The sequence below is a fragment of the Paenibacillus sp. FSL R10-2199 genome, from assembly GCF_038000235.1.
In the GTDB taxonomy this organism is placed as follows: Bacteria; Bacillota; Bacilli; order Paenibacillales; family Paenibacillaceae; genus Paenibacillus_AQ; species Paenibacillus_AQ phytohabitans.
In genome coordinates this window covers 345,311-402,981 of record NZ_JBBOBO010000001.1, presented here as the reverse complement: position 1 = coordinate 402,981, position 57,671 = coordinate 345,311, and the positions used below count along the sequence as shown (strand labels likewise).

Here is a 57,671-nt window from a genome sequence, read left to right as displayed (position 1 = left end):
TGCTGGCGGAGATTGAGAATCAGCGGACGATCTCGGATGCGCTTACCCGGCTTGGCGGCATGATGCGCTATAATTTCAAATGGACGGGTGAATACGTGAAGCTGAAAGACGAGATCCGCCATATCCAGAACTATATAGAGGTTATGAATATAAGATTCGAGCATACCATTAGGCTGGAGCTTAATATTGACAGCGCTTATCTGGAAGTGGAGGTGCTCAAAATGTCGCTGCAGCCGATTGTTGAGAACAGTGTAAAGCATGCGTGGAATGCGGACGGGATAGAGCTCACGGACCGTGTTGTGCGGATCGATATTACGGAGGCCGAGGGGGATATCTTCATCTCGCTGCGCGATAATGGCCTCGGGCTGACGCCGCAGCAGCTGACCCAGCTGCATGAGGCGATTTATGCCAAGGAGGAACCGGGGGCTGACCCTTCGGGAACCAGCAGCGGCGGGTATAAGTCGGGAGGCGTCGGACTGCGCAATGTGCATCAGCGTCTGCAGCTGTTCTACGGTGAAGCCTACGGGCTGGAAGTGCAGAGTGAAGCAGGGAAATGGACAACTGTGTTCATGTCACTGCCCAAAGTTCTATTGACGGGGGATAACTAGCTATGACCAATCTGCTGATCGTGGATGATGAAAAAATGATCCGTCAAGGTCTGAAGGCGATGATCGAACGGGAATATCCGTCTGTCTACAGCATCACGATGGCGGGCAACGGTGCGGAAGCGCTGGAGCTGTACAAGCAGGAGCGGAAGGATGTCATTATTACGGATATCCGGATGCCGATTATGGACGGGATCACGCTGCTGGAACGTTTGTCGGTGGAAGCAGGCAAGGAGGAGCCGCCTGCTGTCATTATTTTAAGCGGCCATGATGATTTCGAATATGCCAAAAGCGCGATCCGCTACCGCGTGAAGGATTATCTGCTGAAGCCGATCCGCCGCGAAGAGCTGTTCGAGATTCTCGAACGGATTGACAAGGAGGGAATGGACCGCCAGTCGAGCAGCCTGCGGCAGAAGCAGGAGGCGGAAGGCTACCGCCGCGAGCTGCGGATTGCCCACCTGCGGGGGCTTTTGATGCAGCGGGAGGTAGAAGCATCGGCGGCACAGCTGGAGGAGCTGTCGACGCTGCAGATTCCTTTTACAGTAGGCGTGGTCAATTATTATCACCGGGACGGCGCGCGGATGAATCACGGAGAGGTCCAGGGCGTGCTGGAGCGGCTGATCGGACCGCTGGAACATAAATTCACGGAAATTCTGACCGATTGGGACGGGAAGCTTGTACTTGTGGGGAATATGGAGAGCTTCCTGGAGCTGTCCGGTAAGGCTGAGGCCAAAGAACTTAAGCGGCTGCTCATCGGCATCAGCAGTGAGAGCCGGAGTCCGGAGCAGTTCCGTGCCTGTTACATGGAGGCGTACCGGGCGCTGCAGTATACTTTTTTGTCCCCGCAGGCCAGTTTTGTCGACTATAAGGATATCCGCGCCGGCCGCCTGAGCTTCCCTTCCCCGGAGGAGGAGCTGCGCAAGCTGCTTAATATGCTGGGAACCGAGCGGGAGAAGGAGATTAAGACGCTGCTTGGTGTTATTTTTCAGACGGATCATTTGCTGCATCTGGATTTGGATTACCTGGAGAATGTAGGGCGGAGTATTAATGAACGGGTGCTGGATGAAGTGTTCCGTGTGCATGGAGAGGCTTCGGTGGAAGTGCTGAAGCTGTACCGAGCGGTCGGCAACTTGTATAATTTCAGCAATTTCCATGACTATTACCGGGCACTGGAGCATTTGCTCCTTAGTGTGAACGATTATATTATAGGTATAAGATCTGCGCATACCGAGCATGCGGATATGGAAGAAGCGCTGGCGTATATCGAAGCGAATTATGCGCGTCCGCTGAATATGGCTATGGTCAGCAATTATGTCTCGCTCAATTATTCATATTTCAGTGAAGCCTTCAAGGCGTACACCGGGGAGAGCTTTGTGCTGTATCTCAAAAAAGTCCGCATCCGCCACGCCAAGGAGCTGCTGGCTGATCATTCCGTCAAGCTGGCTGGGGTCTCTGAGGCTGTAGGTTTTGAGAACAGCAAGCAATTCGCGCGTGTCTTTAAGGAGCTGGAGGGTATCTCTCCCGGTGAATACCGGGCGAAGCAGCTGATGGAGCGTTATTCGGGGCAGACGGAGGATAAGGAATTTTAAGATATGAACAACGGATGGCTAGAGGCTGGAGGCAATGGAATGGAAGAAGTACAAGGAACACTGATTACCGTAGATACACTTGCCGCCGACTTCCGTAAGCTGGGCGTGCATGAAGGAATGACACTGCTGCTGCATTCTTCCTTTAAATCACTGGGACAATGGGTGGCTGGTGGTCCGGTTGCCGTTATCCTGGCGCTGGAGAAGGTACTGGGTGAAGAAGGGACGCTCGTTATGCCTACGCAATCCTCGGATCTGACCGATCCGTCAGGCTGGAGCAAACCGCCGGTGCCGGAGGCCTGGTGGCCCGGCATCCGGGAGCATATGCCTGCATATGACCCGGACTTGACTCCGCTTAGAGGGATGGGCGTGATTCCCGACTGCTTCCGCAAGCAGCAGGGCGTCCGGCGCAGCAGTCATCCGATCGATTCTTTTGCCGCCTGGGGGAAGCACCGGGATGTCATTATCGACGGGCATAGCCTGGAGTACGCCTTCGGTGAGCAGTCTCCGCTGGCCCGGATCTATGAGCTGGGAGGAAGCGTGCTGCTGCTTGGCGTAGACAATCTTAATAATACCTCACTGCATCTGGCGGAATACCGGGCAGACTATGCCGGGAAACAGGAAGTCATGGCTGCAGCGCCGATGATGGTGGACGGAGTCAGACGATGGATGGAATTCAGTGATTACAACTGGAACTCGGATGATTTCACGGAGCTGGGCGTGGACTTTGGCCGGGAGACCGGACTTATTGCCAGCGGTTTGGTGGCCGCATCGGCGGCACAGCTGATTCCGCAGCGGGAGATTGTGGATTACGCGGTGAAGTGGCTGGAACGCAAGCGCACGTAAGAGGTGCGGAGGCGTAATTGATTATGGATAGAGCAAGAGAGCTATCGGCTTGAGGGGAGCAAAGTTTCATGACTACAACAACGGTGTACATTACCCGGCACGGGCAGACCGAATGGAATGTGCAGAAGCGGATGCAGGGCCATCAGGATTCAGAGCTTACGCCGCTGGGCGTCCAGCAGGCAGAATGGCTAAGCCGGAGCATGCAGCAAGTGGAGCTGGACGCGGTGTACGCGAGCTCTAGTCCCCGGGCGCTGCGGACGGCGGAGATTATCATGGGAGAGCGGGACTTGCCGCTTACGGCCTGCGATGAATTCAAGGAGATCGGCATGGGAGTCTGGGAAGGCCGTGATTCCGCAGAGCTGCAGGTTCAGTATCCGGAGCAGCATCAGTTCTTCTGGAGCGACCCGGAGCAGTTCAGTGTAGAGGGCAGTGAGACCTTTGCAGCGGTGCAGGAGCGTGCGCTGGGCAAGCTGCGGGAGATCGCAGACCTCCACGCAGGCGGCTCGGTGCTCATTGTGACGCATACGGTTGTGATTAAGGTGCTTATGGCTTATTTCGAGAGCAGAGCCATGAACAAGCTCTGGGATCTGCCCTACATCTATCCTACCTGTCTGTGCAGAATCGATATCACGGACGGTATGCCCGAGATTGTGCTTCACGGCGATACCAGTCATTATGAGACCACTGAGGGCGGGATGGAATCCTGATTCTGCAGCACGGACTTCTTAAGAATAACAGGGCGATGTGCATGACGGCATCGCCCTGTTTGACGTGTTGCGCCGGCCGCTTCCTGCGGCTTCGCAGGTGAAGCAGCAGCTGCTTGCGCTGCGCTGCCCGTAGCTCCGTCCAGACTGATGAATTGCTGTGCAAATTACAACAATTTACTTCTGGTGAGCAGCGAATCCGCAATAATCTTGCAGAAAGTGCAACAACCTAGCTCTGACGAGCACCAAACCGGCAAAAATCCTGCAAAAAGTACAACAATGCGCCCCGGAAGGCCCCTTCTGTGCGAAAATTCTGCAGAAAGTACAACATTTTACTTCTATCCAGCAAAAATTGTAATGCCCGCCGGAAGTCCAGACATTTCACGGAGTTTCGAGCGTGGCCTAGCCCAAAATTATAGAAAACAGAGTTCAGTCTATACAGGTATATTACCCGTTAGGGTGACTTCACTCTTCGGACGCGTGCTCTGTTCCAGCACGGATAAGTCCCCGTCCAGCGCCTTCAGTCCCGGCAAGCGCAGCGCCACTCCAGCATACAGGGCAGGAAGAATTCCTGCGGCCAGCAAAAGAGCAGGCACCCCATAGAGCTCAGCGACCGCTCCTCCTGCCAGGGCGCCGAGCGGTGACAGGCTCCCGCCAATCAGGAACCGGACCGAGTTGACCCGCCCCTGCAGGTGGCCGGGAACCAGCCGTCCATGCAGGGAGGAGCTTAAGGAACCGAAGAAAGGTCCCAGCAGTCCGGCGGCGAATACCGCAAATAGGGCAAAGAAATAGCTGGGGATGAACCCCCACACCATAGTGACGATACCCGATAAGCCCAGGCTGCCGAGCATCACGATGCGCCGCTTCGTGATCTCGCCCATCAGGGAGATCACGCCCAGCCCGGCTAAGTATCCGAGCGCAGAGGCCGTGGACAGCGAGCCCACCGCTGCTGCATCCCGGTGCAGCACCTCGCGGACATAAGGGACCATCATGGTCCATACGGCAATGGAGCTCAGATTGCTGACGGCGGCCATCATCATAATCGTCAGCATGGCGGGGAACTGCCGGTAGAACGAGAAGCCTTCGGCTACCTCCCGCAGATAGAGGGCTGTCGAGAAGCTGCCGGCAGGAGCTGCTGCCGGCTTACCCATGCGGGGCAGCAGCAGCAGAGTGGCTATCGCTGCCGTATAACAAACGGCATTGATGCCGAGCGCCGGCAAGGCCCCGCTGGCTGCGGTCAACACGCCGGCGAGGGCCGGGCCGAGAAGTGCGGCGGCACCCTTGCAGCCGTCGATGATTGCAAAGGCGCGCATCAGCTTGCTGGTGCTTGCGATGCCGGGAATCACGGCCATTGCGGTTGGCATGAACAAGGCGGAGCAGGCTCCGCTGAGACTGGCGGCAGCGAACAAATGCCACAGCTGCAGGTGGCCGGCCAGCCCCATGCCCAGCGGCAGCAGGAGGGCCAGCAGACGCAGCGACGCGAGGCAGGCCATGAACCGGACGCGTGGCAGCCGGTCGGACAAGGGTGAGCCGAGCAGGCGGAGCGCCTGTTCCGGAATCATGGAGCTGAGGGCAAGTGCACCCATAGCCAGCTTGGAGCCAGTCAGCTCATAGACAAGCCATTCCATTGCCAGCAGTCCAAAGGCATCGCCGAAGGCACTCAAGGAAATTGTGGATAATAACCCGTAATAGCTGCGTTTCTGCATAGAACTCACCCCTCCAGATATTCCCCGATTCGTCCGGGCAGGCCGTTCAGCGCCTCAAGGCGCAGGCTGTAGGACGTGTTTTTGCTGGTAGTATGAACAATGACCAGGCCCGCCGCCCGCAGTGCGATCAGATGGTAGTGGATCGTGCTTTTGGACAGGCCGACCTCCTTCACAATCTCAGTGAAATTCAGCTGCCTGCCGGTCAGCAGGCGAAGAATGTAGAGCCGCGTCTCATCCGACAGCGCCCGGGTAAGCCGCAGCAGAGCCGGTGCGGGCCGCCCATCTTCCGGAGGAAGAACATCGCAGGAGTAGCTGGTGAATACAAATTCATCAAAAAGCGTGGAGGTTACGAGAGGCCGGGCATGATATTGCGGTGTAATAATGACCTGCTTCAGGGTTTCTGAAGGGTATAGCCGCATACCTGCTGTAGCCGCTTCGTACACCTCCATATCATTCGTGCCGGTCAGCAGCGCTGCCCTTGCACCAGCCTCCTGCTGCAGCCCTTCCATAATGGCCGGATCAATGCTGCTGAAGTACCCCGTATCCCAAGCTCTGATGACTTCAGCGGCAGAGCTTCGCAGCTCGGCCAGGTTGGAGGGGACGGTCTGCCCGAAGCGGCCGGCAATCTCATACAGCTCACCCGGGGAGAGGACTTCGAACCAGCCCAGGAACTTCTTGACCGTGCGCTCTTCCGGACAGCTCCATATGTAAGGAGACAGACTGAAGTTATCGGTGAGCTTCATTACTTCTTTCATTTTCTGGAGCATTACGGGGGCGAACCGGGTCTGTACCTCGCGGATCCAGGAGATTCCAGCGTCCATAGCATTGTGGTTCTGCTTCCCGATAAAAGCATTTAAGCTGGAGATGCACTCATAGATTGGCGCGAAATCGACTGTTACCTTGTAATCCATAGGGGGTACCTGCTTTCTGGAGAAGTGATATTACGGCAGAGATGAACAAGTAGTAACTATTTTTGATTAGTTCTATAAATATAGAACTGACTGTTAGTTTTATAATAAACGAACATATTTGTGTTTGCAAGGGCTGACTTCACAAGTCTCCAGGATTTTTAAGAGCGCGTGTCACAAAATCAGGATTTTGACAGTTATACAGGCAGAGAGGAGGGGGAGCTGTGGATGAAACGGAAATCTGCCGGACGAACAGAGACGCAGAACAGGAGCAGGCGGCAGAGCTGACCGTGGAGCAAAGGGTCGAGAAGGTTCAGCTGGGAGATATACAGGCCTTCACTTGGATCATCAGACATTTTCAGCGGCCGATTTACCTGTACTGCTATTACCTGCTGGGTAACCGGGAAGAGGCGGAGGATGCGGCTCAGGAGATTTTTATCAGAGCCCTGGAGCGGGTGGGGCAGTACTCGGCAAAGGTCTCTTTCTCGGCCTGGCTGTACACCATTGCACGCAACCATTGCCTGGACCGGATTAAACAGAGAAACAAAGGCTTCAGGCTGCTCTCCATCTACAGGAGCCATCAGCAGCAGGCGGAGTGCGCCGAAGGTTCACGATATACGGAGGTTGTTCATGAACTGCTGGAGAAGCTGAGTATGGAAGAACGGCAAATTCTGCTGCTGAGGGCACTGGAGGAGCATAGCTTTGAGGAAATCGGAACGATTATGGACTTGAACCCCGGGGCGGTCCGCAAAAAATATGAACGGATGCGCAAAAAACTCGGACGCCGTCAAAACAGTGGAGGGATGATCGCTCATGAACCACGCTAACAGGGAGGAAGAAGAACTGGAGCGGATCGGTCGGATGGTCCGTGATACACCGGTTCAGGTAGATCTGGAAGAACGCATAATGAACCGGTACGTGGACGGGCAGCAGCGGGGAACGAGGACAGAACCAGTCGGACTAAGCAGAAGGCGAGGCAGTGTACTTCGAAGAGGTGCAGGCATAGTGGCTGCGGTGCTGCTGCTGCTTCTGCTGATCACGGGGACAGAGTTTATCTCTCCGACGCTGGCCGCGTCCATTAAGCAGATTCCGGGGATGGAGTCGATCTTCAGACTGGCCGGGGATCTGGGGCTGCGGAATGCGGATCAGCAGGGGCTGGCGGCAGTACAGAAACCTGAGCTGAGCGATACCCATGACGGACTAAAGCTTATTGTACCTGAAGTGCTGTACGATGGAATTCGCGTATCACTGGGGATCGGGCGCCAAACGGATGTGTTGGAGTTCCGGCAGGGTGATGTTAGTGATCTCATGACAGCTATTAAGCTGTCGATCAACGGTGAGGATATTAATACCTATGGTCCGCTTGGCAGCAGCGGCGGCGGTTCGTTTGGCCCGTTCTTGCTTCGCGGGAAGGATGCGGATTCAAGGATCATTCAATTCACGGATTTGCAGAATCAGGGGGGGCGGGCTTTCCCGGATGATTTTGAGCTCACGCTTACCATAGAAGTACAGGGGATCCAGGAGCCTTTTGTAATTAAGCTGCCGGTGCAAAAGAAGACTTATCACAGCATCATTGCGGAGCCGTTAATCCGCCAGAGCTCCGGTATGATTTTCACACTCGATACTGTTGAGCTTACTCCGATTACAACGAGGATCACCACCCGGCTTGAACAGCCTGCGGGTCAGCCTGTCGATCATAAGGATTTCTTGGGCTATGATCTTGTGGATGATCAGGGCCATGTATTGCGGGAGATCAACGGGTCTACCGGCTGGAATGCCACAGGGGGCAATGTGCTGATCGCTGCTGCACTATTCGAACCGCTCCAGAATAAGACGGAGCATATTACGGTAAGGCCCTTCCGGATATTGTCCATAGACCCGGAGGGGAACCAGGAGAAGGAGTATATCCCTGAATTTGAGGTGGAGGTACAGGTGCCGGTATCAGCGCCGGTGCCGGTGTCATCGCTGGCGAAGTAATCATACCCGTATAGAAAAAGGCGGCACCCGCAGCGCATGATGCGCCGCGGGTACCGCCTTTTCAATGTCTAACTTTGAGCCTGGTCAGTTAATGAATTGAAGTGACTTCAAGGTCTTCTCCAGCATCGTAGCGGCTTCCGCACGGGTAGCCAGCTTCGCCGGAGCGAACGCGCCGTCAGGTGTCCCCTGAATGATGCCTTCGGCAGCTATTTCTGCTACTGCTGCTCTGGACCAGTCCGGGATGCCTGCAGCATCACTGAATTTTGCCAGCACTGCCGGATCGGCAGTCAGGGTTTTGCCGGTGTACTTGATGGCTTTGGACAGGACCGCAGCCATTTCCTGGCGGCTGATCGGATTGCCCGGCTTGAAGCTGCCATCCGTATATCCGGTAATCAGACCTGCTGCGGCTGCTGTCTGTACGGCATCAGCATACCATGCGCCTGTGCTGACATCACGGAAGGTGGTTCCTCCGCTTGCGGATGCGAGTCCGAGAGAGCGGGTAATCAGTGCCGCGAATTCTGCCCGCGTGATAGACAGCGAAGGCGAGAAGGCGGTACTGCTGGTGCCGGTAATAATCAGCTTGGAAGCCAGCAGCTCAATGGATGATTGCGCCCAGTGCCCTGTAGTATCACCGAAGGTCTTGGTGGACTTCACAACCGTATAGTAGCTGTTGCTGTTGCGTTTGATCGTCACTTCAGTATCTCCGTCTGAGATGCCGGCGAAGATCGAAGGTACGAAGGACAGCTTGCCGGTAGCCGGGTCATAGGAAACGGCTGTTGCCCCTTGAGAACTCAACGCTCCCGTCGCAGTAATAGTCCGCTTCACGTAGGTGCTGCCGAAGCTGTTCAGCGGCACACTTGTATTGCCGGCCTCAGCGGTAACCGAGAATTCAATGACCGGTGCGGCCAGAGTGACGGAGCCAGCCTGTGCTGCGATAGCCTTATTCAGACTGTCGAGTGTGGAGGTATCCGCCTGGAGCAGAGAGACTGTAACCGTAAAGTCACTGGTACCAAGCTGGGCAGCCAGTGCCGTTCCGTTAATAAGGCTCAGCGGCAGCGAATAGGATGCTCCGCCGGTAGAGGTGAAAGTCAGCACTGTATTTGGTTTAGCAGCAGCCTGCTGAACCAGCACACTGCCCGGCAGTACAACTTGAGCACCGCCTCCTGAAGCCGTAAGCGGGATGATCAGCTCACTGGTGCCGGCAGGCAGGGCTGCGAGCTGCGCAGTCAGATCAGCTGCGGTAATCGTTGTTACCTGCGGCGGCACTGCTGCTGTAGCAGTAGCTGTTGGACTAGGTGATGGTGTTGCAGTTGGTACCGTTGTTCCCGGACCTCCACCTGAACCTGCAGTCGGTGCCGGTGTTGGTGTAGGAGTCGGTGCAGCACCTTTCAGGTCTGTGATGCGTCCTTCTATACCGATATTTACTATTTTGAGTTTATCCAGATAATCCGTAAATACTTCATAATCCGGCAGGTACAGCTCATAATAACGTCCGTCTGCTTTAGCTTTCGCTAGGGAACGGTAGAAGTCGCCGCCGCCAGCCATGAAGGAGTTAGTCGACAGAATGTAGTACGCGTTAGGATCAACTGCGGTGTAGCTGCCATCTGCCTGCTTGATATCAACAGAGATGATGCGCTGACCTTCCTGCTGTAGTACATTTGTTGTCGGATTGATGATTTCTGCGGTCTTGGTGGAGTCATAGGTATAACGCATTCCCGAGACTTGAGCAAAGCGGCCTTGATCGTTTTCCAGTCCGCTGACGCCATTTTCCAGGGAATCGATAATTTCCTGTCCGGTAACCTTCAGAGCCACCAGACTATTAGAGAATGGCATAACTGTCAGCACTTCACCCAGGGTAATTGTGCCCTGGTTAATACCGGCACGGATACCGCCGCCGTTCTGAATGGCTACAAATCCCTTGATGGTAGACAGCTCGGATTCAGGAATCAGCTTGCTGACCAGTTCTTTAGCCTTGACATTGATTCCATCAGCAATCAGGTTTCCGAGATTGGTTTCTTCATTACGGACCACACGGGTGAGCTTGCCGTTAATCATCCGCTCATAGACAAGTGGAACAGTAGATTCGCCAACCACGGTCTGCCGGATTTCGGTCAGTTTTGCATCGTATCCTGCCAGCATTTCTTTAGCCTTAAGATCTTCTGCATATACCGTGGTGTCGATTAGTTTACCGTTATACGTAGTGATGATGCCCTCGTCGTCAAAGTTAACATCAAGTTCGCCGAGGTATGTGCCGTATTCACCGGTCTGTACTATCAGTGTAGGCTCGGTGTCTGCATTGACGAGCACCGGTGAATCCAGCTTGGTGTGGGAGTGTCCCCCGACAATGATGTCAATACCCGCAACCTCTACAGCTAGTTTTTGGTCAACATTGTAACCCAAGTGGGATACAGCGATGATTTTGTTAATGCCGAGCGCCTGCAAGGATTTAACAGTACTTTCAGCGCTTGTCTTGTAGTCTTGGAAGGAGATGTTTTCGCCCGGTGAAGATAGGCCAACGGTGTCCTCAGTGGTGAGACCGAAAATACCGATCTTCTCTCCATAGACTTCCTTAATTACTGATGGATAAATATGCCCGTCTTCTACAGGAGTAGCGGTATCCGATCCGCCAACCTTATCTACGAAGATATCCTTCAGTTCATTATTCTTGGTGGTAAAATCGATGTTTGAGCTGATGAACGGGAATTCTGCCTTGTTGATGAAGGATCTAAGCGTAGGCAGTCCTTTATCGAATTCATGATTCCCAAAGGTCATTGCATCGTATCCGATGTAGTTCATAAATTCCAGATCGGCAAGTCCTTCGAACTTAGTGAAGTAAAGGGTACCCGAGAAAACATCCCCTGCGTCAATCAGTAAGGAGTTTCCGGTGCGCTCCTGCTTGATGGCTGTCATCCGTTTAACCACTGTTTCCAGATGACTGTGTGTGTCATTGGTGTGCAGGACTCTCAGGGAGAAGTCTTCATCAGGAGTAGAAGCTCCTTTCAGGTCTGTGATACGTCCTTCAACACTGGAAGTCACCGGATTATGTTTCTTCAGGTAGGCTAACAGGACTTCAAAGTCGGGTAGACCCAGCTCGTAATAACGTCCGTCTGCTTTGGCTGAAGCCAGTGCGCGGTAGAAGTCACCGCCGCCTGCCATGAAGGAGTTCGTGGACAGGATATAGTAGGCTTTGGGATCGATCGGCAAGTAGGAACCATCTGCCTGCTTGATATCAACCGAAACGACACGATTGCCGGCTTGTGTTACCATACCTGTTAATGGATCTACAATTTCAGGTGTCTTGGTAGAATCATACGTGTACTTCATACCGGATACCTGAGCGAACCGGCCTTGATCTGAGCTGAGTCCGCTGACCGAGTTCTCCAGTGAAGAAATAATTTCTTCTCCGGTAACTTTCAGTGCGACCAGACTGTTGTTAAACGGAAGAGTCGTCAATACTTCGCCCATGGTAATGTCGCCTTTGTCAATGGCTGCACGGATACCGCCGCCGTTCTGGATAGCGATAACACCTTTAATGGTATCCAGTTCAGTCTTCGGTACAAAGTTTGGCATTAGTTCTGTTACTTTCTCCGCGATGCTGTCGGCAATCATGTTGCCAATTGGTGTTTCTTCCTGCCGCACAACACGAACGGACTTGCCGTCGATGGTGCGGTTGGTATAGAGATCAACATTGGAATATCCTACTTTCTCAGCCCGGACAGCCGAGAGCTCGGAGTCATATTTGGAAGCTAGTTTAGCTTTGGCTTCCGGATCTTCGGCATATTTGGCCACTTCCAGCAGCTTGCCATTGTAAGATACAATCTCGCCGTTCTTATCGAAGGTTACATCCAATTCTCCTAGATATTGGCTATATTCTCCAGTCTGAACGACCAATACTGGTTTACCTGTACCGACGTTGGTAACAGGCTCCGGAGGGTTGTCGATCTTCGTGTGTGAATGTCCGCCGACAATGATATCGATGCCCGGAACGGCTGCGGCTAGATCTTTATCAACGGTATAGCCTAGATGGGTTACAGCGATAATTTTATTGACGCCTTTCGCTTCGAGCATCGCTACGGTATTCTTCGCGCTCTGCACATGATCCTTAAAGCTGATCTTATCTCCTGGGGAAGACAATCCGACGGTATCCTCTGTGGTTAAGCCGAAGATTCCAACCTTCTCCCCATAGACGTCTTTGATCACAGCCGGATAAATGTTACCGTTGTAGGCAGTATCGCCTTGTGCAATCGTGACAATGTCGTCATGGTACAGCTCCGCAAGTTCGCTGTTTTTGGTTGTGAAGTCAATGTTGGAGCTTGCAAACGGGAATGCTGCAGCTTCTACAAAATTCTTGAGGATTTCAGGATGTTCCTTGTTCTGGTCAAATTCATGGTTCCCGAATGTCATCACGTCGTATCCGATGTCATTCATGAAATCAACGTCAGCCATTCCCTTGAACGTAGTGGAGTATAGTGTTCCGGAGAAAACATCACCTGCATCAAGCAGCAGGGTATGGCTATTGCGTTCCTGCTTGATAGCTGTGGTTCGTTTGGCAATTGTCTCCAAATGTCCATGTGTGTCGTTCGTATGCAGAACACGCAGATCGAAATTGGTTAGATCGAATTGGGCTACGACCGGATCATGGTCGGATACCCGTCCGCGGGATTCGGGGAAGTCTGCGTTCAGATGGACGACATCGACTTTGGCGGAATTCGCGATGTTTTTGCTGGTCAGGATATGGTCAAGTACCTGGGAGTTTCCGTCATACGTGTAAGTGTACTGTTCATTAAGCGGTAATTTTTCGATCAGATTATCGAGCTCATTGCCTTTGAGAATTGCGGCGGTCTTGGTGAATTGGAAATCGTTCAAATCGCCGAGTGCAACAATATTTGCTGACGGGTTGGCGGCCAGCACATCTTTGACAAAGCCGTTCACGACAGCAGCAATTTTGTGGCGCTGCACTTCACTCGAAAGCACTGGAGGCTGAACATTTCCAAACGGCCCGTTGTCGCCGGATTTTGAATTAAAGTGGTTAGCAATTACAATGACTTTCTCACCATTAAATTCAAATTGTGCCGCAAGCGGCTTACGGGAATTCGCGAAAGCATCATTTGTCGGGGCGATTCTTCCAGGATTGTATGTCAGTTCGTCTGCTTCTGCATTGTAGCTGACGGATTGAATGGCTGAGCCCTTTTGTCCGTTAATGCTGTCAGAAAGCTTGACTCTTGCTGGATTATACAGGAAGCCTACACGGATGTTGCCGCCTGGTGCTCCACCGTCTGCGTTGTTTACAGGAGCAATATCAATGTAATTGTAGGCCGGACCTCCGGCTGTCTGAATGGCCTGAATCAGCTCGGCTGCACTGGCCTCGACGGTACCGTTGTTGGTTTCCCCATCGCTGTCCTGCATCTCTACAACGCTGATGATATCCGGCTTTTTCAGATTTACTGTGATAGACTGGGCCAGCTTCTGAATCTTCGTGGCACCTACACCTGGATAGTAGTTCTCAATATTGTAGGAAGCAATCAGCAGCTTCTCCTCATCTACAGTAATTGTAGAGGTTTCCTGTGTGAAGCTGCTTGGGGTAATGCTCGGCAGACTTCCATTTGCAGGGATAACTTTATAGTTGCCGTTGTTATAGCCGATAACGCCTGTAACATCCCCATTAAATTTATCACCAGTACCGACTTCCTGACCAGGATCACCATAGGCGATCAGCAGGCGTTGCGGGTTGAGGTTGTCTGCTCCTTTGAGTACGAGACCTCCGGCAGCTGTAATTACATCTTCGGCTGCATTGTCCACTCTTGCAGGAATATTATATACGATTGATGTACCGCCGCCGCTTGTCCAGTAAGGACTAATAATAGTAGGGGTAGGGAGGGTGACGAGCATGCCCTCAAGGGATTCATAGAAATCTATGGCATCCTCAGTAGGCTGGAATACAGTTAAACCATCATTATCGATGACTGAAGAAGGGATTGCTCGTCCGCCTTTGCCCAGTACTACAGGTTCAGGCAGGTCTGCTTCCTTAGCTATTGTATTGATTGTGTTGAGTGTAATTTGTGTGGAAGTCATGTTGCTGCTGCTTCCTTCATTATATTCGGATACAAGTCCCGAGACAGATACATGATCCCCGATATCGGGCTTCAGGCTGGTATTGGTGCTGTATACGAATATTCCTTCGGATGTACTGTCATTATCGTCCGGTTCAGGGTCTTGAATGAAGAAGCCTTTATAATTGCCGTTTGCAAAAGTATATCCGTATTCAGTAACAATCCCTTCGACATCCTTAACAGTTTGTCCGGCATAATCGGAGATGTGCGATTCGCCTTGAATATCATGAATGCGCGGAAGCTCTGAAGCTACGTATTCAAAAGTATAAACTTTGCTGGTCTGGCCTTGGGATGAAGCAATCGCCTTAATCACTGTGTCAGCCGTTATTAAAATTGGTGCTGTGTACAACATGCTGGATATTGTTGGCTCTGATCCGTCAATCGTATAATAGACTTCCGCTTCTGCGGTAGGGCTGGACAGCGCAACAGAGCTGCCGATGATGATACGGCCCGCACCGGGACTGGCAGTAACAGAGAATAGTTCTTCTACCAGACTTTCTGCACTGAGCGGAATGAATTGATAAACGGTATTAAATTGTTCGATTACACCAGTGATCCGGTCAAAATGTTTACCTGCAGTCAGCTGAGAAAGCCCTGAGTAAATTGTAAAGGTCTGATTGCCCTGGCTGGCAATGACAGTAGTACCTTCTTTGCTGTCAATAGTCACATCTGTAAGTGTGACGAGCTGGGCTTCATGGGCTTCACCATTTGCAGCTGTCAAGTCTGCAGCGGTAATTAATTTGGCTGCAGGTATGCCGATAGTTTCAGTAATAACTTTATATTCAAGTCCTGCCGCAGGTTTGAGCTCCTGCAGATTATTGTAAATATCCATAGTACCCTGAACTTCAACGAGATCTCCGACCTCGGCGAATGCCGGGAATCCGTACAGCACGATGGCTGCAGTCGCATCCTGAATATACATTTTTGGGCCGTCGATGCGGGTAACTACACCTTCGGTCCATACATTCTGGCCTTTAGGCGCAAGTCTTGCCGAGGCAATATCTGTTTTCGTTAGGATCGTGTAGTTATAAGTGGACGTTGAACTGTATACCGAATCCGAAACTGAGGCGTACGTTTTGATTGTGGTAGGTACGTTCAGCAGGATTTGACCGCTGTATGGCTTGAATTCTGCACCAGCGCCGTCTATGTAGACTGCGGCGTAAACGGATGCACCCACTGCAGAAGAGTTAAGGGAGATGGCTGTACCAGCCGGCCAGGCGTTAGCTGCTGGGTTGGCGGTTACCGCTTCTACGGCTTGTGTAAGGCCATAACTGCTGTTACGGGGATCAGGGGTTCGAACAACGAAGTCTGCAGCGTTATTGTCTGTATCCAAGCCGCGGTTGCCGGCAGGTGCGCCCGTTAGTGCAAGCCGAATGGCTGCTGTGGAGTTAGACAGGGCAGGTGTAGGTAAGGTTTCCGAGGAATTTGCCGTTCCATAACCTACGAAATCAATAACATTTTCTGAACCGTCTATCAGATTTACTTTGCCGTTAGTACCGCTGAAATCTAAGCTGCCGGTAAGATCAGGAGCAGGGAGATCGGCACCATTACCGCCAGTTCCCGCTTTCTGTTGTATAAGTAGGTACCCACCAGCCTTAATTGTTCCGCTTAAAGTGGCAACATTATTGAATGCACCAGTGGCGCTGGCATACCGCACCTCCCAACCTTCAAGACTCACTGCTGAATCGGTTGGATTATATAATTCAATGAAATCATTCTTAAATAATGCGCCGCTGTTGCCGCCGCCGCCGTAGACCTGTGAGATTACAATATTGCTGTTATCTTTTGCTGCCTGTGCGCTTTGTCCGGCTGGTACTACAATGCCAATAAGCATTAACATTGCTAGTCCTGCGGATAACCATTTCTGCATCCTGTGAGATATAACCATTATTCTAAACCCACTCCTCTCAAAACTATGATTTACAACCTATTAAGTGTAACATCTGTTTGTAAAATGAAAGGTTGTCTCACATGAATATATATTAATTTCGAGTTAATTAAAATTAAATGGAGGTAAGTTTATACAAAATGCACAAAAAACCTAGAGATATGTAGTGATAATCTATAACAATTACATCTTGATTACTTTCAATATTAGAATAAAATTGAATTTCTCGTAAATTAAATGTTATGTTTGCGTAAAATGAATGTATTTTTTGTCCACAATATTAAAATGAAAAAGCAGAGCGGTAATTCTCAAAAATAAGAGAATTGCTGCTCTGCTAGTTTTCTTGTTATATTTGTTCAGCTCAATTTCAGATGTGTTGTATATTAAGTTCAAGCCGCTCCTTGCCGCCCATATAAGGCCGCAGTGCCTGCGGGATATAGACCGATCCATCTTCCTGCTGATGATTCTCCAGCAATGGAATCAGAATGCGCGGCGTAGCTACCGCCGTGTTGTTCAGGGTATGGCAGTACTGCAGCCGCCCGTCTTCATCGCGGTAGCGGATACCTGAGCGGCGGGCCTGGAAGTCGAGCAGATTCGAGGCCGAGTGGGTCTCGCCGAAGGCTTCCCTGCTGGGCATCCAGGTCTCAATGTCATATTGCTTATGTGTCTTCATCGCCATGTCGCCGCTGCAGACGGCTACTACCCGGTAAGGCAGCTCCAGCAGCTGGAGAATATGCTCGGCATTGCCGAGAATCTCCTGCAGCATCTGCTCCGACTCCCCGGGATCGTTCCGGCACATCACCACCTGTTCGATCTTCGAGAACTGGTGCACACGGTACAGCCCGCGTACATCGCGGCCTGCCGAGCCTACCTCGCGGCGGAAGCAGGCCGACATTCCGGCGAGCCGCAGCGGCGTTTCAAGATCGAGAATCTCATCGCTGTACAGCGAGACCAGCGACACCTCTGAGGTGCCGGCGAGCCAGCGTTTTTCTCCCGTGAGCTCATAGGTCTGATCCATGCCGCCCGGGAAGAACCCGGTCCGCTCCAGCGCTTCCGGCCGGACGATTACCGGCACATCCATCACGGTGAAGCCGCGCTGCATCAGCACATCCAGCGCCAGCCGCTGTACGGCCAGATGCAGGAGCAGCCCGGCCCCCTTCAGCACATAGCTGCGGGGTCCGCCGGCTTTGACGCCGCGCGGGATGTCTAGGATGCCGTGCAGCTCTCCGAGCTCGACATGGTCACGCGCGCTGAAGCCGAACACCGGCGGCGCGCCATGCCGCCGCAGCTCCACATTCGCGCTGTCATCCGGCCCGATCGGCGTATCGGCCGATATGGGGTTCGGCGCGAGCAGCAGCAGCTCGCCGCAGCGGCGCTCCGCCTCCAACAACTCCGCCTCCAGCGCGGTCAGCTGGGCATTGATCTCCCGCACCTGCTCTTTCGCTTGTTCTCCGCCTGCACCGTCGCCCTGCCGCAGCAGCCGCTCAACCTCTTTGGTCAGCGCGTTCCGGTCCGCCCGGCGCTGCTCTGTTTCCCGGCGGGCCTTCCGCCGCCGGTCATCCCATTCCAGCAGCTCCGCAAGCGGGAACGCTACCTTTTTCCACTCCGCCGTCTTCCGTACAATGTCCGCATTCTCCCTGATCCAGTTCATGTCCAGCATGCCGCTATCGCTCCTTTTGTGTTAAAAAAATGCAAAAAACGCCCTCATCCATGGGACGAGGAGCGTCAGCTCGCGGTGCCACCCAGGTTGACCTAATTCCGATAAATAGCTGTAAAGCGCGGAATAAGGCCCTCTTTGGTCTTCGCGGTAACGGGCGAAACCCGGTAAACTTAGGGAACAGGAGAACTGCTCCGGTCGCAGACGCCTCGCGGTTGGATGCCGGTCATTGGCCTGGTCGGGATATAGGTTTGCCGTTTATTATAACCAGAGAAGGGCCGGGTTGCAAGCACATTTGAGGTTTGACAATATTCCCTGTACTCTGCTAGGATTATTACTAATTTAAAGTATTTGTGTCCGGCACAGCAGCCCGGCATATCTTATAAAAGCGGACGGAAGAGGTGCGGAAGTGGCCAAAATAGTGGTAATTAACGGTACGCCATCCCTGGTATCCCGAATCAATGCGGTGATCGAATATGCGGAGGGGGATCTGCGGGAACGCGGGTATGAAGTGGAACGGATTAATGTAGCGGAGCTTCCGGCGGAGGATCTGATTCATACCAGGTTCGAGAGCGAAGCCATCGTCAAAGCGAATGGTCTGGTGGCTGAAGCGGATGCGGTGATCATCGTCAGTCCGGTGTACAAAGCTTCCTATACGGGAGTGCTGAAGACCTTCCTGGATCTGGTTCCGCAAAAAGGGCTGGCCGGCAAAATCGTGCTGCCGCTCTTCATGGGCGGTAGTCTGGCCCATCTGCTCGCGATCGACTATGCGCTGAAGCCGGTGCTGTCTGTGCTGGGCGCCCGGCATATTCTTGGCGGAGTCTACGCGGTAGACTCACAGGCTGTGCGCAACGACCAGGGTGTCGTTGAGCTGGCCGAGGAGCTGAAGCTGCGGCTGAACAGCGTGCTGGAAGAGCTGGCGGATGAGACAGCGCATAAGGCGGCACGTAAGTCGGGAGAGTAGGCGTAAGATATTACCTCCTGAGGAACATAAAAGGGCGCTAAACCACCGGAATGCGGTAGTTTAGTGCCCTTTTTGCTGGGTGTAAGCCCGGCTTTTACCGTGATTTATGCCCTTTGAAAGCTTAGCGCAGGCTCCCAAAGTATAACCTTATCTCCGGCAAGGCTTGCCGGGATATCTATAATCCGCTGGTTGCTGCTTCCCCGGTAGGGGAGAGTAGTGTCTTTGAGTTCCTCTACAAATCGTCCGTCAATGACCACCTGGCACAGGGCCAGCAGCTTCCATTCCGGCGAACCGGGGGAAGCGGTCAGCTCCTCGTACGTATAACCGGTATAGATCCAGACCGGGAAGCCCGGCAGCTCGGCGCGGAGCTCATGGATGAAGTCAGCCGCTCCCTCTGCCGAGAAAAAAGGGTCCCCGCCTGCCAGCGTCAAGCCGTCCAGCAGCGGATTGTCTGCTATCTCGGTGATAATCTCGCGCCTGCGCTCCGGAGTGAAGACCTCTCCATAATTGAAGTTCCAGGTCTTAGGGTTGAAGCATCCGGGGCAGCGGTGGCGGCATCCGCTGAAGAAGAGGACCGCCCGCAATCCCTCTCCTTCATTGATCGACTCCGGATAATATCCGCAGATGTTCATAGATGCTTAACGCGGTCCCGTACTTCGGCTTGCTTGGCGGCATTGAAGCGGGTCTGATAGTCGCCGGTCAGATATCCGGTTACCCGGCGCAGCCGGCGGATATGCGTTGTATCTTCATGAGCGCCGCAGGATGGGCAATTCGTGCCGATTACACCTTCGTGGCCGCAGCCGGAGCAGCGGTCAATCGGGTGGTTGATGCTGAAATAGCTGATGTCCTGCTCCAGCGCGTATTTGATGATTTTGACGAAAGCTGCAGGGTTGCTGCGGGCATTGCCGTTCAGCTCTACATAAGAGATTGCTCCGGCGTTGCAATATTCATGGAATGGAGCTTCCAGGCTGATCTTCTTGGCTGCGCTCAGGTCGTAATAGACCGGAATGTGGAATGAATTCGTATAGTATTCACGGTCCGTTACACCCGGAATGGAACCGAGAACCTTGCGGTCTATCTTGGTGAATTTGCCGGAGAGACCTTCGGCAGGCGTAGCGAATAGAGTAATGTTCAGATCCAGCTCCTCGCTCTTGCGGTCGCAGTATTCACGCATGTGGCGGACAATGGCCACTGCCTTGGCATGGACCTCCATATCTTCGCCATGGTGTTTGCCGTACATAGCCTTCATGCACTCGGCCATACCGATGAAACCAAGGGACAGGCTGCCGTGCTTCAGCAGTTCACCTACGCTGTCTTCCGGTGCAAGCTGTTCGCCGCCTTCCCAGACGCCTTCACGCATCATGAAATCGGAGGCTTTGGCTTTCTGGGAAGCCTGAATGCGGAACCGGTGCAACAGGCCGTCCAGCGCAACATCCATATAATGATTAAGATCTTCGAAGAAGCCTTCCTCATCAGCGGCAAGGCGGCGGCCGGTTACTGTGCCGTAAGCCAGACCAAGACGTACAAGGTTAAGCGTATTGAATGAAAGGTTGCCTTTGCCCGAGCAGTGATTGCGCCCGAAGCGGTCGCCCAGAACACGTGTCCGGCAGCCCATCGTAGCAAATTCAGTATCCGGATCGGTTGGATCGTAGTACTGCATATTCAGCGGAGCATCCAGATTGGCGAAGTTCGGATACAGCCGGCGTGCAGAGCACTCTGCCGCTTTCAGGAACAGCTCATAGTTAGGATCACCAGGCTGCTGGTTGACACCCTGTTTGCACTTGAAGATCTGAATCGGGAACACCGGTGTTTCTCCGCTGCCAAGTCCGTTCATAGTAGCAGTTAAGAGGGAGCTAATCACGAGCTGGCCCTCCGGAGAGGTGCAGGTTCCGTAGTTGATGCTGGTAAAAGGAATCTGGCCGCCGGAGCGGCTGGACATGGTATTCAGGTTATGTACCATGCTCTCCGCAGCCTGAAGGGTTTCAATTTCTGTCTCTTTCAGGGCGAAACGGAAGGCACGCGGATACTTCTCTTCCAGATCGCTGCGGGTCATAGTGACCTCGCCGAGCGCTTCGCCGGCTGTACCTTCCTCGAAGTATTCCATTCCTTTGCGGAACAGCTTAGCGAAGGATTTAGTGACATAAGGCGCCAGATCGTAATCCAGCTTGTTGGCGGATACGCCGCCGTACTGGGCATTCTGCTGGGACTGGAAAATAATCGCCACCAGCGACATAGCCGTCATAATCGAATTCGGAGGGCGGACGCTGCCGTTGCCGGTATTGAAGCCTTCGCGGAGAAGACGTTCAAACGGGATGAAGATGCAGTTAGTTGTTCCAATGGCATATTGATCCAGGTCGTGTACATATACAACATTATCTTCAATAGCCTGCACGAGCTGTGGCGGCATCGTGAAATTGCGGGCGTACCACTTGGAATATTCACTGCCGAATTTGCTCATCTTGCCGGAGAAGCTCTCCCCGTTCAAGTTGGCGTTCTCGCGCAGCAGATCCAAATCCCGGCTGTCGATAATATCCCGTCCCAAATGAATAACTTCTTCCAAAAGAACTTCCTGTGCAGCTTGTCCTTCGTTATATCGTTTCTCCAGCAGCGTCATTGTATAGCTCTCTCCTCTCGGTATCGTAAGCGTGAAGCGTGTGCTCCATGACATCAGTAAAAAGGCATCTCCAGCCGGGAGGCGGGAAATGCCCGAATGCGTATTGCAAATATCCGAAACAGCGGACATTTGCCGGTGGTCTATGTGGAAAATACGAACGGGCACAGGGCTTGTCCTGTTCTGGAACCTGTTCTTGTACCTTCCGCAGAAGCCGATACCTGAGGACGATACTCTATCGTCCTCAGGTATCGGCAGCCTCTGGCCCGATTAACGGAAAGGCTAACTCTGCTCGTGCAGGCCGCATGCGGGCACCTCGCCTGTTCCTCGCAGGAGTCTAACCGGTGCCACAGAAACAGGCAGGTCTCCTGGCTTCCGGCATGCCCTCCGGCGCCTTCCCGAGGGGCCTCGCAGCCCCTTAGTGGCTTGTTGTCGGAGGATGCTGCTCCAGCGGCGTCTGGCAGCTGGAACATCCGGTTACAGTGGCGGGACCGCAGCGGATTTGCACCGTGTTTCCCTATTAAGCTTCAACCCTAGCAAGAGGGCGAAACACCTGTTTCTACTATATTTTGTTGTTGTTAAATAAAAGTAACTCAATATATTGTGTTTGTAAACATTTTTTTGCGAATCCGCGCGGGGAGCGGGTTCCGCAGGTTTACTCACAGATGATCCACAGTTAGTCCACAGGTAATCCACAACTTTCCTGTGGATATGGCCTTAAATGAGTCATAAATTGTCCCAAAAGATGCCACAAAGACTCCATAAATAGAGTGCGTCTAATCCTAGTAGTTTTACTGGGGAGATAGTAATAGAGAGGGGGGGCTATGGGTATTTGTGGGAGCGGCGCTGAAGGGTTACAATTAAGGAGTAAGGACAGAGCAGACTCATCAAACTTGCAGGAGGGATTTCATAATGGCGATTGGCGAAGTGACCGTTATTCCGATTGGCACTGGCAGTACCAGTCTCAGCAGCTATGTGGCCGATATGCAGCGTGTGCTGCAGACCGTGGAGGGGATTACCTATGAGCTTACTTCGATGGGGACTATTATTGAAGGACCGGTTGCACGGATTCTTGCTGCGGTAGAAGCGCTGCATGAGTCGCCGTTTACGTCAGGAGCACAGCGGGTTTCCACCTCGCTTAAGATTGATGACCGTCGTGACAAGCCTTCTACGAGCCGCAGCAAGCTGGAATCCGTGGAACGCAAGCTGCAAGGAGAGTAAAGAGTACCTGTAGTTGTAATCAGATTCAACCTATAAGGAGCGGATCTTTCATGGCAAAAGCCTCACAGCAGATCGGGATTCAAATGTACACACTGCGTGACCAGACGGAGCGCGATTTCCTGGGTACACTGGGCAAAGTTGCGGAGATGGGATATCAGGCGGTAGAATTCGCCGGTTATTTCGGCGTGTCTGCAGGAGAACTGCGCCGTACATTGGACCGGTTGGGTCTTGCTGCGCCTTCGGCGCATGTGGGCCTGGATTTCAGCAGTCTGGATAACATGGAACGGGCGTTAGCCAAAGAAATTGAATATGCGAAGGAACTTGGATTACAATATATGATCACCCCTTCGGCACCGCTTCCGCAGAACCCCTCAATGGAGGATGTGACGGCGGTGATTCCCTTCCTGGGGAAGGCCTCCGCGATGGTCCGTGCAGCAGGCCTGCAGTACGGGTATCACAACCATGATTATGAATTTGCGGAGGTAGACGGCAAAGCAGTCATCGATATATGGCTGGAACAGATTCCTGCGGAGCATATGTTTGCAGAGTTCGATCTGGGCTGGGTACACAGGGGCGGAGCACGTCCTATTGACTATGTCGCCCGTTATGCCGGCCGTGTTCCGCTGGTTCACATTAAGGATTTCGGGGCAAATAATGAAGAGACTGACCTCGGGAAAGGGCAGGTTGATTTCCGGAGCGTCTTCGACAAGGCAGAGGAGAGCGGGATTCTGTACTATATAGTAGAGCAAGAGGCTTATGCCGTGTCCTCGTTGGAAAGTGCTAAGGAGGCACTGGAATATTTCCGCGGGCTGGGGCTAATGCAGGACTAGGCAGCGCGAATGATCAAAAAGGGTTGCGTTTTCTGCTGAAAGAGTTATAATATTTTTTGTTTGGCAGGCAGACTATCCTTTAAGCTGGTGTAGCTCAGGGGTAGAGCAACGCACTCGTAATGCGTAGGCCGGGGGTTCAATTCCCTTCACCAGCATCTTTTGAATTCATATGCAGCGCGGCCTCCGGGGATTTCGGAGGCCGCGCTTTTTTCTGTACCACCATAAACCTCTACCATTCTTCTACCATATTCGAGTGAAGTAACGGAATTCACTTTTGGTAGCCGTCAAGTCTTATTTCCTAATCTGCTTAGCGGTTTAAGCCGGATGCCCCATTGGGCGCACGATCAATTCATTTACATCCACTTCCGCAGGCTGCTCAAGGGCATAGGCAATGGCGCGGGCAATACCGGAAGAGGGCAAAGCATTGGCCCGGAAGGATTTCATCATCTCGAGGGCTGACTCATCAGTGATGGTATCAGCCAGTTCGGATTCGGTTACGCCTGGAGAAATAACCGTCGTACGGATTGTTGCTCCCAACTCCTGACGCAGGCCCTCTGTAATCGCCCGGACCGCGAACTTGGTGGCACAATAAACCGATGATTTCGGAAAGACAGTATATGCGCCAACGGAGGCAACATTGATGATATGGCCGGAATTCTGTTCCTTCATTACGGGAATAGCAGCTCCGATCCCGTGCAGTACACCGCGAATATTGACATCAATCATACGGTTCCACTCCTCGATCTTTAATGCATCAAGTGGCGATAACGGCATCACACCTGCGTTATTTACAAGGGCATCAAGGCGTCCGAATTGATGAACTGTAAATTGGACGATTGATTTCATTTGCTCAAAATCCGTTACGTCGAGGGAATGGTATTCAGCAATCCCGCCCGCGTTTCTGATCTCCTCCGCCAGCTTTTCTAGCCTGTCCGTCCGTCTTGCACCGAGCACCACCTGTGCTCCACGCTTAGCGAGCCATTTGGCGGTCGCTTCTCCAATGCCGCTACTGGCACCGGTAATAAGCACTACTTTATCTTTTAATGTCGACATGCCACACCGCTCCTTTTATGAATGAAATACGCTTAGGTGTTACATGTTCATTATGCTGCCGACTTCAAAGCTTGCGGTAGCCGGATACTGTGAAGAGATTGCCTAATCCTCCAAAATGCAATAAAGTAAATTGTAATAGTCGCAGAATGGAGGAATACGCTTGACTGAATTGACCGAACGAATCGAACGTATTGCCGTACAAGATGGGACCATCGTTACCGCCTATCCTGCTCTTTCTTTTATTCGTTCTTCCGACATATCCGCGCCAGTGCCTGCGGTATACAAGCCATCCCTGTGTGTGATTGCTCAAGGTGCCAAGCGGGTAATGCTGGGGCCGGAAAGCTATTGTTATAATCACGGAAGCTATCTGGCCGCTTCCGTGCACCTGCCAATTACCGGACAAGTCATTGAAGCCTCTCCAGAGACCCCGTACTTGTCCCTTCAGCTACAGTTCGATATGGATCAGATTTTGGATGTGATTCAACAATCCAATGTCACAGAAAACACAGGACAAGAACCTCCCCGCGCTTTGGTTATCAGCCGGATGAGCGATCCGCTTCATGAGGCTGTCATGCATCTAATCCGTTTGCTGGATACGCCGGATGATCTACCGGTGCTGGCTCCTTATGCAGTGCGCGAGATTCTTTACCGTATGCTGCAGACTGAGCAAGGGGACTCTATACGGCAGTTCGCTCTCTTGGGCAGCCGTGCCCATCAAATTGCCCACGTGATTGAAGGGATGAATCTCCACTATGCGGAACCCATGCGGGTGGAGAAGCTCGCGCAAGCAGCCGGAATGAGCAAATCATCTTTTTTTGCCTGTTTCAAAGAAGTGACGGCAATGACCCCCCTCCAGTATCAGAAACGCCTGCGGCTGACAGAAGCTCGGAAAATTCTCCTGGCGACAACGAGCGATGCGACAAGTGTCGCTTATCAGGTTGGCTATGAGAGCGCCACGCAGTTCAATCGTGAGTATGCCCGCTTGTTCGGCCAGCCGCCTATTCGGGATGTACATCGGTTCCGGGAAACGATATAGTTGCATCACACAAAAACACCGCCAATTCTCCTGAGAATGCGGTGTTTTTGTTATTCCTGTTATGTGGAAACTTGGTTTACTCCCGATACAAGACCATGCCTCCGTGATAGAGCACCGAATCGCGAAAATCACCATCGGCGGTGAAGCCGGTATCATCTACATATTCAATATGATCACCTGTAATAGAATAACTTCCTTGATAAGCGCTTTTTCTGCTTCCGCGTGCTTCAGCATAGCGGCCGTTAGGCAGCAATTCATGCCTTATATAACCATCTGCGGTTACCCACATTCCAATATAAGGATGGAAGGGGTTAATGCTATCTTCCATTATATTCATCCTTTCTTTCTTTATTTAGTTCTGCATGTTTATTATCCTCCTTCAATACAATGGGGGGTAGCCTGATTCATTGAGATTGTTGCCTAATCCTCCATTTAAGAGATTGAGAACATTATGACCAATTTAACCTCTTTTGTGGTGAAACGGGTTTGCCATATCTGTCGTGCGTGCTTTACAGGCGCTTTTTATATCAGAATTATTCGGTCAACAGCACGGCCTTACCGGAATATCTGCGTTCCAGCAGCGCCTCGGATACCTCCGCTATCTTCTCCCATGACGCTTCCACTTCAATGCGGGGGGTTAATTGGCCTGTTGAGAGGAGGCCGGCCAGCAGTTTGAGATCGTCGGCTACGGAGTAACGGCTAACTTCTTCTCCAAGAAAGAAGCTGTACAAGGTTCTGCCGCCTAAGCCTCTGACATCAAGTGTGGAGTAAGGAGAGGCTGAATGTCCCATCGAGACTAGGGTCCCTCCCGGTTCCAGCTGAGGCATCAAAGCAGCCAGTGTATCACCGCCCACCGAATCCACGATTAGATGATAAGGCCCGTAAGGAATTGCCTGAGATATCGCAGCTTCTCCAACCACAACCTCATTAGCGCCGGCTTCCCGGGCAACCTGGGCTTTTTCCTTTGTTCTTGCTACACCTACTGTAAATGCCCCGGACTGTGCGGCTAACTGATGAGCCATGATTCCCACGCCTCCAGTGGAGCCGGTGATCAATATTTTCTTGCCGAGCAGCATTCCGCCCTTTCTAAGGGTGTAAAGTGCGGACAGGCCTGCTACAGGCAAAGTGGCGGCTTGGGCGAAGGTTATGTTATCCGGTATCTCTGCCAGGAACGAAGCAGGTGCAGCCACCCGCTCTGCCCATGCCCCCATCGGGAGAAGCCCGGTGACACGGCTTCCTTCTCTGGGTCCGGTGCCATTCCGGGCTTGCTGGACAACAGTTCCGGCAAAATCCCAGCCCGGCCGGAATCCCTCAGCCTCCTTCCTTGCATCAACAACTTCACCCCGGTTAAGGGAGAAAGCATGCACTCTAACGATTGCCTCCCCGGGCTGGGCCTCCGGTGCGGCGACTTCCTTGACGGTCAAATATCCATTAGCCGGTGAGTCTGTAACAATTGCACGATTCATAGGATCTCCTCCATAAATATAATTAGAAGCGTAATGGAAATTGCGCCCTGTTTTCATAGTGGAGTATACTGTAGGAATTGGCTTGTACCAAGAGTAGAACTACACCTCAATATGGTAAAGGCGGTGAGCCTGATGACTATACGTAAGGATAGGGACGTTCAGGATGAGACGTTGAAGGGGGTAATCGCTGAAATTGAGAATCTTCGCGTAACACGTCAACTGGATTATGCTAATCAACCCCATCCGTTGTTGAAACGGTTTACTCAGCAGGAGCTTAACGATATGGCTTGCCCTACGTATAAAAACCTATTAATGGGACGCTCACACCGCATGCCGGATCGCCGGATGATTATCTGTATTGCTGAATATCTGGAGTGTACAGCCGTTGAACGGAATGCTCTGCTGCTGGCTGCCGGTTATCTCCCGGTCTATCCGGCTCTTGAAGGAGCAGCTATGGAGCAGGCGCTGGAAGAAGTGAGGCAGATCCTGAGCAGCCTGCCGCTGCCGGCAATGATTGTGAACCACATGTTAAATATCAAGGCGGTGAATGAACGGTTTAGCCGGTTATTTGAGTTGCCTGCACATCAAGCTTTCTATAAAGACTTGAATATGGCAGATCTTCACTTCAATGCGGATTATCCTGTGCGCTCCCGCTCGACCTTCAATGCCGCATCCTTTGAATTATGGGAATCTCATGCAGTGGAGGGTATACATGCTTATCAAAAAATACACACCGGCTCCAGACAGGAGCCATGGTATACGCATAGCCTCGAAAGACTCCGGCAATACAGTGATTTCAATAAGTACTGGAATAAGCGGCCTGATAACACAGGTACCGAGCCTGGTCAGCACAAAATGATCTTAGCCAGAATGGGTGCCTCAGATAAGTTGGTTCCTATCCGGTACAAGCAAATTCATATTTCCGCGGGCCATCATCTATATCCAAGAATTGAGGCCTACTTACCGGTCGATGAAGCTGCTCATACAGTTTTTGAACAACTGGAAAGCTGAGTGTAAACTGGACAATATGTGTTTTCTGGAATGGAGGCAAGCCTTGTATGAAGTGTCTGACGATTCGCCAGCCTTGGGCCACCTTAATTGCGCTGGGTGAAAAACAGATTGAGACCCGTTCCTGGCCGACGTCTTACCGGGGGGATTTAGCCATCCATGCCGGTATGCAGGTAGATAAGGCCATATGCAAGACGGAGCCGTATCAATCAGTGCTTGCCCGGCACGGCTACACCGCGGATAATCTGCCCTCCGGAGTAATCCTTGCGACCAGCCGGCTGGCCGGTTGCTGTGGGGTTACGCCTCAGCAGGCGCAGCAGAGCTGGCCGGGCGGGAATGAATATGTGTTCGGCGATTATGCAGAAGGCCGGTATGCCTGGAAGCTGGAGGGGGTAGTTGCGCTGGCTCATCCTATAGCTGCCAAGGGGCGCTTAGGTTTCTGGGAATATCCCGTTCTTGAGCAGGAGTGGTGAATCCGTTTGTGGCCAAATAAATAAAAATTTCATGCAGATCAGCTGTCAGCGGGTATGATAGGGATAATCAGCGGGTAATCTTCTTATATATATGGAAAGCGGACTCTGCGGCGGTATGCTGCAGGAGCCAGGGCAGAATTGCCGGGAAGGAGCGTATGCATAAGAGATGGGCAGCCTTCTTATCGCATGGCTTTGTATGCTTTGTTTGTTTATTGTGTTTAAGGATCAGGTAAGCCGGAAGATCCTGTATCCCGTAGCGGCTGTGGTTATCTGCGGCACGCTTGGGTATTGGACGATTTTAATGTAATCTTTATCTGGGTATCAGCTTATTTTCAGGTAAGGGATGTATATTGGGGTTACCAAACATCCCCCGGTGTAATATGGTACCCTGAGGTCTTGCCGATCATGGCGGGCCTCTTTTTTATGAGGGGAGAAACGCTGAGAATTAACATCGCCAGAATGCTGTTCATCTCAAGGCGGTTGAATCCGGAGTGCCAAGACCCAGATATCTGCGCATGCGGATAGTAGACTGGGCGGTAATGACATCATCCAGCAGCAGCATCCGTTCATGATAACCCCTGCAGACAAATTTGGCTTCAATGCCAACTTCCAGCTGCTGCTGTGCATAGACCTTCAGACCACGGGCTCTCATCTCGGTGCGGACATTCCGCAGATCGGCTATGGCTGCACCCGCCGCTGTCCGGACAACCTCCAGGTAAGGAGCGGGTGTACGCAGCTCTGCAGATAGGATGGAAGCATCGCGTTCAAAGGCGGATAAAATGAGCGGCAGCAAGATATACGATTTCACCAGCATATTGTCCTGGCTCTCTGCTCTGTGCATCAATCTCACCCCCTCTAATGAGAACATATATTCGTAATTTAACCCGAAGTTCAAAAAAAATCAATGGTATTTAAAAAAGAAGGCTATTAATGTGACATAATTCACAATAAAATAGGAAAAATTATTTTATATTAAAATTGAAATAATAAAGATTAAAAATAAATCAGTTTAAAAGGAGAATGGCAATGAGTCATGAAGGAAATCTCCGCCGCGGTTTATTATTCGGGTTATTCCTTAGCGTTCCGCTCTGGGTGTCAATGATTGGCTGGATTCAGCTGCTCTAAAAATGGATTCCTGCGTGTGCAGATTTTCAGCCCTCTACGCAAACTCCCTAGAAATGTCGATTAAAGACTGCTGCCAGGGTTTGCTTAGGCGCCAGTTTTTGTGAAAATATATGAATATCATAGGGCCTTTACTATAAAAGAGCTCTCCGGTATGAACGGAAAACGGGCGGTATCCTTAAAGGGGATGGCGCCCGTTTCTTCGCGTTTACCATGGTGAGGTTGCTTTAGCGGAGATGAGTTGGGGGAAGGGAGAAGGAATAGGACTAAAATACTAAATTTTAATATTTAAAATTGTAAGAAATAGCTCTGTGAAAAGGGAAAAATACTGCGGCGAATTAGCGGAATTATCGACCTTTTTCGTCAGGAAGTTATATTCTCATCTTGTATAAATCCTTATAGATAAAGGTTTTTTTAATCTTTTTTCTTTAAAAAAATAGCTGTGAAATGAATTGGAAATATATTGACAATATGCCAGTCGGCATCTAAACTGGAGTTAGTTCTAAAGTAACAAATATCACAGATTTCACTTGGGTATTACATAAGCTTTTCCAATTTCATATCAATCATGTACAAACGCAAACCGTTTCGAAAGAGCGGGACGCAAAGTCAGGAATCTGATGCCCCTTAAGTCCGGGCTATGGTCGTCCGGCCGCCGTGAAGCTAACCCTTCGTGGCGGTCTTTTTTTTGTTATAGTTTTGCGGCGATTTCATAGAATAGTTGAATAGGAGGTGTAGATTATTGAGAAAAAAAATGCGAAAAGCGGCCGCCTTTATTCTGGCGGGCGTACTGACCGTAAGTAGCGCCTTCACTTGGGGGACGGAGGTAAGGGCAACATCTGGTGTGCCTTACAATCCAACGCCGGTCTTGGGGATTGCCGGGAATTTTAATGCTTTTATCTTTGACGATTTCACGCAAGGCAATGATCAAATTGAAGGCCGTCTTGCAGCGGGGGGGAATATTACTCTCTCTGGAGGTTACGGGGTAGCCAGGGCCTACAGGAATTCTTCAGCCACCGACGTACTCGTTGCCGGCAAGAAGTTTAAACATTCGGGCAGCGGAGAAATCTACGGAAACGTTGTGTATGGGGACACCATTGAAGCCAATGAGCCTAGTGTGAACATTATAGGCGCGAAGAAGCAGGGAAGCCCGATTGATTTCCCGGCTGAGAAGCAGTATCTGATCTCGCGTTCTGCAGCATACGGGGCATTGTCCGCTACGAAAGAAGTTGGTAATAATTATGGAACACTTACAATAAGTGCGCCGGATCTTTTCAACGTAGTTCATCTGGATGCGGCAACGCTGGCGAATACAAACAATATTCAATTCAACATTGCCCAGAATGCCACGTTAATTATTAACATAAGTGGAGCTACGGTCAATGTACCAAGCTTCGCAATGAATAACGGTAGAGCAAGTCAAGTGTTGTTCAATTTCTACGAAGCGACCAAGGTGAATATTGCGTATACGACCTTCTTGGGAACGATACTGGCGCCTAAGGCGGATGTTAATTATTCCGGTGCAGAGCTTTACGGAACGCTAATTGCCAAGTCTTTTAGCGGCGGAGTAGAAATGCACCTTGGAACATACGAGGGAGATGGACCGCCGCCAAGTCCGACACCGACCGCAACACCAACACCCAGCCCATCGCCAACACCAACCGCAACACCAAGCCCGACACCAACAGTGAAACCGACCGCAACGCCAACGCCGACGGTGAAACCAACTCCAACACCGACACCAACACCGACAGCAACGGTAAAACCGACACCGACGGTAAAACCAACCGCAACACCAACACCGACAGCAACGGTGAAACCGACACCGACGGTAAAACCAACGCCAACACCTAAGTGTACTCCGACGCCAACACCGACAGTGAAGCCGACACCAACACCAACGGTAAAGCCGACGCCGACAGTGAAGCCGACGCCGACACCAACGGTAAAGCCGACGCCGACAGTGAAGCCGACGCCGACACCAACGGTAAAGCCGACGCCGACAGTGAAGCCAACGCCGACACCTAAGTGCACTCCGACGCCAACACCGACAGTGAAGCCAACACCGACAGTGAAGCCAACACCGACAGTGAAACCAACGCCGACAGTGAAACCAACGCCGACAGTGAAGCCGACGCCGACAGTGAAGCCGACGCCGACAGTGAAACCAACGCCGACAGTGAAGCCAACACCAACAGTGAAACCAACACCGACAGTGACACCAACGCCAACGGCAGCACCGACACCAACGCCGACGGCAGCACCAACACCAACGCCAACGGCAGCACCAACACCAACACCAACAGCGACACCAACGCCAACGGCAGCACCAACACCAACGCCAACAGCGGCACCGACACCAACGCCAACGGCAGCACCGACACCAACGCCGACGGCAGCACCAACACCAACGCCAACGGCAGCACCAACACCAACACCAACAGCGGCACCGACACCAACGCCAACGGCAGCACCAACACCAACGCCAACGGCAGATCCAACACCGACACCAACGGCAGTGCCAACACCAACGCCAACGGCAGCACCAACACCAACACCGACACCAACGGCAGCACCAACACCGACACCAACGGCAGCACCGACACCAACGCCAACGGCAGCACCGACACCAACACCAACGGTAGCGCCGACCCCAACACCGACGGCAGCACCGACATCAACACCAACGCCGACAGCAGCGCCAACACCAACGCCGACAGCAGCACCGACACCGACGCCAACGGCAGCACCGACACCAACACCAACGGTAGAGCCAACACCAACGCCGACGGCTGCACCGACACCAACGCCAACAGCGGCACCGACACCGACACCAACGCCAGAGCCAACACCAACACCAACGGCAGATCCAACACCAACACCAACAGCAGCACCGACACCAACACCAACGCCGACGGCGGCACCAACACCGACACCAACACCAACGGTAGCACCAACACCAACGCCGACGGCGGCACCAACACCGACACCAACAGCAGCACCAACGCCAACGCCAACGGTAGCACCAACGCCAACGCCAACGGTAGCACCGACACCAACACCAACGGCAGCGCCAACACCAACGCCAACGCCAACGGCAGCACCGACACCAACGCCAACGGCTGCACCGACACCAACGCCAACGGCAGCACCGACACCAACGCCAACAGCGGCACCAACACCAACGCCAACGCCAACGCCAACGGCAGCACCAACACCAACGCCAACGGCAACACCGACACCGACGCCAACAGTAGCACCAACACCAACGGTAGAGCCAACACCAACGCCAACAGTAGCACCGACACCGACGCCAACGGCAGATCCAACACCGACACCAACAGCAGCACCGACACCAACGCCAGAGCCGACACCAACACCAACAGTAGCACCGACACCGACGCCAACGGCAGATCCAACACCGACACCAACAGCAGCACCGACACCAACGCCAGAGCCGACACCAACACCAACAGCAGATCCAACACCAACACCGACAGCAGTACCAACACCAACGGTAGAGCCGACACCAACGCCAACGGCAGCACCGACACCAACACCAACAGCAGATCCAACATCAACACCGACAGTAGCACCGACACCGACGCCAACGGCAGATCCAACACCGACACCAACGGCAGCACCAACACCAACGCCAACGGCAGAGCCAACACCAACGCCAACGGCAGAGCCAACACCGACACCAACGGCAGAGCCAACACCAACACCAACAGTAGATCCAACATCAACACCGACAGTAGCACCGACACCGACGCCAACGGCAGATCCAACACCGACACCAACGGCAGCACCAACACCAACGCCAACGGCAGAGCCAACACCAACGCCAACGGCAGCACCGACACCGACACCAACGGCAGAGCCAACACCAACACCAACAGTAGAGCCAACACCAACGCCAACACCAGCACCGACACCGACACCAACGGCAGAGCCAACACCGACACCAACACCAACGGCAGAGCCAACACCGACACCAACACCAACGCCAGAGCCGACACCAACACCAACACCAACGGCAACACCAACACCAACACCAACACCAACACCAACACCAACACCAACAACAACAACAGAGCCAACACCGACACCGACACCGACACCAACACCAACACCAACAGTAGAGCCAACACCGACACCGACACCAACGGCAACACCAGCACCGACATTACCACCGGCACCAGTGCCATCGTCTGCACCGCCCGTCTTTATTAATGTAGTGCCAACGCCAACTCCAATAATCGGCTATATTGTAAATCCGGATACCATAATCAGTGATGATCCGCTGCCTTTGGGCCCTGTGGCAACAGCAACACCTCGGCCGGTAGTGGTGACACCAAGTCCAACCCTAACGCCAAGCCCAAGCGCAACACCAAGTCCAACGCCGATTGTGACAATCATTGATGAAGAGATTCCGTTAGGCAATGTACCTGCGGATGCCGCGCTTCCGAAGACTGGTGAGTCCAGTCCGGCTCCTTATTACTTAGTCGGTCTAGCCCTTGCAGGATTGGGAATATTCCTCGGCAGAAGATCCAGAACAGATAAACGTAAATAAATGCAATCCGTAAGATCCTTTCCGAAAGGCTGGCGATATCACCGCTAAATCGGGAAAAGGCTGCTTTGGGAGAAGACGTTCTCCTGAAAGCAGTCTTTTTTATGTGGGATATACATTTGTTATTATGTTTCCTCGTAAAAGAAAATGTGCTAAGGAGAAAGAGGTGCGTCTTTACGATCATGGGCCCTCGTGTTTATATTAAAATTTGCAATATTTAAATTAGTTCTTTATACATGGTTCCAAAATATTCTTGTAGGTGCCATCGAGGGCGATGAGAGGATCGGGATTTAGGTGAAAAAGCTATAGATTCTTTAAAAAAACCTTTTGTAACAGTGCTTTGGAATGAATCAGCAGATATAATCTATTACCAGATGTTTCAAAGGATTTCATTGACAATCAGCCCTGATAGCGGATAAACTAAAAATAGTTCCAAAGTAACGAATGTCATAGACATTAGTATAAAAGTTTGATTTAGTACATAATTTCACAACCTAATCTTCCACTGACGTATAAACGCAAACCGTTCGAAAGGACGGGACGCAAAGTCCAGGAGTCTAAAGCGCGATGGAGCGCAATGATCGTCCGACTGCCGTAAAGAGAGCAATCCTCTTTCCGGCGGTCTTTTTTTGTTATATAAATGTGGCCTATATCTATATTAACTGTGAGGTGAGCTGTATGTTCCAATTAAAAAAATTCAAACGTCTTACGGTGTTCGGACTTATAGCAGTTCTGATTGTGGGAAGCGGCGGAATTATTTCACTGGGGAGCACCTCAGTTAAAGCCGAGGGCAACTCTTTGCCGGGCAATACATCCAAGTATAATGTGTTCATCTTGGGAGATGTTGATGTTAAACATAGTGATATTGAAGGTAGATTAGCTGCCGGCGGAAACGTGAATTTAAATGTTAATTATTCTGTGGGACATAGTCTTACTAGTGAGGAAACGAAGGAAGCCTACTCTCTCATCGCCGGTGGTAATCTGTATTATTCCCAGGGAGAAACCGTGGGTGATGTAGTCTACGGGGGAGTTATAGCGGCAGCGGCGGCCCGCGCGGGGGGACAGGAAGCTTACAACAACAAATAAATGTTGTGGACTTTGCAGCCCAGTTCAGTTTGCTCCGAGAGAAATCTCAACAGCTTGCTTCTCAGCCTGTTAATGGGGTTACCACTGCCAACTCCGGTAATTTCTTTTTGGAAGGTACAAATTCGGGTGTTAACATATTTACTGTAGACGGCAGCAAGCTGTCTAGTGCAAATGAGTTGAGAATTAAGATTCCTGATGGCTCAACAGCTATAGTTAATATCTCCGGTACTACAGTAACTATGAAGAATATGGGGACTGGAATTAATGGTAACGGAAATAAGGATAACGCTATGAACAGTAAAGTTTTATATAACTTCAGTCAAGCGACCAGTCTTCAAATCGAAGGTATCGGAGTTCTGGGATCTGTGCTGGCTCCATATGCCTCTATTCAATTTAATAATGGTCAAATCAACGGGAATCTGATCGGAGCTTCGCTCTCAGGATCGGGGGAATCGCACCATATTCCTTATAAGGGGCAAGATCCTCCGACGCCAACAGCAACGCCGGCAGTGACACCGACGCCAACAGCAACGCCAGCAGCGACGCCGACGCCAACAGCAACGCCAGCAGCGACGCCGACGCCAACGGCAACGCCAGCAGCGACGCCAACGCCAACAGCAACACCGGCAGCGACGCCAACGCCAACGGCAACGCCGACGCCAACGGCAACGCCAGCAGCGACGCCGACGCCAACGGCAACGCCGACACCGACGGCAACGCCGACAACAGCGCCAACGGCAACACCGACACCGACGGCAACGCCGACAACAGCGCCAACGGCAACACCGGCAGCGACGCCAACAGCAACACCGACAACGGCAACACCGACAACGGCAACACCGACAGTGGCACCAACGGCAACACCGGCAGCGACGCCAACAGCAACACCGACAACGGCAACACCGACAGTGGCACCAACGGCAACACCGACAGTGGCACCAACGGCAACGCCGACAACAGCGCCAACGCCGACACCAACGGCAACGCCAACAACAGCGCCGACGGCAACACCGACAGCGGTACCAACGGCAACACCGACAGCGACACCAACAACAGCGCCAACGGCAACACCAACAACAGCGGCACCAACAACAGTGCCGACCGCTTTACCGACAACAGCACCTACAGCGGCACCAACAGCAACCAGCACGAGCGTCTTTGTCCCAAGCTTCGTATTTCCGACATCAACCGCTCCGACAGTGATTGGGACTATTGTGACTGATACTGACACGACTATTATTGATGACCCGGTTCCTCTCGGGCCGGCAGCATCACCGGTTGTGACGGTGCTGACAACAACAGCGCTACAGCCAGCTGTGGAGGTTCCTGCACCTGGACCTTCACCTGTAGCAGGACCGGCACCTGAAGAAATCATTATCGATGACGAGATTCCTCTGGGCAGTGTGACTGCAGAGCAAACCCTGCCGCAGACGGGTGAATCAAGTCCTGCGCCGTACTATATTACGGGTGTTGCTCTTGCCGGTCTGGGCCTGCTTCTTAGAAGAACTGCCAGAGTGAACAAGCGCAAATGATTATGATTAAGCCGCTGTGTTTGGATGAGGGCTGCTGCCGGAGAGATTCTCCGGGAAGCAGTCTTTTTGTATACGGGGAGCGCATTCAATTCGTAGCTCACTACTTACACACACCAGGCAGCGCAGACTGACGGCAGTGTTTTTAGTTGGACGGATACCATGCTATACTATGCTCAAATTATTTATCTAAAAAAGCTGAGAATACTCCACCCTCGATAGGGTGGGGATGAATCAGCAGTTTTCGATTTCAAGACGAACATATGTGCTATAATATGAATGAGATCACTAAAAGGAGGTGTTGCACATGCTCGTGTCTGCGCAGGAGGTTTCTTCGAAACCCCTGGTTCATCAAGCCTATAAATATCGGATCTACCCCAATACAGAGCAAAAGCAACTCATTCGTCGAATGTTTGGCTGCTGCCGTTTTGTGTTCAATTACTTCTTGGAAGCTTGGAATCAAAGGTATGTGGAAACGGGAAAAGGCTTGTCTTATCACGCTTGTGCAACACAACTCCCCGGTTTAAAAGCACAATACGACTGGCTGAAAGAAGTCGATAGCATCGCTTTGCAGTCGGCTGCTCGTCATGTGGCGGATAGCTTTGATCGTTTTTTCAAGAAGCAAAATCAAGCGCCACGCTTCAAGAGCCGAAAGCATCCGATTCAAAGTTACACGACCAAATTCACCAACGGGAATATCGCCATGGAGGGCAGTCGCTTGAAGCTCCCAAAACTCGGCTGGATACGTTTTGCAAACTCCCGGAAGCTGGAAGGCCGGATATTGTCCGCTACCGTTCGTAAAAACGCCAGCGGGAAATTTTTCGTTTCGCTCGTTTGCGAAGTTCAAAAGAACCCTCTGCCCCAAGTGGATACACCTATTGGCATCGACTTAGGCTTGAAAGAATATGCAGTATGCTCAAACGGGGAACATATCGCCAATCCTCGCTTTTACCGTCAATACGAGAACAAGCTGGCGCTTTGGCAGCGGCGGATGGCTGGGCGTACTCCGGGCGGCTCCAACTGGAAGAAAGCAAGGCAGCATATCGCTCGTATTCACGAACGCATTGCCAATAAACGAAATGACTTCCTCCACAAGCTGACCACGAGACTGATTCGTGAAAACCAAACGATTAGTATCGAACATCTGCGTGTGGCGAATATGATTCAGAACCCCAAGCTTTCAAAATCCATTGCTGATGCGTCTTGGGGCGAGTGGGTGCGACAGCTGACGTATAAAGCGAAATGGTATGGACGAAATCTTCGGATCGCCGACACGTTTGAGCCGACCAGTCAGCGTTGCCATGTGTGTGGCACGATCCACCCCGAGGTGAAGAACCTGTCCGTTCGGGAATGGACATGTACGGCCTGCGGGACGATCCATGACCGTGACGAAAACGCCGCTCACAATATTGAACAAGTAGCGGTTTAACCGCCACCTAACCAAACGATAGAATTCAACATTTCACTTGCGTCAAAAATGTAAAACTGCGGGAACGCAGGGATCGCTTGCTCCATAAGAAGAGGGTACTCTTCTGTTCGCAAGAATCCGCCACTTCAAGCGTTAGCTAAGTGGGGGAGAATTCAAAAGCAAGAATACACATTTCCTCAAAGGGATGGTTGCTTACTGAAAGGGTGAACGTTATGTGGGGTATATACCTGCTAGTAGTGCTGGTTGTAATCACGGGGATTTTGGCTTATGCCGGATTTTACTTTTATGGAGTGGCTATTAAGCGGGCGCCCAAGGAATTCCTGGGCAAGACGCCGGATCTGAAGGTGGACCCGCCGGTAGCCGGAGCTTCGTGGGGGGAAGGGGCGGAATGGGTGGCACGGCAGAACTTCCGGGAAGTGGAGCTGGTCTCGGAAGATGGACTGAAGCTGCAAGGCTACTATCTGGCTTCAGAGCGTGCTGCGGGCCGTACCGTAATTATCGCCCACGGTTATTCCGGCAAGGCTAAGGACATGGGGGCAACCGCCAAAAACTATTATGACAACCTGGGATATAATGTGCTGCTGCCCGACGCCAGAGGTCACGGGAAGAGCGAAGGGGACTATATTGGCTTCGGTTGGCCGGAGCGCCGTGATTATCTGCAGTGGATCGGATTTATTCTGCAGGAGACCGGGCCGGAGGCGCAAATTGTGCTGCATGGCGTATCTATGGGCGGATCGACAGTGTTAATGACCGCCGGTGAACAGCTTCCTCCGCAGGTCAAAGCCGTTGTCGCTGATTGCGGCTACACCTCAGTCAAAGCGCAGCTGACTTACCAGCTGTGGCGGATGTATCATCTGCCGGGCTTTCCCTTTGTGCAGATAGCCAGCCTGGTAACGCGGATGAAGGCCGGCTATTATTTCGGTGAAGCGTCAGCGCTGAATCAGGTGCGTAAAGCCCGGGTGCCGATTCTGTTTATCCATGGAGATGCGGATAAGTTTGTGCCTTTTGCGATGATGGATGAGCTGTATGATGCCTGCAAGAGTCCGAAGGAGAAGCTGGTGGTGCATGGAGCGGGGCATGGTCTTGCCTATGATACGGATAAAAGGGAGTATATCCGCACAGTAGGCGACTTCGTGGAACGTTATGTACACAGCCCGGCAGCGGCTGATTGGGTCTAAAAAAAGTCCCCGGAACGTAGACGCGCCCGATATCCGCAAACAGCGGGTATCGGGCGCTTATTATGTTCCACACATGGGGCCTTTCCCTGTGTCAGGGAAGCAGCCAGCCATGTCTTATCGGTATATGAATCCCCCGCCGTTTGTGAGCGAAACGGGTGTCGTTGTTCCTTGTTATTTCCAGCAGCCGTGTGGCGAGAGAAATCCTTCCAATACGACAAAAGCCCTACCTCTCTTTTGTCCTTGCGGCTCCGTGGCCGCGCCAGTGCGAATCGGAATGCTATGTTCGAATTTAATCTCATAAAAAGGAAAAGTACTGCAAGAAAACGTAAGATTTTGTGTCCAAACTGCCGATAATAAAGACAAGTAATTCACCGGCCTGACATCTTCTTGATGGGGATAATCATACACGAAAACAAATATTATATTATTATAACATGCGATATATAGAAATGCAAGCGGATATTGGGCTGAGGCCGGGACGGATGATGGGACAGATGAGATTATACAGAAGATTTTTGAAAAATCAGATCCGGAATTATATATTCGGCTCAGCAGTAGCGGTGCTGGCGGTAGGGAGTTTGATCCTGCTCTCCTCTCTGGAGATTAGCAGCATCGAATACTTCAGGCTCTTGCTTGTGCTCGCCTTGTCATTCGTGATTATGGCGGTCATGGAGATCGGGGTTTTTATCAATCAGATCAGACCGGTACGCACTGCGCTGTATGAAGATAACCTTACTTTGTCTATGCTGGAAGAGGCGTATCTGCATACACATCAATTGCCGAAACGCGCGGTTCAGCGGATTATGGGGCCTCACCTTCTGGGCTTGTCCCTCCCGGCTGTCCTGATGACATTCTGGATGATCTACAACGGCTGGATTACTATTCCTTATTTTTATCTGATTCTGGCTATGTGCGGCGCTGTTCTTGTGGCGTGTATGCATGCGCTGATTGAATTTTTTCTGACCTGTACGGCCATTATTCCGCTGATCAAAGAATTCAGGAACCGGGCGCTGGAGCAGTATGGCGTCGACTTTTCCCTGGAAGGACATGTATTTGTACCTATCCGTCCCAAATTTCTGGTGAGCTGCATGCTGATCGGCACCTTTCCGCTGTTCCTGTTTATCATGGCTACCCATATTCGTCTGAATGGTCATGAGAGTCCTGTAGTTGTGGTGGGGCTTCAAAGTTACTGGGCCTGGGCGAGTATGGTGCTGCTGATCGGCACGCTCTTCTCCTCTATTGCGGCATGGCTGCTGACCAATAGTGTGCAGCACCCTATTAATGAGCTGTATCAGGCAATGAATCATGTGAAAGACGGCAATATGATTCAGGTGCAGGATGAGTACTCCGATGAATTCTCTAAGCTGGTAGCGGGGTTTAATATGATGGTCCGGGGGCTGCAGGCCCGGGAGCAACAGAGCCGGCAGCTGCTGGGCAGCTACTTCACTACACTGGCTGTGGCACTGGATGCCCGTGATCCTTACACGGCAGGGCATTCCCTGCGTGTCGCGGAATACTCTGTCATTATCGGCCAGCTGGCCGGACTTACCGGGCAGCAGCTGGACGATCTGCGCAAGACGGCCCTGCTGCATGATATTGGCAAAATTGGGGTGAGGGACAGCATCCTGTTCAAGGAAGAAGCCCTTACCGATGAGGAGTTTGACCAGATCAAGAGCCATTCGGTGCTTGGAGAGAATATTCTGCGGCAGATTGAACCGGTAGAAAAGATGGCACCCTATCTGGGCGGCGTCCGTTCCCATCATGAACGTTATGACGGTAAAGGATATCCGGATGGCCTTGCCGGTACGGATATTCCTTTACATGGCCGGATTATCGCTGTGGCGGATGCCTATGATGCCATGACCTCTAACCGCCCGTACCGCAAAGGGATGGATCACGACCGGGCGCTGGCTATTCTGGAGCAGGGAAGGGGCACTCAATGGGACCCGGAATTCGCCGGCTTGTTTCTGTCTTACTTTGGACGGAAGCCGGAACCTCTTCAAACAGGCTATCCCGTCAAAACAGGATAAGGATGCAGCGTTCTTCCGGTTATCCTTATATTTCTTGCAGAAGCGGATGCCATCCAGTTTGTGGAGGGTTCCGCTTCTGCTTTGCGTGCCTATTTTGTGAACTGCCATTGAAATGCGACAATTAACGACTACATTCATTGAAGGATTGCGGGCGGACCGTTATAATTATTAAGTCTGGATTTTAATTAAAAAATAAGGGAGATTTCTATGAAACGCGCAGATGTGCTGCTGATTTCTATCGTTTTGATTGCTGCGCTTGCTTTTCTGGTGCCGAGATGGCTGTCAAATGATGCTGATAAAGGTGGGCCGGGCAAGGAACTTACGGCCAATATAACGGTAGACGGCAAGCTGTTCAAAACAGTAACGCTTACCAAAGAAGAGCAAACCATTGATATCCGTACAGATCGGGGCTATAACATTTTGAAGGTGCATGATTACGGGATTGAGATGTACGATGCGGATTGTCCCGATCAGGTATGTCTCGGCTTTGGATTTATCACGCTGCCCAAGCAGACCATAGTATGCCTTCCGCACCGGGTATTAGTTGAAATTGCAAGCGGGTCGGGGGAGGATGAAGTAGATGCCTATGTCCAGTAGTGAATCGGCTACAGCGCTGAAGCGGACGGTCATTATTGCGATTTTCGCGGCCGTTGCCGTAGTGCTGAGTATTGTCGAGGCTCAGATTCCGCTTGCGGGAATGGGGCTGATGCCCGGAGCCAAGCTGGGTTTCGCCAATATTATGATTTTGACCTGTATTTACTTTTTGCGTGGACGAGATGTATTCGTGCTGGTCATTCTGAAGACGCTGCTGACCGCATTTCTGCTCGGCACACTGTCCAGTCTGCTCTTCAGCCTGTTCGGCTCGTTGTTCAGCTTTGTGGTCATGTTCGCGCTGGTTAAGCTGGGGGGCAAGAAGTTCAGTGTAATCGGAATCAGCATTGCCGGCGGACTAGCCCATAATACCGGACAACTGCTGGCGGCAGCGATTGTATTCAAATCAATGAGTATTTTATACTACTTGCCGGTTCTGCTGATTATGGGAATCGTGACAGGGATTGCTGTCGGCTTCGCCGTGCGGTATGTCGTAGACTCGCTATCCAAGATATCCTTGTTTGAAGAGTTCCTGAACGGACCGGGTCACTAGCTGCGGAAGGATGACTAACATGAATCAATCGTACAATGATACAGAGGCCGGTGAGGAACCGGCCGTTATTACGCTAGCGGGGGTCTCCTTCGGATATGATCCGGAGCATCCGATTCTCCATGATATTAACGTGTCTATCCCGCAGGGCCAATGGGTAAGCATAGTAGGACCCAACGGCTGCGGGAAATCTACGCTCGTCAAGCTTCTGAATGCACTGCTGCCTAAGAGTGCCGGGGAGATTACTGTCTGCGGACATACGCTGCAGGAAGAGACAATTGGAGACATCCGGCAATGCATCGGGATGGTGTTCCAGAATCCGGATAACCAGTTCATCGGACAGACGGTAGAGGAAGATATCCTCTTCGGCCTGGAAGGCCTGTGTCTGCCCTACGAAGAGATGAAGCAGCGGCTTGATCTCTATACCGTGAAGATGGGCATTGATCATCTGCTGTCCAAGCATCCCGGAGAGCTGTCGGGCGGACAGAAGCAGCGTGTCGCGCTTGCTTCGATTCTTGCCATGAAGCCAGGCATCGTCATCCTTGACGAGGCCTCTTCTATGTTGGACGAAGGCAGCCGTGATGAGCTTATGGGCATTCTGCGGGACATGCAGGCAGAAGGGGCGTACACGATACTGCTGATTACACATGATCCGGATGAAATCCTGGCTTCGGACCGTGTGCTTGCGCTGCATGGCGGAAGCATAGCGGCGGATGTGCCGCCTGCGGAGCTGTTCCGTAATGAAGACCTGCTGGAGAAATGCCATTTGCGGGAACCCTACCCTTGGCGTCTTGCCCGTGAACTGCAGAGCAGGGGGATTACGGTGGATGTACCCGCCAGCGAAAAGGAGCTTATAGACACACTATGGCCATACAACTTCAGGAAGTAAGCTATACGTATGCTGACCGCAGTATGTGGAAGCAGACGGCGCTGCATGGGATTAATCTGAATATTGCCCAGGGGTCACTGACCGGGATTGCCGGGGCAACGGGCTCCGGTAAATCCACACTGCTCCAGCTGTTCAACGGGATTCTGAAACCGACAGATGGTACGGTGCAGGTGCTTGATGTGACTATCACTGCAGGAGAGAAGTCGCCGAAGCTGTTTCCGCTGCGCCGCCGGGTCGGACTGGTCTTTCAATTCCCGGAGCAGCAGATGTTCGAAGATACGGTGGAGAAGGACCTCTGCTTCGGGCCGCTTAACTTCGGCGTGAGTCCGGAGGAGGCCAAGGAGCGGGCACGCAAAGCGATGACGGACATGGGCCTGGATCTGGCCCTGCTTGAGCGCAATCCGTTCCGTCTGAGCGGCGGACAGATGCGCAAGGCGGCCATCGCCTCGGTGCTGGCGATGGACCCGGACATTGTCGTGCTGGATGAGCCGACAGCGACGCTGGACCCGGTAAGCCGCGCCGAGCTGATTGCGCTGCTGGAGCGGCTGTGCCGCGAGCAGGGCCGGACGATCATCATCGTGACGCACCGGATGGATGAGCTGCTGCCGTATGCCGACAGCTGGGCCCTGCTTAAGGACGGCGGGCTCGCCTTCCAGGGCAGCGGCCAGGAGCTGGCCGCTGATCCGGCGATCCTGGAGCGCTGCGGACTGACGGTTCCGCAGTCGCTCCGGTACTGGCAGGCCGTCGCCCAGCGCTTCGGCCTGGCCGGCGAGAAGCCGCTCCTTACGGCGGAGGCCCTCGCGGAACGGATCGCCGCCCTGCTCGCAGAGCGCAAGAACGCCGCCGGCATGGAAGAAAAGGGGAATGGCCATGAATGAACGCCTGCTGCTGGGACGCAGCATTGATACGGGCTCATGGGTCCATAAGCTGGATGCCCGGTCCAAAATTACGGGCATGCTGCTCTACGTAGTGATTATCCTGCTGTCCAATTCGTGGATGGCGATTGGGCTCATAGCCCTGTTCTCCATCATTGTTATGGCAACCACCCGCATCCCGCTAAAATATTTCATTAAGGCTGCGAAGCCTTTGCGTTATCTGATGTTATTCATCTTCATTGTGCAGTCCCTGTCCGTGAAGGAAGGGGATGTCCTGTGGTCGCTGGGCTCCTTCTCTCTGCATGAGGGAGGCCTGCGGCTGGGGGCGTTCTCAGTCATCCGCATGCTCTTCCTGCTGACCTTCACGGCACTGCTGACCTTTACGACAACGCCCGGCAAGCTGAACCAGGGCCTTGAAGGTGTGCTCGCTCCGTTTAAGAAGCTCGGCCTGTCACCGGACCGGATCACGCTGATGATCAGCATCGCGCTGCGCTTTATCCCGACGATTCTTGATGAAGCGCAGATTATTCTGAAGGCGCAGGCCTCGCGCGGCGCGGATCTGAAGGAGCTCCCTTTGAAAGAGAAGGCGCGGATGCTAGTTTCCCTGCTGGTTCCGGTCATCGCCAGTGCTTTCCGGCGTGCCCAGGACCTGGTGTATTCGATGGAAGCCCGGGGCTTCCGTATGGATGCGCCGCGCAGCCGGTATCACCGCCTCAGGTGGGGCGCCGCTGATACGCTGTTTGTTGCTATGTTCGTTGTCTTGGGAATTGCAGTAGCATTATTGTAGGAAGTTTAGGAGGAAACAAGAATGGCACGTTATTTTAATGGTAAAGAGATTGAATTGTTGGCACCTGCCGGAACGTTTGAGATTTTCAAGGCTGTGATTGAATCGAAGTGTGATGCCGTGTATTTCGGCGGTCCGGTGCTGAATATGAGAATGATGCGCAAGGGCTATAACTTAAGTCATGAGGAAATAATTGAAGCCGTGTCGATCGCCCACAAGCTGGATAAAAAAGTATACGTCACCGTAAATAATCTGTTTAGCGAAGAAGACGTGGAAGAAGCCCGAGAGTACCTGAAGTTTCTGGATGGCGCCCGTCCGGATGCGCTGATCGTTCAGGATATGGCTGTGCTGGAGCTGATCCGTGAGATGGAGCTTACCGTTCCGGTTCACGCTTCGGTCATGATGAATGTGCATAATCTGGAGATGATTCACGCACTGAAGGAGCTTGGCGTCAGCCGGGTCGTTACCTCCCGTGAGATGGATCTGCAGACAGCGAAGCTGCTGGGAAGCAGAAGCGGTGTAGAGCTGGAATATTTCATCCATGGCGATATGTGTTCCGTGCACGGAGCGAACTGCTATTTCAGTTCCCAGGTGTTCGGGATGAGCAGCAACCGGGGCAAATGCATGAAGCCTTGCCGCTGGGATTACCGGATCAAACGTGACGGCTATGTCTTCCCTGCGGAATACCCGCTGGCCGTGAAGGATATGTTCATGTATGAGCATCTTCCGGAGCTGATTGAGTCCGGTATTACTTCCTTCAAAATTGAAGGCCGCATGCGCGACCAGGAGTTTATGGTGAACCTGGCCAACAGCTATGGCGATGCGATTGACCGCTATATCGATGATCCGCTGGGCTTTGACCGTACGGTGGATTCCAAAGAGCTGTACAAGAACCGCAAACGTGATTTTTCCACCGCGTACGCTTTTGGCAAACCGGGACTAACGAATATCAACCGCCGCTATGAAGGTACAGGCAAGTTCTATAGCACTGGCAAAGTATTCAGTACACCGACTGCAGAGCGCGAGCTGTCCGAAGCACGGGTAATGCAGCTGCGCGAACGGATGGCCGAAGATAAACGCAGTAAGCAGACGAAGCCGGAGCTGGCTGTGCGGGTGAATAATATGGAACAGGCGCGCGTCGTGCTGGAGATGGGTGTAGAGAGCTTATATATTCCGGGTGATGTGTTTGAGCCGGACCGTCCGTTCACGAAGCAGGATATTAAGGAGCTTGGAGCCATCAAAGGCCGGACCAAGCTGTACCTCGGAATGCCTCGGATGATGACGGAGCTGCATTTTGATCAATATGACCACTTGCTGAACGGGGAGAAGCTGCCGATTGACGGCTTGATGATTACGAACCTTGGAGCAATCCGCCGCTACCGCGGGACCGGTTACCCGATGATTGGCGATGCCAACCTGAATGTTTACAACCACCTGTCTGCCGGACTGTATACCGGACTCGGCCTTACGAAGCTTACAGTTTCACCGGAAATGACGTTGGAGCACTTTGCCTCCTTCATCTCGCGCAGCGATTTGCCGCTGGAAGTTGTGGTTCACGGAACGCCGGCGCTGATGTATATGGAGCATGATCTGTTCGAGAATACGGAAGTGATGGAGCCGATTGGTGAGGAAGACAACCAGTTTGTCAGCAATGATGTGCTGGTGCTCAAAACCGACAAGGGTGAGAATCCGGTCTACCGCGACCAATATGGCCGCTGCCACCTGCTGTTCGCCAAAGAGCTGTGTTATCTGCCGATGCTGGATGAGATGAACGGACTTGGGATTGCGAGCTTCCGGATCGAAGGGGCTACTTACAGCACAGATGAACTGCGCATGATTATTGCTGCTTACCAGGCTGCGCTTAACGGACCGAAGCTGGGCGATGATCTGCTGGGCGGACTTAAGCCGGTATACGCGGGCTACACACTGGGCTCACTGCAATTTAATTAATAATAATTCAATTTTAAAATAACGCTAGGGCGAGTATAATAACGGTAAGTGGTGTACTGATAAGTTATTATTTTCACAAACTAATAAGCTGATTTATACTTCGTATCCACATTATGGCCATCATCTTGGATTATCAGCAGCTGAAAGCGAGGGAACCTTCATGGAACAGAGCAACATCATTGGAAGAGATGCGGTAGCCGTCAAAAGAAAGCAGTATTTCTACCCGTGCACTGCACATTTTTACCGGGATGCCCCGCAACTGGTACGCGGAAGCATGCAGTACGTGTACGATGAGAACGGCAAAGAATATACGGATTTCTTCGCCGGGGTATCGGTTGTCGCCTGCGGCCACTGCAATCCGGCGATTACCTCCCGTACGATAGCACAGCTGCAGCAGCTGCAGCATACCTCGACCGTCTATCTGACCCAGCCGAATGTAGATTTGGCCGAGCGTCTGGAGGGTCTGCTGCCAGGCGCGTTGCGCCGGACCTTCTTCGTTAACAGCGGCTCGGAAGCGAATGAAGGGGCACTCCTGCTGGCCCGGATGCATACCGGACGCAAAGGGTTCATTGCCCTGGAAGCCGGACTGCATGGACGGACCAATCTTACAATGAGCGTGACCGGCCTGCAAATGTGGCGGACAGACGCTTACCTGGATGAAGATGTGACGTTCATTGAGCGTCCGTATCATCCGGAGATGACGCTGGAAGAAGCTGCTGCGCAGTCGATTCAGAGCCTGAAGCGTGTTCTCGCCGAGAAAGGTGATACTATCGCCGCCATGATCGTTGAACCGATTCAGGGGAATGGCGGCATGATTATGCCAGCCCTGTCTTATTTCCGCGAGGTGAAGGTGCTGCTTGAGCAATACGGTGTCCTGCTGATCGACGATGAGATTCAGACCGGCTATGGCCGTACGGGAGCTATGTTTGCCATTGAGCATTTCGGCGTAGTTCCGGACATCATCAGCATGGCTAAGGCACTGGGCAACGGCGTACCTGTCGCCGCATTTTCGACTACAGATGAGATTGCCGCTTCACTGAACAAGCCTTCGGCCTCGACGTTCGGGGGCAACCCTGTATCTGCGGCTACGGCGCTGGCTGTGCTGGATTATATCCAGAGTGAACGGCTGCCGGAACGTGCGGCTGAGCTGGGCGGACGTTTGAAGGAAGGCCTGCTCCGGCTTCAAGAGCGTTATCCTGCGCTAATCACCGATGTGCGGGGGACCGGATTCATGCTGGGTGCCGAGCTTGCCGGCTCCGAAGCTGAGGGGGCCGCGGAGCGGACAGACCATGTCCTTGAAGAGATGAAGGACCGCGGCTACCTGATCGGCAAAAACGGCATAGGCCGCAATGTTCTCGCCTTCCAGCCGCCGCTGGTCGTCACCGCAGAGAATATTGATGCTATGCTTGCTGCCTTGGATGAAGTGCTGTCCCTGGTCAAGCAAGCGATTCATTGAAGAAAGAGGCACAACATTATGGTTATCATTAATGCTTTTAAGCATACGGCACTTAAATTGAAAATGTTCAGCGAGCTGGTCATGTTCTCCCATACGCTCTTTTCCCTGCCTTTTGCCATCATCTCGATGGTATGGGCGGCGGGAGGCTGGCCTTCCGGCCATATGATGCTGTGGGGGCTGATCGCTCTAATCGGCGCACGTAACGGGGCCAATGCGTTCAACCGCCTGGTGGACCGTACCTTTGACGGCAATAATCCGCGTACCGCACACCGGCATCTGCCGCAGCGTCTGATCGCTGAGAAGGAAGTCATCCTGTTCATCATCATCAACTATGCGCTGTTTATTGTCGCATCCGGGATGCTGAATCTGCTCTGCCTGCTGCTGTCTCCGGTGGCCATCGTGCTGATCTCGAGCTATTCGTACACGAAGCGATTTACCTTCCTGAGCCATCTGTATCTGGGTTTCGTTATTGCTTCGGCGCCTATCGGTGCCTGGTTTGCTGTAACTGGGAATATTGCATTCACTCCATTCGTTATCGGAACAGTGGTCATGCTCTGGATTGCCGGCTTTGACATCATCTACGGGACCCAGGACATCGATTTCGACCGGAAAAATGGCTTATGGTCCATTCCGAGCTTCTTCGGACTGGAGAACGCGCTGCGGATCTCCAAGGGGCTGCATTTCATTATGATTATGCTGCTGCTGTTCCTGTACCTCTGGCGTGATCTTGGCTGGATGTATCTAGTGGGCATCGGGATTGCTACATTACTGCTGATGACAGAGCACAAGATCATCAAACCTTCGAACCGTAAGATGATGAAGGTGGCCTCTTATAATTTGAACCAGGTGATCAGTATGGTGATATTGCTGTGTACGTTGATTGATTATTTTTACGTTAATTAGTTTGCGGAGGCGCGGCTGGCGGCTGGCTGCCGGCCGCGCGGTAGAGGTTGGGATGCTGCACTGCGATGAATATTTGGACCTCCGGTCGCTGTTAAGCTCAGATTCCCTGATTAGAACCACTGTGAGCGGTAGGAATCCGAGCTTAGCGTATGCTTCCGATGCGAGCTTTCCTACGGAAAGCTTTCAGGCGAACGCTGACGCTTCTCCAGTTCCAAAATTCCTCTCCGTTCCGTCCTAACCTCTCCCCAGGCAAGATTAACTTCAAAAAGACAACAAGCCTACCCAGCGGGGCGGGCGGCAAAGAGCGCGATAAGCTTAGGCTTCGCGCTTTTCTTTTTGCCTCCGTGAGACAACCCCCAAGGGACAACCCACAAGGATAAACCCGCGAGAGAAAACCACAAGGACAACCCCCAAGAGACAACCCCCAAGGATAACCCCAAGAGACAACCCCCAAGAGCAAACCTAAAAAGCAAACCTAAAAGCAAAACCACTAAGCTAAACACGCTCACGTTCGCGTTGCTGCGTTCACTTGTTTAGCAACATCATACAGGTAGAATTAATGCCCAGCTTAACTATTTCTGCTGCGCACCGTACAGTATAATCCATCAAAAAAACACGAATGAATCCTACCCTACTGGGTTCTTGTATAGTTTAGGTCTCTATAAAGTACCTGAGTAACTCTGAAAGGGCATAATGTTGTACGTATTACAACTCTGATTCATTAATAGTAGGGTATTCGAACGGATTGTTGTATGAAATACAACAATTGTTCCGTTAAGCGGCTCGGAAGAGGAGAAATGTTGCCTTTTGTACAAAAATTTTGGATTTGAGTCAGGTTTATGAGGGAAATGTTGTATTCTGTGCAGGATTTTCATGAAAATCGCTGGGATATAGGCGGGGGTTCGCATAAAGCAAAAAAACGAGCCCCAAAGGACTCGTTTACTTAGAAATTGATATGGCGTGCAGTGGTTAACCTGCTGCACGGCTGCTCAGGCTCACCGGTCACGTCCGGCGAAATACTGCAGCAGGATCTCCAGATCGGCATGTGCCGGGAAGCTGGAGAGCTGCTGCACGATCGCTGCGGCCTTGGACAGGTAGTCCTGGCTGACAGCTTCTGTGCGGGCCAGAGCGTCGCTGTTCTTTACCAGCTCCAAGACATGCGCAACCTCTTCGGAAGAAGAAGAGGGGCCAATCCGGCGGATCACTGGGGCAAGCTCAGGGTCCTGCAGGGCGAAAAGTACAGGCAAGGTAACCTGGCCATGGCGCAGGTCGCTACCTGCGGGCTTGCCGAGCACATCCGCCGACTGGGTGAAGTCGAGGATGTCATCCTGAATCTGGAATGACATGCCGAGCGATTCGCCGAAATTATAGAGAAGATCGGCGACTTCTTCGGTGCTTTCTGTGGATAGTGCACCTACCCGCAGGCAGGTAGCCATCAGCAGCGCTGTTTTGTTACGGGACTTCTCCAGGTATTGCTCAAGTGTCAGGTTGTAATCAAAGGCATGCTCCATTTGCTGGTATTCCCCCAGACATAACTGGGCAGTGGCCACAGAAGACAGATCGTGAACGTAACGATTCTTATCACCTGAATACTTGCTTAGCAGCTCGATGACGCGGGCGGACATATAATTGCCGATATGCACAGCGGATAGGATGCCGGTCTTGGTATGCAGCGCAGGCTCGCCCCGCCGCAGTTCGGCGTCGTCAATAATATCATCATGAATCAATGAGGCGGCGTGGATGAATTCAGCGGCTGCGGATAATTGCAGGGTTCTGCGTCCGGCCGGCTTGCGTCCGAACCGGCTGCCGACTATGACCATCAGCGGGCGTAGCCGTTTGCCGCCGGAGCCGGTCAGTTCAAGAATACTCTGCGCCAGCAGCGACTTTTTGGGAACATCCTTATCGCGGGTCACCAAATTCTTAATTTCACGGTTAATTTCATTGAGATCAATATGCAAGGCTTCGTGCAGCTTCATCTTTTGTGTTCCCACCTGTCAAATGGCTTTGCTTGTGCGGCTTCGCTGTCTGCGCTCCTGAATGAGGAATTCATCAAACCCCTGGGCCGGATCCTGTTCCGTGAAATCTCCATTTGACCGTCCAATTTGCATTTTTTTGATTGAGGGAGCCAAATAAGCAACCAGATCCAGCTCTCGGCATTTCACTGCAAACTGCAGGTAAAAGCTGTATAGGTAATCTCCATCCAAAATGCTGCGGGTCAGGTCAGGATGATGTGGGACACATTCCATATGGCGCTGTGCAGCCACGGTAAGAATGGTATAAATACCTAGCAAATGGACTTTGCGGTCATATTCCAGATCATGGCGTTCCAGTACCGAGAGCAATTGCTCGCATTCTGCCGGAGAGAGATACAACTGAATTCCGGCGATCGGGGACATTTCAGCCTGAAGCATCCGGAATGTATCTTCAATGAGTTTTTTGTTCACAAGATTCTCTCCTTCTTGTCGGTTTTGCCGGAAGAAACCACAGCCCTGATTATCCCTACAAAACCATTCTGTACATCTTTATGCAGATATGTGCTTTCACCTTGTTAAACAAGGAGAGTAATGTGTCCTAGGGACACATTACTCTTAAGAACATCATATTCAGCTTGCAGCAGCGCAGCATGTGCATACACCGCCACTGTAATAAGTTATACACTTACTAAGAAGTTACCCGTATGATCAGTCGGTAAACAGATACCAGCGCCGGACGAGTGGAATCCTCTTCCACTGCTTCTTGAGCCAAGGAAGAACATAGTAATCCAGACCGAACACGCTGCCTGATCCGCCGATGCAGGCAATAGCCGCCGCAACGTACCAGAGCATTTCTGTAGCTGCCATCTTGGTGGTCCAGATCATGACCGCCATACCTATAGTAGCCAAGGAAGAAATAGCCGTGAACAAACCAACGATAAGCATAACACCGAAGACGATTTCGGCACAAACCATGCCGATTTGGAACCATTTAGCCAGGAAGGTGTAAGAACCGTCCGGGTTGTAGAACATAAGATCCATGAACCAGTTAGAAATATCATAGATGAAACCTGGAACCGGCAAAGCCGATACTGCTTCTTTGGCAGTGGATACTGCGGAAGCTGCAGATTGGGCATCTACGGTGTCTTTAACGGCATCCACAGCCACGCTGGCTGCAGAAGTAGCATCTGCATAAGGAGCTGCAGGAATCAGGAAGATCTTATTGGGATCAACCCAGATTTTTCTGATCTTCTCTATACCTTCATATAGCCACATACCACCCAAAAGCATACGGAGCGGAACGAGCCAGAAGTTCGGCGAGCGCTTGGAGAAGTATCCGCCGACAAAGCTCTTGCGGTTCTCAACATGGAAGAACTCGTGCATCATGTAAGTCCATACTTTGTTGAAACCCACAACCTGGGACAGGTAGAACATATTGATGAAATGTTTGGACAGCATAGCCATGAAGCCGGTCAGCATGAAGAATTTGCCCGGAAGACCAACGTTCGCTACACCGTAGCGGCTGCCGATCGAAACCATGGTGCCATGGAATCCTGGTTTGTAAGCTTTTTTAGGCGTGCCCTTGATATCGGCAGTAATATTGCCCGCGATAACAGGTGCAGCTTGTTCAGCATTCTCAACCATTTGTGGAACTGGACGTTCTTCGCCTTCAGGGATGAAGAAGATGTTATCCCCTACAACGTATACGTTCTTATGGTCAACACTTTCAAGGTGTTCATTCGTAACAATACGTTTGCGGCCTTGCTGCTGAACATCAAGACTGCCAACGATTTCGGAGCCTTCAACACCGGCCGTCCAGACGATAGTCTGAGCATCCACGATGTTCTTTTCGCCGAGGGCTACAGAACCTGTGCCTACCTCGGTGATTTTGGCGCCGGTAACAATTTCTACATTCATCTTACGCAGGCGGGCTTCGGCTTTCTGAATCAGCTTCTCTGGAAGGATAGGCAGAATCTTCGGAGCCATATCAGCTACAATCAATCTTACTTCGGAAGGATCAATGAAGAATTCCTTACACAGTTCTTCACGTTGCTCAGCCATTTCACCAACCAGCTCGACGCCAGTGAAGCCGGCACCGATGATTACGAAGGTCAGCATGGAACGGCGTACTGCCGCATTCTTTTCCTTCGCAGCTTTGGTGTACATGTCGCGGATTTGACGCTTCAGGGCAACTGCATCGTCATAAGACCAGAAGGAGAAGGTATTCTCTTCAGCTCCGGGAATTCCGAAGAAGGTTGGTTTACTTCCTGTGCCGATTACCAGGTAATCATAAGCATAGGTAGCTTTGTCGGATTTCAGCTTCTTGTTCTTGAAATCAATGTTGCTGATTTCGTCGAGAACAACATCCACTTTCAGGCCGGCAAAGATTTTCTTCAAGTCAATTTTGATCGAATCCTCAGGTGCGCGATTCGCAGAAACCTCATGCAGCTCAGTCAAGAGAGTGTGGTATGGATTTCGGTCGATCAGTTTGATTTCTACATCTTTGTCGTTCTTAAATTTCTTTGCCAGTTTCTTAGCCGTGAGTACGCCGCCGTAGCCGCCGCCCAAAATGACTATTTTCTTCAAGAGAAACTCACCTCATTCGTCTGATTAGCTGCAAAAGGATAGCGAATAATTATTTCGCGCCTTCAAGTGCTTTTTGTGCCAGTGTGAAATATTCACCAACGTGGATAGATACGCCGGAAATTGCATCTGTTTTGCCTTCAGCATCCAGGGTAGGAGCTGCGCCTTTATTTTCAAGGAAGTATTTCTCAGCAAGAGCGATTTCTTCGTGCCATTCAGCAGAAGCGCCGCCAGCTTTCATTCCATACTTACCGTCTACAGAATATTGTTTCTTATCATCGCCTGCAGCATTCACGCCGCTGAAATTAACAGCTACAACGTTACCGCCGGCAACGGATACAGCTACAGTGGATTTCCAGCCGGATTCAGCATCCATTTCGCCTTCAGCTTTGTAACCGCCGTCTTTGTAAGGACCCACTTGTACTGGACCAGCAGCAAGAGCAGCTTGAGCAGCGCCTACGAAGTCACTAACATGTACAGATACGCCGGATACAGCGTCAGTATGTCCTTCAGCATCGAAAGCGAGTGCTGCCGGATCTTGTTTTTCAATCAGGAAAGCTTCAGCTTTAGCTGCTTGTTCATGCCATTCGGATTGAGCACCGCCAATTTTAACCAAACCGTAGTTGCCGTCTTCAGATACTTTTTTCTTCAGATCGCCGGCTGTTTTGGTATTGAAAGCATTCCAGTCAGCTTTGGTGATTTTGCCGCCTTCTACAGTAAGCAGAACGAAAGTCTGCCAGCCAGTTTCTGCATCAACATCAACTGTTCCGTAGTAGGTGCCGTCTTGGTATTTGCCTGTTTCTGTTCCAGCGTTAGCTGCAGGAGCATTTGTTGCGTCAGCAGCAGGAGCAGTGGTCGCAGCAGCAGGTGCATTAGTTGCAGCAGCGTTGCCCGCATTGTTGTTGTTACCACAACCCGCGAGTAAAGTGCCAAGTACCAGGGCGCTCGACAAGATTACAGAAGCTTTTTTCATTTTGATATGACCTCCAAGAAAATAGTTTAAAATATATATATTAAAATGTAAAACATTTTAATAGTAATTGGAAGTGATAAAAATCACTTTATAAATGACATTTGTCACTTTGGAATCGGTCTTAGGTCCCTTTTTGTAGCAGGCATACGACATATATCGGCAGGTAATAAGAAAAAATTTAATTATCTCGTTTCTTGTTCGATGGCATTCTAGCACAAGCTGGGAAATACTCATGTGAAAATAATCACTTAAATGATAAATAAATTTACTTCTGAAGTATATCAAATTTTAAAATATATGAACAGCTTTTTAAAAGACTATTATGTGACAAACTATGACTTTATTTGCGGTTTGCGCTGCAGTTCCATTATGGGGGCCTGTCCCGGGGGTTAGGATTCACACAAAGGGCCAACGGGTAATAATTCACTGAGAATTATTAGCTTGTGCCAACAATAACCGACAGCTAAGGAGATGAGCTTGTAATGGACAACAATGTGCTAAAAGGTAAATGGTTGCAGATCAAAGGTGAAGCCAAGAAGCAATGGGGCCAACTGACGGATGATGACCTCGATGTAATAGACGGCGAAAAAGATAAACTGGTAGGTAAGCTTCAGGAGCGTTACGGGCATTCCAAGGATGATGCAGAGGCGGAATACCGCAACTGGGAGCAGTCGATCCGCAGCTAAACGAAGAATATGGCCAGGCCTCAGATCAGATCATCACAAATGCAGGGAGAGGCGGATGTCTATGAATAATTCCCTCGTCGTTACAGGCCGGATTATTGAGATACATGCTGACCGGGTGCTGACACAGCAAGGAGATACCATCAGCACCTACCACCCCCGGTACTATATACTGCCGGAAGCAGAGACGTGGACGCCGGCCGAAGTTGATCTGGATGAGGCACCTGTTATACAGCTTGGCGGCAATGGCGGAGCTTCCGTACCCAAAAGGCGCTGGAAGGCAATGATACCCTGGTTCACGCCGCAGAAGAAGAGCGCAAATCGTATCTGATTTGCGCTCTTCTTCTGCGGACAGGCACAAGGGAGACTGCGTTTAGAAAGACTACCTCTTATACATATGCCATAGCACTGTGGCTTCATGATTTCATTCCTCTATGATAGTATAAATAATAATCGCTGTTATATCATTTTTGGCTGCAGGAGTGAGGCTATGGAATATGTAAAAATATTTTTTGTGAATACCGCTTTGCTGATTACATTGTCTTATCTGGCAAACTTAATATACAAACATACGGTGACCTATGCTTCTGAACCTGTGAAAAAAGTAAGCTGGGTCCTGCTCGCGATCTTCGCCGGGTGGGTAAGTACAATTTTCGGATACAGGCTGGACGAGCATGTGATTTTTGACCTGCGGTTTGTGCCGCTTATTATTTCTACACTGGCTTATCCCCAGCCTCTGGTTCTTATCATTATTGGTGTCGGCACCGGGCTTACGCGGTTGACCTTCGGGGTTACCGAAGCAGCTGTGGTAGGCGTGCTGAATTTATCTATCCTCGGCTTTGTCTGCGCCGGCCTGAGCCTCTGGATGCAGCGTTCTTCTGCCTCTGTGATCCAAAAGGGACTGATTGCTGTCCTGGTGGTAAATGTAGTGAATGCGTTGAATATTACGGTATTTGGAGTTATCCCGGCGCAGGAATACATAACGGATATTCTGCCGGTCACGTTCCCGGCAGGCTTTGCTCTCAGTGTGCTGTTTGCGCTGATTATCCGCGACTTCCAGCTGGATCTGATGCGCACCGGACAGATTGTTAGAGCGAATGAGCTTTTGTCAGAGCAGACGGAGGAGCTTCATAAGAATAAAATCGTGCTGGAGGAGCGGGCCAAACAGCTGATGCTTGCCTCGCAGTTCAAGTCGGAGTTCCTGGCCAATATGTCCCATGAACTGAGAACACCGCTTAACAGTATCATTAACCTGTCCCAGCTAATTGAAGAAAGCGAAGATGAACTGAGTGTGGAAGAGCTGGCAGAATACGGCGGGATCATTCACCGCTCGGGTGAAGACCTTCTCTCGCTTATTAATGATATTCTGGACTTGTCCAAGGTAGAAGCCGGGAAGCTGGATATTATTAATGAAGACTTCAATGTCAGTGAGATCCCTGATCTGCTCCTTCAGCAGTTCAGTGTGGTAGCCAAACAGAAACAGCTGGACTTCGATATTTCACTGGATGCAGACATGCCGGGGGTTATCCATACGGATCCCCAGCGGGTGCAGCAAATTCTCCGCAATCTGCTCTCAAATGCCTTCAAATTCACTATGACAGGCGGTGTATCGGTGAATGTCCGCGTAGTGGAACGGCAAGAGGGGCTCTCCTCGCGGAAATGGGTCGCCTTTGAGGTGCAGGATACCGGGATTGGTATTCCGCCGGAGAAGCATGATCTGATCTTCGAGGCATTTGAGCAGGCGGATACAAACATCGGCCGCAAGTACGGCGGAACAGGGCTGGGCTTGTCAATCAGCAATGATCTGGCCAGACTGCTTGGCGGGTTCATTACTTTGAACAGCCGCGAGGGACAGGGAAGCTTAT

43 protein-coding genes, 1 tRNA gene, 1 pseudogene and 3 riboswitches (2 of these 48 running past the window's edge) are annotated in these 57,671 nt (G+C 51.8%); of the genes and pseudogenes, 31 read left to right on the top strand and 14 right to left on the bottom strand.

What is annotated here, in order from left to right:
- From NYE33_RS01720 to NYE33_RS01705, 4 genes are all read left to right on the top strand, one after another.
- A protein-coding gene (locus tag NYE33_RS01720; RefSeq protein ID WP_042133126.1) for a cache domain-containing sensor histidine kinase crosses the window boundary here: on the top strand, positions 1 to 608 show its 3' portion. It extends 1,285 nt beyond the left edge of the window; only the last 608 of its 1,893 coding nucleotides appear in the window; its start codon lies off the left edge, out of view; the stop codon is at positions 606 to 608.
- 2 nt (positions 609 to 610) lie between these two features.
- Entirely contained in the window at positions 611 to 2,194 is a 1,584-nt protein-coding gene (locus tag NYE33_RS01715) for a response regulator (RefSeq protein WP_341064551.1), read from the top strand.
- A 39-nt stretch (positions 2,195 to 2,233) separates the two neighbouring features.
- On the top strand, positions 2,234 to 3,037 hold the full coding sequence (locus tag NYE33_RS01710) for an aminoglycoside N(3)-acetyltransferase (RefSeq protein WP_042133129.1): 804 nt from the start codon (positions 2,234 to 2,236) through the stop codon (positions 3,035 to 3,037).
- 68 nt (positions 3,038 to 3,105) lie between these two features.
- Entirely contained in the window at positions 3,106 to 3,744 is a 639-nt protein-coding gene (locus tag NYE33_RS01705) for a histidine phosphatase family protein (RefSeq protein ID WP_341064549.1), read from the top strand.
- Positions 3,745 to 4,175: 431 nt separating this feature from the next.
- On the opposite strand, the gene NYE33_RS01700 is transcribed toward NYE33_RS01705, so the two are convergent.
- Together NYE33_RS01700 and NYE33_RS01695 are read right to left on the bottom strand one after the other, a co-directional pair.
- Positions 4,176 to 5,447, bottom strand: coding sequence for an MFS transporter (locus NYE33_RS01700; protein WP_042133133.1), 1,272 nt, complete (start codon positions 5,445 to 5,447; stop codon positions 4,176 to 4,178).
- A gap of 5 nt (positions 5,448 to 5,452) precedes the next feature.
- The gene (locus tag NYE33_RS01695) at positions 5,453 to 6,358 is read right to left on the bottom strand and encodes an ArsR/SmtB family transcription factor (protein WP_076248848.1); all 906 of its coding nucleotides are present in this window, start codon (positions 6,356 to 6,358) and stop codon (positions 5,453 to 5,455) included.
- Between the two features lie 221 nt (positions 6,359 to 6,579).
- On the opposite strand from NYE33_RS01695, the gene NYE33_RS01690 reads away from it, so the two are divergent.
- Together NYE33_RS01690 and NYE33_RS01685 are read left to right on the top strand one after the other, a co-directional pair.
- Positions 6,580 to 7,182: an RNA polymerase sigma factor gene (locus tag NYE33_RS01690; protein ID WP_336103471.1), complete on the top strand. Its 603-nt coding sequence runs from the start codon at positions 6,580 to 6,582 to the stop codon at positions 7,180 to 7,182.
- Positions 7,169 to 8,332, top strand: coding sequence for a DUF4179 domain-containing protein (locus NYE33_RS01685; protein ID WP_341064547.1), 1,164 nt, complete (start codon positions 7,169 to 7,171; stop codon positions 8,330 to 8,332). Before NYE33_RS01690 ends, NYE33_RS01685 begins: the two co-directional genes overlap by 14 nt.
- An 84-nt stretch (positions 8,333 to 8,416) precedes the next feature.
- Here NYE33_RS01685 and NYE33_RS01680 read toward each other — a convergent pair whose 3' ends face one another.
- Together NYE33_RS01680 and serS are read right to left on the bottom strand one after the other, a co-directional pair.
- Positions 8,417 to 16,276, bottom strand: a complete 7,860-nt coding sequence (locus NYE33_RS01680; RefSeq protein WP_341064544.1) for a 5'-nucleotidase C-terminal domain-containing protein — start codon at positions 16,274 to 16,276, stop codon at positions 8,417 to 8,419.
- A 421-nt stretch (positions 16,277 to 16,697) separates the two neighbouring features.
- The gene (gene serS, locus NYE33_RS01675; protein ID WP_341064542.1) at positions 16,698 to 17,990 is read right to left on the bottom strand and encodes a serine--tRNA ligase; all 1,293 of its coding nucleotides are present in this window, start codon (positions 17,988 to 17,990) and stop codon (positions 16,698 to 16,700) included.
- Positions 17,991 to 18,396: 406 nt separating this feature from the next.
- On the opposite strand from serS, the gene ssuE reads away from it, so the two are divergent.
- Positions 18,397 to 18,951, top strand: a complete 555-nt coding sequence (ssuE, locus tag NYE33_RS01670; RefSeq protein ID WP_341064539.1) for an NADPH-dependent FMN reductase — start codon at positions 18,397 to 18,399, stop codon at positions 18,949 to 18,951.
- Between the two features lie 104 nt (positions 18,952 to 19,055).
- Here ssuE and nrdG read toward each other — a convergent pair whose 3' ends face one another.
- Positions 19,056 to 19,583, bottom strand: coding sequence for an anaerobic ribonucleoside-triphosphate reductase activating protein (gene nrdG, locus NYE33_RS01665; protein WP_341064537.1), 528 nt, complete (start codon positions 19,581 to 19,583; stop codon positions 19,056 to 19,058).
- The gene (locus NYE33_RS01660; RefSeq protein ID WP_336103479.1) at positions 19,580 to 21,565 is read right to left on the bottom strand and encodes an anaerobic ribonucleoside triphosphate reductase; all 1,986 of its coding nucleotides are present in this window, start codon (positions 21,563 to 21,565) and stop codon (positions 19,580 to 19,582) included. Before NYE33_RS01660 ends, nrdG begins: the two co-directional genes overlap by 4 nt.
- A 96-nt stretch (positions 21,566 to 21,661) precedes the next feature.
- Here NYE33_RS01660 and NYE33_RS01655 point away from each other — a divergent pair, with 96 nt between their 5' ends.
- The 4 genes from NYE33_RS01655 to NYE33_RS01640 all read left to right on the top strand — a co-directional run bounded on the left by NYE33_RS01655 (position 21,662) and on the right by NYE33_RS01640 (position 23,768).
- Positions 21,662 to 21,787, top strand: coding sequence for a hypothetical protein (locus tag NYE33_RS01655; protein ID WP_256704072.1), 126 nt, complete (start codon positions 21,662 to 21,664; stop codon positions 21,785 to 21,787).
- 116 nt (positions 21,788 to 21,903) lie between these two features.
- Positions 21,904 to 22,134: riboswitch (cobalamin riboswitch) on the bottom strand.
- 340 nt (positions 22,135 to 22,474) lie between these two features.
- Entirely contained in the window at positions 22,475 to 22,783 is a 309-nt protein-coding gene (locus tag NYE33_RS01650) for an MTH1187 family thiamine-binding protein (RefSeq protein ID WP_042133148.1), read from the top strand.
- 50 nt (positions 22,784 to 22,833) lie between these two features.
- Positions 22,834 to 23,613, top strand: coding sequence for a sugar phosphate isomerase/epimerase family protein (locus NYE33_RS01645; RefSeq protein ID WP_341064535.1), 780 nt, complete (start codon positions 22,834 to 22,836; stop codon positions 23,611 to 23,613).
- Between the two features lie 83 nt (positions 23,614 to 23,696).
- A tRNA-Thr gene (locus tag NYE33_RS01640) sits at positions 23,697 to 23,768 on the top strand.
- Between the two features lie 160 nt (positions 23,769 to 23,928).
- On the opposite strand, the gene NYE33_RS01635 is transcribed toward NYE33_RS01640, so the two are convergent.
- Positions 23,929 to 24,666, bottom strand: coding sequence for an SDR family oxidoreductase (locus tag NYE33_RS01635; protein WP_042133152.1), 738 nt, complete (start codon positions 24,664 to 24,666; stop codon positions 23,929 to 23,931).
- Positions 24,667 to 24,826: 160 nt separating this feature from the next.
- Between NYE33_RS01635 and NYE33_RS01630 the strand changes: the two genes are divergently transcribed.
- Positions 24,827 to 25,702 (top strand): AraC family transcriptional regulator, encoded by an 876-nt coding sequence (locus tag NYE33_RS01630; protein WP_231575271.1) that lies wholly within the window; start codon positions 24,827 to 24,829, stop codon positions 25,700 to 25,702.
- Between the two features lie 76 nt (positions 25,703 to 25,778).
- Here NYE33_RS01630 and NYE33_RS01625 read toward each other — a convergent pair whose 3' ends face one another.
- On the bottom strand, positions 25,779 to 26,030 hold the full coding sequence (locus NYE33_RS01625) for an Atu4866 domain-containing protein (RefSeq protein WP_042133155.1): 252 nt from the start codon (positions 26,028 to 26,030) through the stop codon (positions 25,779 to 25,781).
- A 205-nt stretch (positions 26,031 to 26,235) separates the two neighbouring features.
- On the bottom strand, positions 26,236 to 27,168 hold the full coding sequence (locus tag NYE33_RS01620; protein WP_341064533.1) for a zinc-binding dehydrogenase: 933 nt from the start codon (positions 27,166 to 27,168) through the stop codon (positions 26,236 to 26,238).
- A 33-nt stretch (positions 27,169 to 27,201) separates the two neighbouring features.
- On the opposite strand from NYE33_RS01620, the gene NYE33_RS01615 reads away from it, so the two are divergent.
- Both NYE33_RS01615 and NYE33_RS01610 read left to right on the top strand, forming a co-directional pair.
- A complete protein-coding gene (locus NYE33_RS01615; protein ID WP_341064530.1) occupies positions 27,202 to 28,179 on the top strand; it encodes an MmyB family transcriptional regulator in 978 nt (325 codons plus the stop codon).
- A 47-nt stretch (positions 28,180 to 28,226) separates the two neighbouring features.
- Positions 28,227 to 28,649: an ASCH domain-containing protein gene (locus tag NYE33_RS01610; RefSeq protein ID WP_042133160.1), complete on the top strand. Its 423-nt coding sequence runs from the start codon at positions 28,227 to 28,229 to the stop codon at positions 28,647 to 28,649.
- A gap of 466 nt (positions 28,650 to 29,115) precedes the next feature.
- Here the strand turns inward: NYE33_RS01610 and NYE33_RS01605 are convergent, their stop codons facing one another.
- Entirely contained in the window at positions 29,116 to 29,490 is a 375-nt protein-coding gene (locus NYE33_RS01605; RefSeq protein WP_042133162.1) for a hypothetical protein, read from the bottom strand.
- 848 nt (positions 29,491 to 30,338) lie between these two features.
- Positions 30,339 to 30,431, top strand: a riboswitch (cyclic di-GMP riboswitch).
- Positions 30,432 to 30,513: 82 nt separating this feature from the next.
- Between NYE33_RS01605 and NYE33_RS01600 the strand changes: the two genes are divergently transcribed.
- From NYE33_RS01600 to NYE33_RS01535, 14 genes and pseudogenes are all read left to right on the top strand, one after another.
- A complete protein-coding gene (locus NYE33_RS01600) occupies positions 30,514 to 34,347 on the top strand; it encodes a choice-of-anchor A family protein (protein WP_341064527.1) in 3,834 nt (1,277 codons plus the stop codon).
- A 504-nt stretch (positions 34,348 to 34,851) separates the two neighbouring features.
- Positions 34,852 to 34,941: riboswitch (cyclic di-GMP riboswitch) on the top strand.
- Positions 34,912 to 35,846, top strand: a pseudogene (locus NYE33_RS36415) (choice-of-anchor A family protein); the annotation flags it as partial. Its footprint overlaps the riboswitch before it by 30 nt.
- 93 nt (positions 35,847 to 35,939) lie before the next feature.
- On the top strand, positions 35,940 to 36,962 hold the full coding sequence (locus NYE33_RS01590; protein WP_445669799.1) for an LPXTG cell wall anchor domain-containing protein: 1,023 nt from the start codon (positions 35,940 to 35,942) through the stop codon (positions 36,960 to 36,962).
- A 304-nt stretch (positions 36,963 to 37,266) separates the two neighbouring features.
- A complete protein-coding gene (gene tnpB / locus NYE33_RS01585; RefSeq protein WP_341064523.1) occupies positions 37,267 to 38,388 on the top strand; it encodes an IS200/IS605 family element RNA-guided endonuclease TnpB in 1,122 nt (373 codons plus the stop codon).
- 212 nt (positions 38,389 to 38,600) lie between these two features.
- Positions 38,601 to 39,566, top strand: a complete 966-nt coding sequence (locus NYE33_RS01580; RefSeq protein WP_445669798.1) for an alpha/beta hydrolase — start codon at positions 38,601 to 38,603, stop codon at positions 39,564 to 39,566.
- Positions 39,567 to 40,081: 515 nt separating this feature from the next.
- Positions 40,082 to 41,596, top strand: a complete 1,515-nt coding sequence (locus NYE33_RS01575; protein ID WP_305954220.1) for an HD domain-containing phosphohydrolase — start codon at positions 40,082 to 40,084, stop codon at positions 41,594 to 41,596.
- Between the two features lie 207 nt (positions 41,597 to 41,803).
- A complete protein-coding gene (locus tag NYE33_RS01570) occupies positions 41,804 to 42,193 on the top strand; it encodes a NusG domain II-containing protein (RefSeq protein ID WP_039309813.1) in 390 nt (129 codons plus the stop codon).
- Entirely contained in the window at positions 42,177 to 42,740 is a 564-nt protein-coding gene (locus NYE33_RS01565) for a Gx transporter family protein (RefSeq protein ID WP_042133170.1), read from the top strand. The genes NYE33_RS01570 and NYE33_RS01565 overlap by 17 nt, the downstream gene beginning before the upstream one ends.
- A gap of 19 nt (positions 42,741 to 42,759) precedes the next feature.
- Positions 42,760 to 43,626 carry an ATP-binding cassette domain-containing protein gene (locus NYE33_RS01560; protein WP_052421644.1) on the top strand — a complete coding sequence of 289 codons (867 nt, stop codon included), beginning with the start codon at positions 42,760 to 42,762 and terminating at the stop codon, positions 43,624 to 43,626.
- Positions 43,602 to 44,504 (top strand): energy-coupling factor transporter ATPase, encoded by a 903-nt coding sequence (locus NYE33_RS01555; protein ID WP_042133171.1) that lies wholly within the window; start codon positions 43,602 to 43,604, stop codon positions 44,502 to 44,504. The genes NYE33_RS01560 and NYE33_RS01555 overlap by 25 nt, the downstream gene beginning before the upstream one ends.
- On the top strand, positions 44,497 to 45,288 hold the full coding sequence (locus NYE33_RS01550; RefSeq protein WP_042133173.1) for an energy-coupling factor transporter transmembrane component T family protein: 792 nt from the start codon (positions 44,497 to 44,499) through the stop codon (positions 45,286 to 45,288). Before NYE33_RS01555 ends, NYE33_RS01550 begins: the two co-directional genes overlap by 8 nt.
- A gap of 21 nt (positions 45,289 to 45,309) precedes the next feature.
- Positions 45,310 to 47,235 (top strand): peptidase U32 family protein, encoded by a 1,926-nt coding sequence (locus tag NYE33_RS01545; protein WP_341064518.1) that lies wholly within the window; start codon positions 45,310 to 45,312, stop codon positions 47,233 to 47,235.
- A gap of 160 nt (positions 47,236 to 47,395) precedes the next feature.
- Complete coding sequence (locus tag NYE33_RS01540) at positions 47,396 to 48,691, top strand: aspartate aminotransferase family protein (protein WP_341064516.1); 1,296 nt, start codon at positions 47,396 to 47,398, stop codon at positions 48,689 to 48,691.
- Between the two features lie 18 nt (positions 48,692 to 48,709).
- Complete coding sequence (locus NYE33_RS01535; protein ID WP_042133181.1) at positions 48,710 to 49,594, top strand: UbiA-like polyprenyltransferase; 885 nt, start codon at positions 48,710 to 48,712, stop codon at positions 49,592 to 49,594.
- 995 nt (positions 49,595 to 50,589) lie between these two features.
- On the opposite strand, the gene NYE33_RS01530 is transcribed toward NYE33_RS01535, so the two are convergent.
- From NYE33_RS01530 to NYE33_RS01515, 4 genes are all read right to left on the bottom strand, one after another.
- Entirely contained in the window at positions 50,590 to 51,570 is a 981-nt protein-coding gene (locus NYE33_RS01530; protein ID WP_042133185.1) for a polyprenyl synthetase family protein, read from the bottom strand.
- An 18-nt stretch (positions 51,571 to 51,588) separates the two neighbouring features.
- A complete protein-coding gene (locus NYE33_RS01525) occupies positions 51,589 to 52,038 on the bottom strand; it encodes a hypothetical protein (RefSeq protein ID WP_039309806.1) in 450 nt (149 codons plus the stop codon).
- Between the two features lie 237 nt (positions 52,039 to 52,275).
- Complete coding sequence (locus NYE33_RS01520; RefSeq protein WP_039309805.1) at positions 52,276 to 54,153, bottom strand: FAD-dependent oxidoreductase; 1,878 nt, start codon at positions 54,151 to 54,153, stop codon at positions 52,276 to 52,278.
- A gap of 49 nt (positions 54,154 to 54,202) precedes the next feature.
- A complete protein-coding gene (locus NYE33_RS01515; protein ID WP_042133188.1) occupies positions 54,203 to 55,123 on the bottom strand; it encodes a hypothetical protein in 921 nt (306 codons plus the stop codon).
- Between the two features lie 482 nt (positions 55,124 to 55,605).
- On the opposite strand from NYE33_RS01515, the gene NYE33_RS01510 reads away from it, so the two are divergent.
- From NYE33_RS01510 to NYE33_RS01500, 3 genes are all read left to right on the top strand, one after another.
- Positions 55,606 to 55,809: a CsbD family protein gene (locus NYE33_RS01510; protein WP_042133189.1), complete on the top strand. Its 204-nt coding sequence runs from the start codon at positions 55,606 to 55,608 to the stop codon at positions 55,807 to 55,809.
- A 61-nt stretch (positions 55,810 to 55,870) separates the two neighbouring features.
- Positions 55,871 to 56,137, top strand: coding sequence for a hypothetical protein (locus NYE33_RS01505; RefSeq protein WP_042133191.1), 267 nt, complete (start codon positions 55,871 to 55,873; stop codon positions 56,135 to 56,137).
- Positions 56,138 to 56,296: 159 nt separating this feature from the next.
- Positions 56,297 to 57,671, top strand: the 5' portion of a protein-coding gene (locus NYE33_RS01500; protein WP_042133193.1) for an ATP-binding protein. The gene runs 23 nt beyond the window's last position; the window shows 1,375 of its 1,398 coding nt (coding positions 1–1,375); it begins with the start codon at positions 56,297 to 56,299; its stop codon lies beyond the right edge, outside the window.

Bases quoted from the DNA above. Each gene is read 5' to 3' on its own strand.
- NYE33_RS01650 (WP_042133148.1), top strand. From the start codon at position 22,475: ATGGCGATTGGCGAAGTGACCGTTATTCCGATTGGCACTGGCAGTACC.
- NYE33_RS01505 (WP_042133191.1), top strand. From the start codon at position 55,871: ATGAATAATTCCCTCGTCGTTACAGGCCGGATTATTGAGATACATGCT.
- NYE33_RS01615 (WP_341064530.1), top strand. From the start codon at position 27,202: ATGGAAATTGCGCCCTGTTTTCATAGTGGAGTATACTGTAGGAATTGG.
- NYE33_RS01580 (WP_445669798.1), top strand. From the start codon at position 38,601: ATGTGGGGTATATACCTGCTAGTAGTGCTGGTTGTAATCACGGGGATT.
- NYE33_RS01680 (WP_341064544.1), bottom strand. From the start codon at position 16,276: ATGCTTATTGGCATTGTAGTACCAGCCGGACAAAGCGCACAGGCAGCA.
- NYE33_RS01570 (WP_039309813.1), top strand. From the start codon at position 41,804: ATGAAACGCGCAGATGTGCTGCTGATTTCTATCGTTTTGATTGCTGCG.
- NYE33_RS01635 (WP_042133152.1), bottom strand. From the start codon at position 24,666: ATGTCGACATTAAAAGATAAAGTAGTGCTTATTACCGGTGCCAGTAGC.
- NYE33_RS01685 (WP_341064547.1), top strand. From the start codon at position 7,169: ATGAACCACGCTAACAGGGAGGAAGAAGAACTGGAGCGGATCGGTCGG.
- NYE33_RS01560 (WP_052421644.1), top strand. From the start codon at position 42,760: ATGAATCAATCGTACAATGATACAGAGGCCGGTGAGGAACCGGCCGTT.
- NYE33_RS01645 (WP_341064535.1), top strand. From the start codon at position 22,834: ATGGCAAAAGCCTCACAGCAGATCGGGATTCAAATGTACACACTGCGT.
- NYE33_RS01555 (WP_042133171.1), top strand. From the start codon at position 43,602: ATGGCCATACAACTTCAGGAAGTAAGCTATACGTATGCTGACCGCAGT.
- NYE33_RS01565 (WP_042133170.1), top strand. From the start codon at position 42,177: ATGCCTATGTCCAGTAGTGAATCGGCTACAGCGCTGAAGCGGACGGTC.
- NYE33_RS01535 (WP_042133181.1), top strand. From the start codon at position 48,710: ATGGTTATCATTAATGCTTTTAAGCATACGGCACTTAAATTGAAAATG.
- NYE33_RS01540 (WP_341064516.1), top strand. From the start codon at position 47,396: ATGGAACAGAGCAACATCATTGGAAGAGATGCGGTAGCCGTCAAAAGA.
- NYE33_RS01700 (WP_042133133.1), bottom strand. From the start codon at position 5,447: ATGCAGAAACGCAGCTATTACGGGTTATTATCCACAATTTCCTTGAGT.
- NYE33_RS01530 (WP_042133185.1), bottom strand. From the start codon at position 51,570: ATGAAGCTGCACGAAGCCTTGCATATTGATCTCAATGAAATTAACCGT.
- NYE33_RS01515 (WP_042133188.1), bottom strand. From the start codon at position 55,123: ATGAAAAAAGCTTCTGTAATCTTGTCGAGCGCCCTGGTACTTGGCACT.
- tnpB (WP_341064523.1), top strand. From the start codon at position 37,267: ATGCTCGTGTCTGCGCAGGAGGTTTCTTCGAAACCCCTGGTTCATCAA.
- NYE33_RS01695 (WP_076248848.1), bottom strand. From the start codon at position 6,358: ATGGATTACAAGGTAACAGTCGATTTCGCGCCAATCTATGAGTGCATC.
- nrdG (WP_341064537.1), bottom strand. From the start codon at position 19,583: ATGAACATCTGCGGATATTATCCGGAGTCGATCAATGAAGGAGAGGGA.
- NYE33_RS01620 (WP_341064533.1), bottom strand. From the start codon at position 27,168: ATGAATCGTGCAATTGTTACAGACTCACCGGCTAATGGATATTTGACC.
- NYE33_RS01625 (WP_042133155.1), bottom strand. From the start codon at position 26,030: ATGGAAGATAGCATTAACCCCTTCCATCCTTATATTGGAATGTGGGTA.
- NYE33_RS01655 (WP_256704072.1), top strand. From the start codon at position 21,662: ATGCGTATTGCAAATATCCGAAACAGCGGACATTTGCCGGTGGTCTAT.
- NYE33_RS01605 (WP_042133162.1), bottom strand. From the start codon at position 29,490: ATGCACAGAGCAGAGAGCCAGGACAATATGCTGGTGAAATCGTATATC.
- NYE33_RS01715 (WP_341064551.1), top strand. From the start codon at position 611: ATGACCAATCTGCTGATCGTGGATGATGAAAAAATGATCCGTCAAGGT.
- NYE33_RS01550 (WP_042133173.1), top strand. From the start codon at position 44,497: ATGAATGAACGCCTGCTGCTGGGACGCAGCATTGATACGGGCTCATGG.
- NYE33_RS01610 (WP_042133160.1), top strand. From the start codon at position 28,227: ATGAAGTGTCTGACGATTCGCCAGCCTTGGGCCACCTTAATTGCGCTG.
- NYE33_RS01545 (WP_341064518.1), top strand. From the start codon at position 45,310: ATGGCACGTTATTTTAATGGTAAAGAGATTGAATTGTTGGCACCTGCC.
- serS (WP_341064542.1), bottom strand. From the start codon at position 17,990: ATGCTGGACATGAACTGGATCAGGGAGAATGCGGACATTGTACGGAAG.
- NYE33_RS01710 (WP_042133129.1), top strand. From the start codon at position 2,234: ATGGAAGAAGTACAAGGAACACTGATTACCGTAGATACACTTGCCGCC.
- NYE33_RS01705 (WP_341064549.1), top strand. From the start codon at position 3,106: ATGACTACAACAACGGTGTACATTACCCGGCACGGGCAGACCGAATGG.
- NYE33_RS01660 (WP_336103479.1), bottom strand. From the start codon at position 21,565: ATGACGCTGCTGGAGAAACGATATAACGAAGGACAAGCTGCACAGGAA.
- NYE33_RS01510 (WP_042133189.1), top strand. From the start codon at position 55,606: ATGGACAACAATGTGCTAAAAGGTAAATGGTTGCAGATCAAAGGTGAA.